Here is a 41,474-nt window from a genome sequence, read left to right as displayed (position 1 = left end):
TTAGATGGAGACCTTCCTCGACCGTGAAGCCTTGAAGCACCCGAGTGGACGACTACCGAGACGAACCCGAGGAGGTGGCTTCCTATCTTGGGTGGCATCTTCAGTCGCTCGCAGAATCGGCGGACAGAAACGGTCAACTGGCGCCGAGGGCCCTACGCAAGGTGATTCTCAACTCCCTCTTCAGCGCGGAGAAAGCAGTTCGGTCTTGTCGATGCGCTCTTCACGGCGATAAGGCGGCTGATGGAACACGATGCGAAGTTCCAGCAGGCGCTCCGATTCAACAAAGGCCGGGCGGTCCGACTTCACCGTTTTGCAACACCGCCCGAGCGTTGAGTAACATTTACTGACCATGCTGGCTCGCAGCGGAAATCGCAGCTATCGGGGCTGCCCCTTCAACCGACAAGTTCACGACTGGTGTCGATATCACAAGAGGGTCCGCCGGAGCGGATATCTCGCCGGTCATGGGGCTGCTATTGGCGCACCAAACCATCCGCTCTGACCGCTCCGTTGATCTGCCGCAGTTCAACATCCAGCAATTAGTCGAGTTGAGTAAGTACGGGGTAAGCGGGGTGGCCGCTTCGTGCTCAGACTGCAAGAATGCTCACAAGCCCGTCGGGGGAATTGCTGGAAGGTATTCGGGCACACGACGCTGCTGGGATTCTGCCGCCTGTGATCGTCGAATCGGTTCGGAGTACGACAAGAGAATCATCGACAGTCCCGTGGATTTCCCGTTGGAATGGTTCCTGGCTGCCGAGCAGCGGGTGTCTCGGGAAGCAGGCAACGATCCGCTCGAGAGTATGGCGGCGGACAATCACTGGTTTTCGCTGTGAATCAGCTCTGGTTGCCAGCGAGAGTGCGCGCATCGCTGCGGGCAGCTCCACTGGGGCTCACGGGATTCAAACCCGTCAGTCCCGTCCATCCCACCGTCCCGGAACTCCCATCAGACCGTTGACCAATGGGTTGCTGGTCCGACCGTCGGAGCGGCACCCACAAGCAGGGCTTGGTGCGGACGGTGCAGCGCGCCCACAGCGCGCAACGGCTGCTCTGGGCCACCGAGTTGATGTCTCCTCATCGAGGAGCGGGTCAGTGATCGGTCCGCCCAGTCGTCGTCAAGCCCGCCCGAACCGTCGGGCGCCGTCCTCGTCGGGTTGCCCGATCGAGTTGGGCCTGCTTGCGTGGCGACGGCACGCCGTGCTCCACGTAGTGCGCCAGGTCCGCAAGCAGTTGCCGACCGGCGTGTCGAAGCAGGATCAGCATCCACCACCCTGCCAGCCGGCCAAACACACCACGGGTGGTGAGGACAGCGTCGTAGCTGACCGTACTGCGGCGCTGGTCCACAGGCGTGACGGTCCAGCGGTTACGTGCAACTGACAGGAAGCCAGGTTTTTCCACGGCCTCATAGGTCAGGCTTCGTGTGGAGTCGTCGTAGGCAACGATCGCTTCAGTCACACTTGGCGCTACCCGGATGCCGGTTTGGCAGATTCGGCCCGCGACCGGCGCCTCATCCACGGTCAGCGAACCCGAGATAGCGGCGGAGGCGGGAACGGCGGTGGCCCACTCACCGATCTTGTCGAACCGACGGCCGATGACGTCCCAGACAGCCTCGGCGGGCGCTATGATCTCCTCTTTATTGGACAGTTTCATGCCCATGAGCATGGCCTCGCGTCGCTGGCGAGTCGATTCCCCTACAGGGAATCGGAGCCTCGGCGGGCACATGGAACACTGACGTCATGACTCGTGGGCAGCAGGCGACCACTAGCCCCTTCGGCGCCCTGCTGCGGCGCTGGCGAGGGAATCGGGGACTTAGTCAGCTCGCGCTGGCGGCAGCGGTGAGCTCCACGTCGCGCCATGTGTCGTTCCTGGAGACGGGTCGGTCGCGGCCCAGCGAACAGATGGTGCTGCGCATCGGAGAGGCGCTCGGAATCCCGTTGCGCGAACAGAACCGGCTGCTTGCGGCCGCCGGCCTGCCCGCCGCCTACCCCGAGGCGGCGCTGGAGGATGCCGATCTGGCGCCGTTTCGCGCCGCGATCAATCAGCTGCTGACCGCGCATATGCCCTACCCGGCGGTCGTCGTCGATGAACACTGGAACGTGTTGCTCGCCAATCGAGCGTGCGCCACCTTGTTTGGCGACGCGCTGCTCGGTAGCAACCTTGCGCATCGTTACTTCGCCGACCCCGCCACCGCCGACGCGATCGTCAACTGGCCGCAGGTTGCCTGGGCTGGCATGGACCGATTGCGCCACCAGCTTGCACTGAGACCGTTCGATGACACGCTGCGTGAGCTTGCGGTGCTCGCTGAGCGGTCCACTGCGGGGCTGCCCCGGCCGTCTAAGGCGGCAGAGGGAGTGGTGGTGTGCCCATGGTTTCGGATAGGCGGGCAGGTGATTCGGACGATCGGCATGGCTGCCCGGTTCGACACCACGATCGCTGTGACGCTGGATGAGCTTCGGGTCGAGCTGCTGTATCCCCTCGATAGCGACGCGGAGCGCTTCTTTCGGGAGGCGGGGACAACTCAACCGGCAATCCACTGACAAACAAGACCGATACTTGTCAGCGCTGCCTTCGAAGCGACTCACCTGACAACTTACTGACGCCCGGTTGGTGTTGCGGTTCATGAGGTTGGTGACGCGGTAGGGGCACGTCGGTAGAGGCGGGCGCGGGTCTCGTCCACCGCTGCGAGCACCCAGCGTTGGTGGCGTTACGAACAAGGAGTGGACGGAAGTCGGGGTCGACGGCTCGGACCCGGGCCCAGTTGCCATCGACGACGTAGACGATCGCTTTGAAGCGGGGCCGGCGGCGCGGTCACGCCGCTGTCCGCAGTCGCCGATCTGATCCCACTGACAATCAACGAGATGCGACGGTTGTTCAACCGCGTCGCCTGCCTGGTGCGACAGGCCCGGTCCACATCTGGCCTCGGCCGAATGCGTGGCGCCAGCTACGTCAGACCCCGTACCAGCCACCACGAACACCGACATCACAAGATGTCGTTGCAACATGCCCAGGTGACGGGCCGTGACAACCTGCACGGCGAACCCAAAGGTTGCGGTCCCGGCGTCGCGCCGCGACGAGGCGACGGTCCTCATCGTCCAGATGTAAGAACCGTTCCACCTCGATCTGAGAGAACGCACCGAACCGGCCCTAGGCGCCATCATCCATCACCCAGAATTGAAATCACCGGCAGCAAGACGCCGTTCGGCGTCACCTCTTGACGCTACTTTTCGCGCGACTGTCCCTCAGGTGCCAACAAGTTCGCCAACGGCTCGGTCGACGGCTCGCAACGCGACAGGTCTGACCGCGCTCTCCCGGGGGGTAGAGGCCGGGTTGCCGGCGGATGCTTCTCGGTCTGATCTGTAGTGCCCCGCTCTCGGTAGTGCCACCGATTCACAGCATTGCGGAGCACAAGACTGTAGTGCTGTCTGCTGCGCTCGTGCAATGGCTGCAACGCGGTGCAACGGGTCGAGACCGCCGGCCGAGTGCGGGCCGCTGCAAGGGATGTTCTGCAAACCAAGAACGGTTCCGGGACACCCTCGATTCTGGCTCGTCTGAATGTAAATCGAGGATCAATCTGGATCAACCTTCGCGAACGCCCCCCTGCGATTGACTGTTTACCAAGCCTAAGCTTGCCGTCATGAGATGGAGTCACAGTCTCCGATTCACGACGCAGTGGATGACATTGCTTGCGGGGACTGCGCTCGTATGGAGCGTGCTGGGCACGCTGGGCCTCGCTGCTGCGACTGTGTTCGCAGCACTGGTCGTGGCCGCAATTTGCACGCTGAGCGGAACTGGGCCGACTCGGGTGCCTCGCGCGGTGGGAATGTCGGCACAGGGAGTGATCGCCGTCAGCGTCGGCTTCATGGTCGACAAACACACCTTGGCGACATTGGGATCGAATTGGATTCCCGCCGTGGGCGTTTGCATCGCAACTCTGGTCATCAGCATTGCCGCAGGAGCACTGCTCGGACTGCACCGCAGTGTCGATACGCTCACGGGTGCGCTGTCGATGGTCGCGGGCGGCGCCCAAGGGCTTGTTGCTATGAGCAAGGAACTCGGTGGCGACGAACGCACCGTCGCCGTGATTCAGTACGTACGGGTGGCCTTGATCATCGTGACTATGCCCCTGGTGGCAACCTTGCTCTTCGATACCGTGAACACGAACCCGTCGCCTCAGAACTACTCCGGATCCGGAGGGGCGCCATGGTACGTCGGGTTCGCGCTGGTCGTCGGGTGCATTGTCCTAGGGACCCGGTTGGCTCGCCTCGCTAAACTGCCCGCTCCGGCCATGCTGGGCCCACTGACCATCGCGGGGGCTATCGAGCTCACCGGATGGGTCGACACTGTGACCGTCCCACAACTGCTCCTTCCCCTGGCATTCGCAGTGATCGGGTGGCAGGCAGGGCTCGCCTTCACTCCGGCGAGCATGCGAGCGATCGTCCGGGTGCTCCCGATAGCCGTGATCCTGATCCTCGGTGTTGTGGGCGCGTGCGCGGCCCTCGGCGTACTGCTCGCGCATGCGACCGGCATCAGTCTCCTCGAGGGGTACCTCGCTACGACCCCCGGAGGTCTGTCCGCAGTACTGGCCGTATCCTCAGCGAGCGGAGCAAACGTCACTTTCATCGCGGCCGTGCAGGTCATCCGCTTGGTGATCATGCTGTTTGCCGCCCCACTCGGCGCCCGCGCCTACCTCCGTTTCATGCCCCCACCACAGAGGTCGCCCAATGTCACACCGGCGCACTCAGACTGAACGAATGTCACATTGGGCGAAACGAAGGGGCGAGACCCTCGCGGGGGTCAGGCGACTTCGCGCAGGACAGCCATACAAATGGTGTGCGCTCCCGCGATGACGGTGTCGATGGGTTGGAGATTGCCTGACAGCACCCACTGCTGCGCGATCATCAGCACGGCGCCCACCAGGCCGGTCGCGAGGGTACGCAGGTGGAAGTCGGGCAGGGTGCTGCAATCGACCTCTGGTTCGATGACGACGAGGACGGCGTCTACGAAGGACCGCGTGACACGACGGTAGGCGTCGTCCACTTCGGGACCGACCCCGAGGACCTCCTGGAACGCGATCCGTGAAATCCGCGGGTCGGCGGCGACTGTCTCGAAGAATACTGTGAGAGCCCCCCGAATCTTGGCGTCCAGATCCACGCCGCCGTCGGAACCACGAACGATACTCTCTCGGAGTCGGTCAGTAACGCCGGCGTAGGCCGCCAACAGCAAAGCTTCCCTGCCGTCGAACGACTCGTAGAAATATCGCTTGGTCAGCCCGGCCGCGGTGCAGATCTTTTCGACGGTCGCGCTGCGGTATCCGCTGGTACCGAATACTTCGACCGCAGCATCGACCAGGCGGGTGCGCCGCTCTTCCCGGCGCTGTTGAGGTCCCGCACCGCGGTAGGTGCGACCCGTCGCCTCCAGTCCGATCGAACTCGACCAACAATTCACCTCACAATGTTGACACGGCGTAGTTCCAGATACAAACTGACACCGAATGGTGCCAGATCACACATACCCCCAGGAGATGACTATGCCCACCCTCAAGAACAAAGTCGCCCTCATTACCGGCGCAGCGCGGGGCATCGGCGCCGAGACCGCCCGTGCCCTCGCCCGCAAGGGCGTCAAGCTGGTGCTCATCGATCTGGACGCGGAACCGCTACAGGCTCTCGCCGCCGAACTCGGTGACGACGCAATAATCGCCATCGCCGCCGACGTGTGCGATCTCGCCGCCATGGAGAAGGCCGTCGCCGCGGGCGTCGCGAAGTTCGGCGGCATCGATCTCGTCCTCGCGAATGCCGGCATCGCCAGCTACGGCTCGGTAATGCAGGTCGATCCCTCGACTTTCAAACGAGTCATCGACGTCAACATTCTCGGCGCCTTCCACACGGTCCGCGCGGCGCTGCCGTCCGTGATCGAACGCAAGGGCTACATCCTGATCGTCTCGTCCCTCGCCGCGTTCACCCCCGCCCCCGGTCTCGCGGCCTATAACGCGAGCAAGGCCGGCGTCGAGCATTTCGCCAACGCCCTGCGCATCGAAGTCGCACACCGGGGTGTCACCATCGGTTCGGCACACATGTCATGGATCGACACACCGCTGGTCCAGGACACGAAGACCGACCTCCCCGCGTTCAACGAGTTCCTCGCAGTACTGCCGGGACCGCTGGGCAAGACCACATCGGTGGACGCCTGCGTCGACGCCTTCGTCGACGGACTGGCCGGGCGCAAGCGCCGGGTCTACGTCCCAGGTTGGGTCGGGGTGGTCGGGTGGCTGAAGTCGGTGATCACCTCGCGCTTCGGCGATCGTGCCGTCCTCCGCCACATCCCGAGGATCCTTCCCAAGATGGACGAGGAAGTCGCGAAGCTCGGCCGGTCCACCAGTGCGCGCAATGTCGCCCTCGACGACGTCGCCGTAGACCCGAAGTAACTGCCCCCTCCTGCCCGATCGAAAGGACGCTCATGGCACACGCCGATACCGCGACCGACATCCACGACGCGAAGACCCCCGTCGAACATCTCGATGTCCTGATCATCGGCGCCGGGCTGTCGGGAATCGGCGCCGCGTGCCACGTGAAGAAGAGTTTTCCTCACCGGACGTTCGCAATCCTGGAGAGCCGCGAGTCGATGGGCGGCACATGGGACCTGTTCCGCTACCCGGGAATTCGATCCGACTCCGATATGTACACGCTGGGCTACCGCTTCAAACCGTGGGAGAAGGATCAGTCGATCGCCGATGGGGCCGACATCCTCGAGTACCTCGAGGAGACGGCCACCGACCACGGCATCGACCGCAATATCCGGTTCCGGCACCGCGTCGTCCGCGCCGAGTGGTCCACCGCAGACTCGCAGTGGAGGGTCGACGCCGAACGCACCGACACCGGTGAAATCGTTCGGCTCACCACCGACTTCCTGATGTCCTGCAGTGGTTACTACCGCTACGACGAGGGCTATACCCCGGAATTTCCTGGAATCGACCAATTCGAAGGTCGAGTGGTCCATCCCCAGCATTGGCCCGATGACCTGGACTATGCGGGCAAACGCGTCGTAGTCATCGGCAGCGGCGCCACGGCTGTCACACTCGCGCCCGCGATGTCAGCCGAGGCGGCACACGTAACGATGCTTCAGCGTTCGCCCACGTACATCCTCGCGCTGCCCGGCGCCGACAAGGTGGCTAACGGTCTGCGGCGCCTCCTACCGTCACGGCTCGCGTACGCACTGACGCGGCTCAAGAACGCGACGGTGTCGACCGCGATTTATCAACTGTGCCAGCGGTACCCGAAGTTCATGAAGGGTCGCATCCGGCAACTGCAGAAAGGTTTGCTGCCGGAGGGGTACGACATCGACACCCACCTCACGCCCCGATACAACCCGTGGGACCAGCGACTCTGCCTCGTGCCCGACGGTGATCTGTTCCAGTCGATCAGCGACGGCAACGTGTCGATCGTGACCGATCACATCGACACTTTCACCGACACCGGCATCACGTTGAAGTCGGGCGGAGACTTGGATGCCGATATCGTCGTCACCGCAACGGGATTGAACTTGCTCGCCTTCGGCGGGATGACACTCGCCGTCGACGGCCGCGATATCGATCTCAGCGAGACCATGGCCTACAAGGGCATGATGCTCAGCGGAGTGCCCAACTTCGCGTTCGTCGTCGGATACACCAATGCGTCCTGGACTCTCAAGGCCGATCTGGTGTGCGAGTATGTCTGCCGCCTGCTCGCACACATGGACGAAAACGGGTACGCCCAGTGCGCCCCCGAACGCAACCCCTCGGTCGCGGAGGAACCATTCCTCGACTTTGCCGCAGGTTACGTGTTGCGTTCGGTGGAGTCCTTCCCGAAGCAGGGTTCGGAAGCGCCTTGGCGACTGCGGATGAACTACTTCCGCGATCTGGTGACGCTTCGGCACGGAAAAGTGGCGGACGACGCGATGATGTTCAGCGGAACACGGTCACTCACCGCGGAGCCGGCGAGGCGCTGAGGGCGATCCGGCGCGGACCGGATCGAGGGTGACGAGGCCGCCGGCGACGGCGGCCTCGTCGAATTCCCGCCTCCTTGTGTTCCAACATTCGGGTGTTCCAACATCCGGAAGGGTTGTTGGAAATGAGTGGTCCATGCGCCACGGTTGGGTCAGTCGTGAGCCGCATCGCAGCGCGCTCGAGGAAAGCAGTGACCAGCGCATACCATTCGATCTACGCGAACGAATCGACGACAGCCCGATGACCCGCTATCAGTGGGGCACCATCGCCATCTGTGTGCTACTCAATGTTCTCGACGGCTTCGGTGTGCTCGTCATGGCGTTCACAGCACAGTCGGTGTCGCAGGAATGAGGCCCTCAGTCAAAATGCAATTCAACTCGGCCTGCTCCCCGCACTCACCGGCGTCGGCATCGGTGGAATCCTGGCCAGCAGCAACGTCATCGCCAGCGAATCCGTGTCGAATCGCTATCGGGGACTCGCAGTGAGCCTCAACTCGACCGGGTACGCCATTGGCGCGACCCTCGGCGGAGTCATCGCGTCACCCATCGTTGCCGCCCTCCTCGACCGCAGTTGGTCACCGGCGTACTTGTACATGCTGGTCGCCCGTGTCCTTCGTTCTCGCAGGACTTGCGGTATCCCGGCTGAGGTTGGACAGGACCGGTGCAGCCACCACCGCCGCGACAGCGGACACGCCGCTGACCTTCCGCTGAACCACCGCCGTGAGCGCCTCCCCTTGCGGGGATGGGCACGCACGAACTTCGCCGCCTCGGACGCCCCACCTCGAAGTTATAGAGAAACGGTGCCTTGCCGATCAGTTCGCCGACCCCCTCGATGGAGTGAAATCCGAGAGAAGACAGAACCGTGGCGCCAGTGTACTGTTTGGCGGGTCACAACTGAAGAAGCCGTCGACACGCAGCGGGAGAACCTCCTATCAGGAGGTGCCGTAGGAGCAACTTCCTCCCCGGGAATCTCTCAGGCCCCAGCACCGCAGCGAAGAGGCAACTCTGGAGAACAGGATCGGCCAGGCCGGTACTTACCGAAGGTGAAGAGCATCCCGCAACCGCGGTAGCCCAATCTCTCAGGTTTCAGGACAGAGCGGGGAGGTGCCCCCCAAGGTCGATGTCCGGTGCGGTCCGGACTCGAGGAATCCGGAGTCACCTCTTGTCAGTTGAATTGCGTGCCACCCCTCCGGGTGCACCCCTCACCGGCGACTTTCTGTCACCCCGCATCGGACCCGGCCGCGGGCCTTCTTCCGATTACTTGGGCATATTTCGCCCTCGAGTGCCCGGACGGTCTGACGACCGCGGCGACCGCACCCTCGCCTGCTCGTGCCTCACACCGTCGGCCTTCGAGAACCACACCGACATCGAAACTTCGGCGATCGCCGAGACCCTTGAGGAGGCCCACACATGACTCTCACCGCGACCCCCGAGTCCCCGCTGCTCGTCGAGCACGGCACGCTCGGCGCCCACTTCACCGACTTCGCCGGTTGGCAGATGCCGCTGAAGTACGACAGCGAACTGGCCGAGCATCACGCCGTCCGCACCAAGGCCGGTCTGTTCGACCTCTCACATATGGGGGAGATCGCTGTCATCGGAACGGAATCCGGCGCCCTTCTGGATTACGCACTGGCCGGCGAACTCTCGAATATCGGGGTCGGCCGGGCCAAGTACTCGCTTCTCTGCAACGCGGACGGCGGAGTGATCGACGATCTCGTCGTCTACCGACTCGCCAATGAGCACTTCCTCGTGGTAGCCAACGCGGCTAACGCATCGACGGTGTACCGCGAGCTGGCTGCCCGCGCCGAAAACTTCTCGGCGACAGTCGACGACCAATCCGGCGAGACCGCGCTGATCGCGGTGCAGGGACCGGCCGCGCAGGACATCGTGCAGGCTCTCGTTCCAGACCGGCTGGCCGAGACGGTGGCGGAGTTGAAGTACTACGCGGTCACCCGGGCAGTGGTCGCCGACATCGATGTCCTGCTCGCCCGCACCGGATACACCGGCGAGGACGGATTCGAGCTCTACGTGCCGAACGCACAGGCTGTGCAGTTGTGGCGCGCACTCCTCGACGCCACCACCGAACGTGGCGGCGTTCCCGCGGGTCTCGCCTGCCGGGACACCCTTCGGCTCGAGGCCGGAATGGCACTGTACGGCCACGAGCTGAATTTGGATACCAACCCTTTCGAGGCTGGGCTCGGCAGAGTGGTCCGTTTGAACAAGGACTTCGTCGGGCGCGACGCGTTGGCGCAACTGTCGGAGCAAGCTCCACAACGAGTGCTGGTCGGGCTCACGGGAACCGGCCGTCGGGCCGCGCGCGCCGGCTACACCGTCCACTCCGCCGACGGCGGGTCGACGGTCGGCACGATCACCTCCGGGGCGTTGTCACCGACCCTCGGACACCCGATCGCGCTCGGATTCGTGGACGTCGAACTCCGCGAACCCGGCACCCAACTCACCGTCGACCTTCGTGGCAAGAAGGAAGCCTTCGTGGTCACCCCGTCACCGTTCTACCGTCGCTCCTGAACGCATCCGTGCCCGGGGATCTTCTCGATCCCCGGGCACGGATTGCTCAGCACGTCAGCTTCGAGTGGTAAATGCCTTCGGAAGGAACTTGTCGCCGAGCACAACCACCGCGAAGGCGCTTACGGCGCCCCACCACCACGTCCAGTTGAGGAACGCCGATACGAGCACGGTGGTCCCGATGGTTGCAAGCCACAGCGGGCTTCTCCGGGGTCGACCGCTCGGCGGTTGGACGATCATGTTCATGGGTTCGGGTGGGTCAGTCATGATTCCCTTGGGTTCCCCTCCATGTCGACTGCTCCATGTGCCAGGTACCAACTGGCGGCTCGTGGGAACGATACGCGCCTGGTAGCAATCCGAACCGTAATGCCGCGGATCCGCCGCGAGGTCGTCGTGCACACCGCTCGTGAGGACGCAGGACGGGCGCGCACTCGAGCGGCCAGTAACGCGATTCTGCGGTAGGAATGATTTAGGTGTTTCGGGAAACGAATCAAACCCGGATACGCCGATCGGAGTAGCGGTCGGTCGCGAGCCCCATTCACCGAGGTTTGCCGCGTTCTGGAAGGACGGTACCGATGGAGGGCTCTTCGGGAAAGACGTCCGGCCTCGCGCACCCCGGTCGACGTGTACCAGGCGACGGAAAGGTTCACCGGTTCTCGGCCTCGCATTCGGTCTTGCTGTTTGCGTTTGCGTTCGCTGTCATGGCCGATCCGGTGTCGTCGGTGGCATACGCGATCGAAGCGGCCCTGAGAGCACTCGGCGGGGACCTCGCCCTGCTCATGGTCACGATGACGCTGGTGGTCGCGATCATCTGCCTCATCATCGTCAATTATCAAAGATTGGTCGCGCGATATCCCATGGGGGGAGACGCAGCCGCTGCCGCGGGTGAAGCATTCGGCGAAGGATGGGCGTTCCTGCCCATCGGAGCACTGATCGTCGACTTCGTTCTGACAATCGCCATCAGTGTCTCTGCCGGAACTTCGGCGATCATCGACTACGCCCCGGAATTGTCCGGGTGGCGAATTCCGCTAGCGGTAGGACTGATCCTGCTCGTCGCGAGTATCACGTGGTTCGGCAATCTCGGCCGGGCAGTCTTCGCGGTGTTGACGGTTGTCTTCATCGTGTTCGCGGTGCTCGTGATCATCGGTGCATTCACCACGCCGGTGAACACCGCCGATACGGTCGCTCAGGCACCGCACGCGCCCGCCCTGTCAGTTGCCTTGGCGTTCCCGGTCGCGATGGCCTTGGCGACCGGCGTGGAGGCCCCGTCTTCGGCCATCGCGCAACTGGGCCAGCTCGACGATCATGGACGCCGTCAATTCGGCCGGATCACGTTGTGGCTCACACTCGGAATCGTCGGCGGACTCACCATCGGATTGACCGCGGCAACCGTTCATCTGGGCGGGCATATCCCAGACACGGGCTCCACCCTCATCGCCGACATCGCGAAAGCCTCGGTGCCCACACCCGTCTACGGGCTGTTCCAGGGTGCAACAGCCCTCCTCCTACTCTCCGCAGCCTCGTCGTCATTCCAGGCCGGGCCCGGTTTGTTGAAGGCGCTCGCTCGTCGCACCGACGGTGCCGGCCATGAGCTCGGAATTCTTCCTCGCCCGCTCGGACGCACGAACAGCCACTACACCCCGTATTCGGGAGTAGTCGTATTCGCGATCATGGCCGTTGCCGTCACCATTACCGGCGGGGCGCAGGATCAACGTTTGGTGCTCTACTACGCCGTGGCCGTATTCATCAGCTTCCTGATGGGACTGCTTGCCATGGCTCGCTTCTCACACCAAGACGCCGAGACCGGCTGGTTGGTTGTCAACATGTTCGGCGCAGCTGTCGTCGGGTTCACGCTGGTCGTCAACCTGGCCCGCGGCAGACCGTTGGTGTCATTGGCGGCCTCTCTGCTGTTGGCCGCGGCGCTGTACATCACGTGGGTACGACAAGGACGCCCGCGCGGAATCGCTCACGCCGCGTCTGATGCTCATCAAGTTCAGAGCGAGCCATCACACCAGGATCACACGCAGGTGGAGGTGCGGCAAGCGTCGCCGAAGATCCCTCCGGCGACGCTTGACACGCCTTCCACCTCAGCGCAAGTCGCGCCGCCGGAACGCCGTCATGCCCGCCGTGATCAGCACACCCGTGATGAGAAGTAACCACATGAGCGGCGTGGCCTCGAACTGCTCACCCGGAAGTTTGGGGGCGTGACTGAACGGCTCGAGATTGAGTACCGCCTGCGGGAACTGAGCGATCGATCCGACCATGAAAATCAGGAGGAACGCGACAAGCACTCCCCACGCCGCCGGTGCGAACCGCGGGATGACGCCGAACAGGACGACCGTGACCCCCGCCAGCATCCAGATTGCGGGAACCTGCACCAGCGCCGCACCGACGACGCCAGGCAATGTCCCTCCCACATCATCGATGGAAACGCCGTAGGCAACTCCGGCGGTCACTCCGGCAGCGACCACCGCAATGGCCGATCCGAGCAGAGCGAACAGGATGTGGCTCGACGCAAATCGGACACGGCCGACCGGGCCGGCGGTCACGGATTCGATGCGCTGAGCATTCTCCTCCGAGTGCAGGCGCAGAGACGCGGAGATCGCGTACGCCGCAGCGGCAATTCCGAGCATCGTGAAGGCGTAGCCGATGAACGATTCTTCCAGCGAGTCTGATCCGCCCATCCGGGTCATGATGTCCCGGATCGCCTGGCTGTCGCCGACCTGTCCACCGATCCCCGTGGCGGCGCTGCCGATGAGCAGGCCAAACAGTCCGAGCCCCACCGTCCAGGCCGCGAGCGTCCCGCGGTGCATCCGCCACGCCAGCCCGAGAGTTCCGCTGAGCGCGGGCGATGCGGTCGTGGGGCCAGGTCGCTCGGCGATCAGCCCAGATCCGACATCGCGGCGTCGCACGAGAGCGTATGCTACCCAAACGAGTACGGCCGTCGTAGCCAGGCTGGGCAGCACTACCCACCAGCGCTCGTCTGCGTAAGGGCGGATTTGCAGGGCCCAGCCGAGCGGCGAGAACCAGGACAGTGTGCCGGAACCGGCGTCACCGACCGCACGCAACGCGAACGCCGCGCCGAGTACCGATAACGCAATGCCGCGAGCGACGCGGGCACCGGCACTCAGCTGCGCCGACACAGCAGCCACGCCGGCGAAAACCAGGCCGGAGCAGGCCAAGGAAGCCCCGAAGGCGACTGATCCAGCCACGGGAACATCTTGCGTCAACAGGGTTGCTGTGCAGAGTATCCCGGCGATGACTGAGGTGCCACCGGTAAAGGTAAGCGCCGCAGTAAGACTTGCGTACCGTCCGACGGAAGTTGAGTCAAGAAGTTCAGCCCTGCCGGTTTCCTCCTCTGCACGGGTGTGGCGGATGAACGTGAGAATGACCGCCAGGGCAATAAACGTGTAGTAGATGCCCGCCTTCCACAGCCCGACGGAACCCAGGCTGGAACTGAAGATCGGCCCGAACATTGCAATCTGCGCCGGACTGGCCGCCGTCGTCGCCGCGAACGTGGCGAGTTGGTCTTCGGTGGTATAGATGTCGGCGATGCTGACGATATACAGAGCGGGCGTGGCTGCGAAGATCAGGATCCACAGCGGAAGAACAATCCGATCCCTGCGGAGGAACAGTCGCAAGAAGTGCAGCGCCCCGGTGAAGTCCGACGTGGATACCGGGGCCGGTTCGGCGGGTCGGATTCGAGTAGTCGTGGCGGTGCTCATACCCGAACCCTCTCCGCCTTGTCTGACGTCGTGGCGTCATCGATCTCGTAGTGCCTCAGGAAGAGTTCCTCGAGGGTAGGCGGTTGACTGACGAGACTACGCACGCCGATTTCGCCGAGCACGCGAATGAGCTCGCCGAGATGTGCGCCGTCGACCTGGCAATTGAGCGCCGACCCGTCCAGATGAATATCTGCCACACCCTCGATGCAACTCAGATCGCCTGGGTCACCGAGGAGTTCGGCCTTGATCGACGTGCGGCTGAGGTGCCGCATCGATGCCAACGTACCGGATTCGACGGTTCGCCCGGACCGGATGATGGTGACCCTCTCACAAAGTGCCTCCACCTCGGACAGGATGTGACTGGACAGCAGCACCGTCACGCCACGGTCACTGGCTTCGGCCACGCACTCGTGAAAAACCCTTTCCATCAACGGATCCAGTCCCGAAGTCGGCTCGTCGAGCAGAAGCAGGCGAGCGTTGGAGGAGAACGCCGACACCAACGCCACCTTCTGCCGATTGCCCTTCGAGTACGCCCGGCCCTTCTTCCGAGGATCGAGGTCGAAACGCTCGATCAGGCTGCGTCGGCGGGCTTCGTCGAGCCCACCACGCATCCGCCCGAGGAGGTCGATGGTTTCCCCTCCCGACAACGAAGGCCAGAGCGTCACGTCGCCTGGAACATAGGCCATGTCAAGGTGCAGCGCGACGGCATCGCGCCAGGGGTCGCGTCCGAACACAGTGACTTCACCGCTGTCGGCGCGCAGGCTGCCGAGCAGCACGCGAATGGTGGTTGACTTGCCGGCGCCATTGGGACCGAGGAAACCGTGTACCTCGCCCTCGCCGACTTCGAGGTCCAGTCGGTCCAACGCCCGGGTTCGTCCGAATGTCTTCACCAGGTTGCGCACTTCGATGATCGGGCTCATGACTGCTCCTCGGTGGTGGAGTCGGGATGTTCTGTTGTAGCCGCCTCGGCTTCGGCGGCGCCCTCTTCGGTGGACAGGTAGGCGTCGAGCATCGACGAATCGGCCAGCAACCCCTCCGAGTACATCTCGAGAGCGGGCAAGGTCAGGTCGGTGGCCAGGTCGCGGAGGGCCTTGCGGTAGTCGAGCGGAGTTTCTGTGTCGGCGCGCATCTGCAGGTAGAGCAGCATCGCGCCGACGTTATTGAGGGTGAGATACCGCGCCCGGGCCGCCGGATCGCGACTGGGCCGCACCTGACCGGCTGCCACTCCCATTTCGAGGTACTGCTCGGCGTCTTCGACCATTTGCTCGAAGAGGGATTCGCCGAGTCCGCCGCCCGCCTGGAAGCTTCGCGCGATGTACGCGAAGAGCGGGGCGTACTCCTCGATCTCAGCGAGGGCCTGCATTGCCTGGGCGGGACCGGGCGTGGCGATCGCCTCCGCCTTCTGCCTCCGAATGACATCGAGAACGTACGTGTCGCATTCGGCGCGAAGCCCGTCCTTGGACCCGAAGTGGTGATTCACCAGGCCCGGCGACACCCCCGCTGCGGCTGCGACGGCCCGCACCCCGGCGGTGAATCCGGCCTCGGCGAACACCGCGATCGCCGCATCCCGAATCCGGGCGCGGGTTGTCATATCACGCCGCGAGGCCTCGGCGCCGTCATCCATTAAACGCATGTTCAATATATTAAACGAGTGTTCAATCCGACGCAAGGCATTCGGGAATCAAGTTCCGCAACAACTGGGATCGACGATCTCGTCGTTTACCGGCTCACCAACGAGCACTTGCCGTTGGTGAGCCAACGCGGCCAACGCGTCGACGGAATACCGGGAACTCGCTGCCCGCGCAGAGAGCTTCTCGACGACAATCGAGAACCATCCTGCGAGACCGCGCTTGATCGCGATACAGGGACCGGCCCCCGATGTTCGACCAGGCACGCACAGGGGAACCGCATACGCGATCGCCGCCCGCTACGCCGCAGGAGAGATCGGCCGCGCCACGGTACGACGTGAGTCGATCGCGCGGGCATACGAGAAGCCGGGTGCCTCCAACCCCCTCCCCTATGCCAACGACGTCCCCCTATCAGGGAGGGCGGATTCAACAGCCAGGTCGGGCGGGCCCTCGACGACGGGCTCCTCGCTGATGAGGATTACGGCGCCGTGCTCGGCGCACTCGCCGACTGACCCGTGCCGACTCCTGAGCAGATCGAGTCCCGCCGTGCCTGGCTCGCACCGCGTTTCAGATCTCTCCCGTCTCGCAGGGAGCTTCGGGCGACCGTGGTGCCCAGAATCCGCGGATACCTGCGACACCGTGGGCACCATGGGTGACCGCGACCGCCAGATGATTCGGCGACATTCCTCCCAGCGCGTAGATCGGAAGCGGGCATGCACGAACGAGATCGCGGAATCGGCGCCAACCCATCGGTGGGGCGCCGGGGTGTGATTGTGTTCGCGCTACCGGGGAGAGGGTCACGAAGTCCAGACCCAGCGCGGCCGCATGGTCGAGCTCCGCAGCGTTGTGGCAGCTCGCGGCGACTGGCCGATCGGCCGGGAGCGGCCGCGTGGAGGCGGCCATCAACTGAGCGGATTTCAGATGCACCCCACACCGGTCGATGGCCCGGGCTCCGGCGATGTCGGCATTGATCATCAAATGAATGTTCCGAGCCAGTGGCCCAGCCGACACAACTTCCGCTATGTCCCGGACCTGCTGCAGCGACCACATCGGAAGCCGGAGTTGGACGATGCAAGGGAGCGCAGCCGACGCGTACACCAACCCCGTCAGCTCGTCCCACTGGTGCGGTGCAATGTCGGATGGTGTGATGCGGTACAGCGCAGGCCATGCGCCAATGCCGGACTTCACGTATGCGCCCCTCTGATCGGTGAAATCTGCGTAGGGCCTGTCGCGGATGACAACCCGATGATACGGGTGGTCGTTTTCGTCGACATCGTCGAAGACCGACTCATTCGGTTGCGTCCACGCACCCCGGTCCGGGCCGTGGGGGCCGGAATCCTCCTTTTGCTAGGAATCGCGGGCAAGCGGCGCACCCCAACGCCCGCAGTCGGTGGCTCGGGGATGTCTAGTGCCAGCAACTTTGATCCACAGGGTGCGGCGGGTGGTGTCGACGAGGGCGCGGGCGATGGCGTCGCTCGCGTACGGTTGCCAACCCTCGTGGATATCGGAGGCTGAGCGAGCGAGCTTCTTCGAGTGCTTAGTCGATTGCTGGGTACGTGACTGCGGCGGTGAGGATGGCTGCGGCCGTACCAAGGCAGAGCGGCCGGTACACCGTGTTGTCCAACTGAATGAATCGTGGTGAAGGTTCCTCCAGACCGAGGACCTTGGTGGCTGCCCGTCCTCCGGCGACGCCGCGCGCTGCAACGCCGGTGGCCAAGGCGACCCTCGCCATCGTTGCGGCCCTGCCCATCCCGCCCGCTCCGGCCACCAAAGCGGCCGCAGCCGCCGCGAGTCCAACAACGGCGAAGCAGGCTCGAGCATCAGGCATGGTGTCGCTCCCCACCACAGCATCGGCCAAGTCGGCCCGGCTGCGCAGCGGCCATGCCGAACCGAGGCCCCATGCGGTGCGGACCAATGCCGCCGCTGCGAACGCCGACGAGCCGGTGAGGCCTGCGATGCGCGCCTTCGTTCCTAGAGAACGAACGGTGACGACCGGGAGGGTAGTCATGGCGCCAACATATCCCAGACACCTTCGTAAGGACCTGCTGCCCGATCGCCAAACAGGACAGCCGTCTAGAGGCAGCCACCACGGGGCGCCCGGCAGATCGAAGTACGCTCGGTTCCCCTTTGGGATGCTGTCCGCTTCTCGCTTAAAAATTCCCGCGGGCAGCTTGTTCGCGTTCGATGGCTTCGAAGAGGGCTTTGAAGTTGCCGATGCCGAAGCCGAGCGAGCCGTGGCGTTCGATGAGTTCGAAGAACACCGTGGGGCGGTCGACGAGGGGTTTGGTGAAGATCTGCAGCAGGTAGCCGTCTTCGTCCCGGTCTACGAGGATGCCGCGTTTTTGTAGTTCTTCGATCGGGACGCGGACGTTGCCAATCCGGGCGCGCAATTCCGGGTCCTCGTAGTACGAGGAGGGGGTGGCTAGGAACTCGACGCCCTCGGCGGTGAGTTGATCGACCGCGGTGAGGATGTCATTGGTCGCCAACGCTAGATGTTGGGCGCCGGGACCACCGTAGAAGTCGAGGTATTCGTCGATCTGAGACCGCTTCTTCGCGATCGCCGGTTCGTTGAGGGGGAACTTCACCCGGTGGTTGCCGTTGGAGACGACCTTGCTCATCAACGCCGAATAGTCGGTTGCAATATCCTCGCCGACGAACTCGGCCATGTTGGTGAAGCCCATGACCCGGTTGTAGAAGTCGACCCACTGGTTCATCTGGCCGATCTCGACGTTGCCGACGATATGGTCGAGGGCCTGGAAGATCCGTTTGGGAGCGCCCTCGCGTTTACGGTGGGTCGACGTCCGGGCCACGTATCCGGGCAGGTACGGGCCCGTGTAGTTCGAGCGATCGACGAGAGTGTGGCGGGTGTCGCCGTAGGTAGCAATCGCAGCGAGGCGGACGGTGCCGTGCTCATCGGTGACGTCGTGGGGCTCGTCGAGGACGATGGCACCCTCGGTGAGGGCGTGGGCGATGCATTTGTCGACGTCGGGAACGGCGAGGGCAATGTCGACAACTCCGTCGCCGTGGCGGCGGTGGTGTTCGATCAAGCCGCTGTTCGGGTCGACGGCACCCTCGACGACGAAGCGGACGGCCCCGGATTCGAGGACGAAGCTGTGGCGGTCGCGGTTACCGGTGGTTGGTCCGGAGTAGGCGACGAGGGTCATCCCGAATGCGGATTGGAAATAATGCGCGGTCTGGGTAGCGTTGCCGACCACCCAGACGATCGCGTCCCAGCCGCTAACCGGGAAGGGGTCGCGGGTGCCGTCGTACTCGACGAGGCCGACTAGTTGCCTTAGTTGGTCGAGATCAAGATCCGCGAGGCGTTCCTTGTCGGTGAGAGTCTGTTCGATCGTCATCGCTGTCTTCCTGATTCGGGGCCGGTTGAGATTCGGGGCCTGGTTGACTTCGGACTGTTGCCGTAGTCACTACGAAAGCCGATGACGGTCACATAGGCAACCAAGCCAGCAAAAGCTAGCCGAACTGCCATCTCTAAGCGTAAATCGGCCGAATTTCTTATACAGTCAGACTAGTTGCAACCCGATGGAGAGGTTCTGGTCATGAAGGACGCAGTGCAAATGGACGAACTCGACTTCGCTCTCCTCCACGCGATGCACGCCGACCCGAAAGCGGGTGTGCTGGAACTGTCGCGACAGATCAAGGTCGCACGCGCGACCGTTCAGGCACGGGTCCGCAAACTAGAGCAGTCGGGCGTGGTCTCCGGATACGGACCACGCCTCGACATTGCCGCCGCAGGATTTGACGTGCAGGCCTTCGCCACACTGGAGACGGCGCAGGGTGCGCTGGACTCGGTGACGAACGAACTCGAATCGATTCCCGGTGTACTCGAAGCCTTCGCTACCACTGGTTCGGGCGATATTCTCTGCCGCATCGCTGCCCGTTCCCACCTCGACCTGCAGAAGACGTTGCTCGACCTGAACAAGTCGAGCGTGGTCGCTCGCTCCACCAGCGTGATGGTGCTGTCAGTCGTCGTCCCCTACCGGTCGATGCCACTGCTCAGGACCCTCGACCGCCCTCGCTCGGCGAAGGCGCCGGCCTACCGCGCCACGGCTCCCAATACGGATTAGCCGCCCGATCAACGGTTCTGCTGAACAAATCGGCTAGAAGCCCCTCGAACTTCTCATTCGGTGATGCTCATCGTGGCTACGTGTCGTCTGGCCGCTTGCGGCGCAGAGTAGCGACCGACACAGTGATCGCCGTAACAGCGCGGGGCGCCGATCGGAAGTATCGATTCCGCACTTCTGGGAATCACCGATTCCGCATGCGCCCCGGGCCCGGCAGCCGAAGACCGAAAGAAGCCATGAGAAATCTGCTCACCCGATTCGAAGAGAAGGCCCCTGAGATCGTCTTCGAGTGGCACGACACCGAGACCTCCGCACGTGGATGGACAGTGATCAACTCGCTGCGTGGTGGCGCTGCCGGCGGAGGAACCCGTATGCGTCGTGGTCTCGACCGCCGCGAGGTGGAATCGCTCGCGAAGACCATGGAGGTGAAGTTCACCGTCTCCGGTCCGGCCATCGGCGGCGCGAAGTCCGGCATCGACTTCGACCCGGCAGACCCTCGTAAGGACGAAGTGCTGCGTCGCTGGTTCAAAGCCGTGATGCCGCTGCTGAAGTCGTACTACGGCACCGGCGGCGACTTGAACATCGACGAACGGGCCGAGGTCGTACCTATCACCGAGAGCTACGGACTCTGGCATCCACAGGAAGGTGTCGTCAACGGACATTTCGCGGCCAACGATCGCGAGCGCGTGCAACGGGTCGGCCAGCTTCGACTCGGTGTGGCGAAGGTCGTCGAGGACCCGCGGTTCACACCCGACCCTCAGGCCAAGTTCACAGTGTCCGATCTCATCACCGGATGGGGCGTCGCCGAATCGGTGCGGCACTACTACCGCGTCTACGGCGGCGAACTCGCCGGCAAGCGAGTGATCATGCAGGGTTGGGGCAATGTCGGCGCCACCGCCGCCTACTACCTGGCGCAGTCGGGCGCCCGCATCGTCGGGATCATCGACCGCAACGGCGGACTGTCGAACGCGGACGGCTACGACCTGGAGCAGATCCGCGACCTGCTCCTCGCTAAGGAAGGCAACGAACTCCACCATGCCGCCGCGGTGCGATTCGAAGAGATCAACGAAACTATCTGGCGTTCCGGCGCCGAAATCTTCCTGCCCTGCGCCGCATCACGACTCGTGACGCGCGACCAGGTCGATCGATTGATAGCCGGCGGTCTCGAAGTGGTGGCGAGCGGGGCCAACGTACCCTTCGCGGACAACGAGATCTTCTACGGCCCCATTTATGAGTACGCCGACAAGAGCGTGTCCGTGGTCCCCGACTTCATCGCCAACTGCGGCATGGCTCGCGCCTTCGCACTGTTGATGGAGGGTGACATCGAGGTGTCCGACGAGTCGATCTTCGGTGACGTCTCCACGACGATCGCGAGGGCACTCGAGCGTTGCTACGCGCGGTCGACGGAACCGACCGGAATCGCAGGTACCGCCTTCGAGATCGCGCTCGATCAGCTCGTCTGACGGTCAGCGAGGGTCAGCGCCGCTCATAGACCCCGCGAATGTACGCCGCCTGCCCGATGTGCTGGAGGTCGTCCGATACGACGCTGATAAGGCGCACACCGAGAGTGACTGGAGGATCATAACTCTCATCCACAACGGCATCGAGGTCGGTCGCGCTGATCGTTTGTAGATACTCGACGGTGCGGGCATGGACTGCGTCATAGTAGCCGAGCAGCAGATCGGTCGATGATGTCACCAGTGGCACGTCCGAGGCAGGCTGCTCATAGCCGATCTCACTCGTCGGGAAGGGAAGGCCGAAGCGTTCCTCCCAGCCGGCCGAAGTCCAGACCTGCTCGGTGCCCGCGACCCCGGCGACATGATCGTCCTGTACGCGAGTGAGATGCCAAACGAGCCAGGCGATGGAATTTCCGTCCTCGTCAACGCGATAGGTGAGGGCGTCAACAGGCAGGTCGGACAGTGTCGCGTGCACCTCCTCCTGGATGCGGCCGAATGCGTCGGCCAACACAGCGCTGTGATCCACGATGATCCTTTCGTCGTCTACTCTCCGTTTCACTATGCCCTCATTCTGCGCAGCCCTGCATGTCAGGGTGAGTTGAGTCCATCGGTTCACAGCAACTCCGCCTGCAGGGCGAGATGCGGATCAACCCGACGATGACGATTTTCAGCCTGGCTGTGGCCGGGAACAATGCCCGCATGGATTCCTCGCATCCGCGATCGGACGGCCCGCGCCGGCGACACACCTTCAGCCCGGCGGACAAGCTCGCGCATCTGGCCACGTACGAGCAGGCCTGCAAGAGGAACGAGGGCGGCGGATACCTGCCCCGTGCAGGCGTGTACTCGTCGCTGATCAGCGAGTGACGCAAGCAACCCGATGCCGGCGTCCGACAGTCAAACGATAACGAACAATGACCAAACGATTACGATTCGACGTCGACCGCGAGAAACGCCATATTGATTTCCAAGACGGCTACTTCTATGCTGCACTCAGATGGGCAGATATCAGGAACGAGGAACCTCCAAGAATCACGAAATCAACCGTGAGATAACAAGAACCTGCGCCGGGGTCCTCACCCCGATGGCCGGCATCAGCAGCACATCAGGCGACTCGGCAATGTCTTCCAGCGGCGTGGTGGCGAGAACGAGTCCGTGACCGGTACGGACCGACCGCCCCATCGCGACGGGAGCGACCGTGAACGGCGACTGGCCGACGTCGGCACCCTCGTACAGAACGTTAGCCGTCGCCAGCACATCGAGCACGACACTCAGGCCTGAATCGAACACGCCGTCTACAGTCAAGACCGCCACCTTCATGACGGAAACGGTAACAAATGTGGCGCTTCCGACGCTCCACTTCAGGCACCGCACCCATAGCGTGATCAGTGAACAACTTCAGGAACCGAGCACGAGGAGGCATTGTGGCAATCGACAGAGGAATACTGGCGCTACTCGAGGCCAAGCCGGGTAAGGGCGAGGAACTCGCAGCCTTTCTCGAACAGGGGCGTGCCCTGGCGGCCGAAGAGGGCGGCACCGTCACCTGGTACGCATTCAAGCTAAGCGAGACCACGTACGGCATCTTCGACACATTCACCGACGAAGAGGGCCGCCAGGCGCACCTCACCGGACCGATCCCCGAGGCGCTGGGCAAGGTCGGTGCCGAACTGCTCGCCAAGGATCCCGACATTCGCCCGGTCGACGTGATCGCCGTCAAATAGGGCTCTGTACCTCGGGCGTCAGAAATATCTGGAATGCGATCCGCAGCTCAGCCATCGGGCTATCGATGCATTTTACACTGCAGCAGTGCATTTCAGTCGATAGATGATGCAATCGACGGCATCACCGACGAATTGTCGGCTATCGCTGCAGCAGCGGCCGATAATTGTTCTCGGACGTAAGAGGCCTCACACGATGTTGGCGAAGCATAGACTGACTATGAGCGAGGAATTCCCGCTCGCGCGGATCGCTTCGTCTACCCGAACACCTGGTCTTCGAGGTTGAAGGCTCCTTTGATACCAGGAAGGAGCCTTCTATATGCCACCGATCCCCCCGCGTGAGACCGAGAATGTCGAGCAACCGGCCCTCCGCACCTCCCGACAGTTCGACCAGTCGACGAGGACACCTCGTGCCCACCGGCCCGGTAGCGGAGAAGAGGTGAGAGGCCGCTTCTTCAATACGCCGCGCAGGGTAGCGATCGCTGGTGATTGGCACGCCAACACCGACTACGGACGACAGGTCATTTCGCACGCAGCCAAGCGGAACGCCGACGTACTCGTCCACCTCGGCGACTTCGGCTACAGCTTCAAGGACACCTATCTCGACTGTCTCGACGACGCACTCGCCACCGAAGACATGATCCTCGGATTCGTCGAGGGCAACCACGAAGACTTCGACTGGCTTCTCGCGCAACCTGTTGCCGAAGACGGATTGCGCTACTTGAGAGAGCGGATCGTGCACCTTCCACGGGGACTGCGTTGGAACTGGGGCCAGACACGCTGCCTGGCTCTGGGTGGCGCTCATTCGATCGATCGATTCCTGCGTACCGAGGGCACGTCCTGGTGGCCCCAGGAGCAGATCAGCGCCGCCGACGTCCGCGCAGCTGTCGAAGCCGGACCCGCGGATGTCATGTTCTGTCACGACTGCCCTGCCGGCATCGAGGTCCCGGGCATGGCCCGCGACCGCTACGGCTTTCCCGCGGAGGAACTCGCCGAATCGGAGGCGAACCGTGCCAGGCTGCGGTACGTCGTGGATCGGGTTCGTCCGTGTCGGTTGTGGCACGGACACTTCCACCACCGGTACCGGACGATGCTGGACGGCGCCGACTATCGAACCGTCATCGATGGGTTGGGCCGGGACAACGGCCCGATCGACAACAATATGGTGGTATTCAACCTCCGCGAGATCGGTTCCCATCCGGCGAGAGGCGGACGATAGTCGGCTCCCCGCGTCCTCAGCGGCAACACACGGCAGAGAATGTGCAGCTCACCGGACTTTCAGGCGTGTGCATGCAGTGGCTTGCCGGCAAGTGCGAGCATCGCCTCGCCGAGGGCCTCGTTCTGGCTCGGATGCGCGTGCACGTAGGGAGCGACGTCAGCGGTCAGCGCTTCCCACGCCACGGTCAATTGAGCCTCACCGATCAGTTCACTTACCCGGTCACCGACCATGTGCACACCAACGACGGGCCCGTCCGTCTCTTTGTCGCCGGCCCGCACGACCTTGATTCCGCCCGAGGTCTTCAATATCTGACTCTTACCGTTTCCAGCGAGGTCGTATACGACGGTGGTGGCGTCGCCGTACCGTTTCCTGGCGGCATCCTCACTCAGCCCGACGGACGCGAGCTCGGGGTGCGAATATGTCACCCGCGGTATGAGGTGCTCGGCAACCGGAACCGGTAGGAGACCTGCTATCTCCTCGGCGACGAAGATGCCTTGCTGAAATCCTCTATGCGCCAACTGGAATCCGGTCACGATGTCACCGACGGCGTACACCCCGTCTGAGGTTGTCCGTAGGCGCTCGTCGGTGGCGACGAAACCCCGATCGAGAGCAATGCCGTGTTCGGCGAATCCGCCGTCGCCGGTGCGCGGTCCACGCCCTACCGCCACCAACAGAACGTCTGCCTGAAGGATTTCACCGGTGCCGAGTTCAACGGCGACCCCGTCGGCTGATTCTTTCGCCGTCGCGACCTTCGTGTCCGTTCTGACGGCGATTCCCCGCCGACGAAAAGCCCGTTCGAGTTGCTTCGAACACCACGGATCCTCCGCGGGGACCAGTCGGGGAAGCGCTTCGACGACGGTCACCTCAGCCCCGAACGAAGCCCAGAGGCTGGCGAACTCGACACCGATCACTCCGCCGCCGAGAACAATCGCCTTCCTTGGCACGAATTCGAGATTCAGTGCCCGGTCGCTGGTGACGATCCGGTCACCGAGTTCGATGGCCGGGACTGTGCGGGCGTATGAGCCCGTCGCCAGCACGACGGACGTGCCGGTGTATCGGATGCCGTCGACCTCGACCGTCCGATCCCCGAGGTACCGGCCATGCCCGACGACGGTCGTCACCTCGTGATGCGCGACCAGCCCCAGCAGGCCCCTGTACAGACGCTCGACAGTATCGTTCTTATACTCGTGAACGGCGTCGAGGTCGATGCCCTCGAAGCTTGTCCGGATACCGAAGGACGCAGCCGAGCGGGCGGTGTCCGCCACCTCGGCGGAGTGCAGGAGGGCCTTGGTGGGGATGCATCCGCGGTGCAGGCAGGTTCCGCCGACCTTGTCCGACTCGATCAGCGTGACGGACAATCCGAGTTGGGCGGAGCGAAAGGCGCAGGCGTAGCCGCCCGACCCACCGCCGAGAATCAGGACATCGCTGTGTGTACGGGACATCAGAGCCTGCCCAACACTGAGATCGGGTTCTCGATGTAGTCGGCGAACAGCCTCAGGAATCCGCCGGCGACGCCGCCGTCGCAGACGCGGTGGTCGAAGCTGAGCGATACCTGGGTGACCTTCCGGACAGCCACCTGTCCGTCGACGACCCAGGGTTTGTCGATGATTCGTCCTACGCCGAGGATCGCGGCCTCCGGATGATTGATGATCGGTGTCGAGCCGTCGACGCCGAATACGCCGTAATTGTTGAGGGTGAATGTGCCCCCGGACAGACGTGCGGGAGCAAGCTTGCCCTCGCGGGCGAGGTCAGTAGTCTCCCGTAGTTGTTGTGCGAGTGCGACTGTCGTGATCGAGTCGGCATGTTCGATGACTGGGACGACCAACCCCCGCGGGGTCTGCGCGGCGATCCCCAGATGCACGTGGGCGTACTGGACGATCTCGTTGCGGTCGGTATCGACAGTGGAGTTCAACTCCGGGAACTGTTTCAGTGCGGCAACGGCCATGCGGGCGAGCAGTGCCAGCAGGCTCACCCCGGTATCGCCGAGCGCCGCGTTGATCGCACCGCGGGCGTCGAGCAACGCTGTGGCATCCACGTCGACCCACGTGGTGGCGTCCGGAATCTCCCGGCGACTGGTCGAAAGCTTGTCGGCGACAGTCTTACGCAGGCCCTTAATCGGAATCCGCTGATGGTCGGCGGGCCTCCCGGGTGCTGCGGCAAGAGCACTTTCGATGTCGGCCCGGGTGATCACGCCGGCGGAACCGGTTCCCGACAGCGTCGACAGGTCGAGACCGTTTCGGATCGCGAGATTGCGTACGACAGGCGAAATGACCCGTGACACAGCGCCGGCTGACACAGTAGCGGTGCCGTGCGATGCCGGTGCCGTCCCGCCTCCATCCGGATGAACGCGCCGGCGACGACGGCGAGTGTCTTCGCTGGTTCCGTACCCGATCAGGATGTTGCCGGATCCGGCACGTTCTTCTTCGCGGTATTGGTCGTGGACCGCGCCGCTGACTGTGATCAGTGGGGTTCCGACCTTCAGTGTCGAGCCCTCGTCGCCGTGCAGTGCGACGACGGTGCCTTCGAACGGGATCGGTACCTCGACCGCAGCCTTAGCGGTCTCGACCTCGACGACGACCTGGTCGATGGCGACGGTGTCGCCGACCTTCACCCTCCATTCGGCGATATCAGCCTCGGTCAGACCCTCACCGAGGTCGGGAAGCATGAAGACCTGGTCGCTCATGCGGTCACGGCCCAGCGCGTGTCGGCAGTGTCGTTCCACTGCAACCGTTCCACACTGTCGAGGACGCGGTCCACACTGGGCAGATGATGCCGTTCGAGTTTCGGTGGCGGGTACGGGATGTCCAACCCGCTCACCCGCAGGACCGGTGCGTGCAGGTGATGGAAACACCGTTCCTGGACACGGGCGGCGATTTCCGCCCCGACCCCGGCGAACCCCTGCGCTTCCTGAATGACGATGCACCGACCGGTCTTCCGGACCGATGCCATCACCGTCTCGTCGTCGAACGGCACGATCGAGCGTAGATCGATCACCTCGATCTCGCGCCCCTCCGCAGCGGCAACCTCGGCGGTCTCGAGCGCGACACTCACAGACGGTCCGTACGCGACGATGGTCGCGTCCCGACCCGAGCGGCGCACGGCCGCCTGCCCGATCGGCGCGCCGACCCCGAGGTCGACGTCGGCGCGGGAGAAGTACAGGCGCTTGGGTTCGAGGAAGATCACCGGGTCCGGGTCGGCAATCGCCTCACGCAGAAGTGTGTAGGCGTCCTCGACGGTGGATGGGGCGACCACCTTCAGTCCCGGGGTGTGGGCGTAGTAGGCCTCACTCGAATCGCAGTGGTGCTCCACCCCACCGATGCCACCGGCGAACGGGACGCGGATCGTGATCGGCACCGACAGGGCGCCCTTGGTGCGGTTCCTGATCTTCGCGACGTGGGAGACGATCTGCTCGAAGGCGGGGTAGGCGAACGCGTCGAATTGCATCTCCACCACCGGACGGAACCCGGCCATCGCCATGCCGATGGCAAAGCCGACGATGCCCGATTCGGCGAGGGGGGTGTCGAAGCAGCGGTCGTCGCCGAAGTCCCGGGTCAACCCGTCTGTCACGCGGAATACGCCGCCGAGCGTGCCGACGTCTTCACCGAAGACGACGACATTCTCGTCGGCGGTAAGGGCGTCCCGAAGTGCGGTATTCAGGGCCTGGGCCATGGTGATCGTGGACATGGTGTCAGTGCTCCTCGGATTCAGCGGCCAGTTCGGCTTCGACCTGCGCTTGCTGTTCGCGCAGTTGGGGGGTTTGTTCGGCGAAGACGTACCGGAACAGATCCATCGGATCGGTGGGGCGGTCGACGTTCATACCCGCGCGCAACGCCGTTGCGGCAGCCTCGGCCTCGGCAGTGAGGGCATCCGCTACGCCGTCGTCGATCAGCGCCTTCCCACGCAGATACTTCTCCAGTCGAGCCAGTGGGTCGCGCCCCAGCCAGTGCTCCACCTCCGCGTCGTCGCGATAGCGGCTGGCGTCGTCGGCGTTGGTGTGCGCGTCGATCCGATAGGTGTGGGCTTCGACGATCACAGGACCATTACCGGCGCGGACGAACCTGGCAGCCTCGTCCATCACCGCCAGCATCGCGACCGGATCATTGCCGTCCACCTGCTCGCTGCCGACGCCGTAGCCGACACCCTTGTGCGCCAGCGTGGGGGCAACGCTCTGCCTGGCGATCGGCACACTGATCGCGAAGCCGTTGTTCTGCACCAGGAATATCACCGGGGCCTTGAACACGGCAGCGAAGTTCAGTGCCTCGTGAAAATCGCCCTCGCTGGTCGCGCCGTCGCCGCAGAACACCAGAGCGATCGTGTCGCGGCCCTTACGGGTTTCGCCGTAGGCCAATCCTGTGGCATGCAGCAACTGGGTGGCTAGTGGGGTGCACTGCGGTGCGGTGCGATACCGCACGGGATCGTATCCGCAGTGCCATTCGCCGGCGAGCATGCCCAGAAGCTCGACCTGGTCGATGCCCCGTGCCGCGAGCGCCATCGAATCCCGGTAGGTGGGGAACATCCAGTCCGTCGGCCTCAGGCACATTGCCGCGGCGATCTGGCAGGCATCCTGGCCACGCGAGGATGGGTACACCGCCAACCTGCCCTGCTTCGTCAGCGCGGTGGCTTGCTGGTCGAATCGCCTGCCGAGAAACATGTTCCGATACATCTCGGCGAGGCGGTCGTCACTGGGCCTCGGGTAGCGGGCATCGCTCTCGGTCAACTCACCCGTCGCGTCGAGATACTGCACCGCGTGCTCGGCCGGAAGAAACTTCTGGTATTGCCGTGCACCCACAGGTTCCATGAGCGTCACATCTACCTCCAAATACATTGTGTTCAACAATGTTCCCAATTGATCGACTGATCGACAACTTAGAGGCGCAAGTGGAGACAAATGACTTAGAATCGGTTAATCGGTGACAAATAGTCTTGCCAATGTGCGAGAGACCACAGTAGGGATGGACAGATGGCCGGCGACACATCGCACACATACGTGTTGGACGCGATCGACCGGCGCATCATCAGAGAACTCGTCGCGGACAGCCGCATCTCGATCCGAGCTCTCGCGGAGAAGGCGCACATTTCGCGCGCGCATGCCTACATGCGGATCGGACGTCTGCAAGGCGCAGGGATCATCGAAGGCTTCACCACCCGTATCGCCCACGACAAGGCCGGGCTCGGGTCCTCCGCGTTCATCGCCCTCTCGATCAAACAGGACTCGTGGCGCGGAATCGCATCCCAACTTCGCACTCTGTCCTTTGTCGAGCACTATTCACTACTGGGCGGCGACTTCGACGTTCTGGTGCTCGTCCGTTCACCCGACAACCGCGCGCTCCGCCATGTGGTGCTCGAGCAACTGCAGAGTCTCGAAGGTGTGCTGTCCACCAGAACGTGGTTGATCTTCGAGGAGGCGAACGGGCCCGGCGCAGAATGGGTGTAGCGCCCATCCCGACACGTGCCGCCCCTTACAGCGACCCCACAATAGTGCCATTTGCTCATATGAGCATGTTCGTTGACAAACGAGCGACATGGTGGACATGATCCAGTTCGTATTACACGTGAGCAGTGAGGTACGACAGATGAGCAAGCTCGACGACGCCGCATTGCAACGCCTCGCGAACACCGTCCTGGTTCGGGAAGCCTCCGGACTGTCCTCTTTGGCCGATTCCGTCGAACCGAGCGTTGTCCGCGTCGCGCGCATTGTCGTCGCAACGGCTGGCAAGATCATCACGACCGGTTCAGGAACGTCTGGAATCATGGCCGCGCGCCTGGCTCACCTTCTCTCCGTCTGCGGCACGCCGGCCCTGTACCTGCCCGCGACGGATGCGCTCCACGGCGGAATGGGTGCAATCGGTACCGACGACCTCGTGCTCGCGATTTCCAAGACCGGACGCTCCAGCGAACTGACCGATCTGGTGACTCGTCTCGTGAGTCGCGACGTTCGCGTGGTCGCAGTCACCGAGGCCTCAGACTCCCCCCTCGCCGGTGCTGCCACCGACATCGCCGAGCTACCCGCCACCGCCCCGGATGCTGACCCTGGCGACATGATTGCCCTGGCCAGCACACTCGCAGTCGGCGCATGGGGTGACGCCGTCGGCATCGTGGCGATGGCACTCAACGGGCACACCATCCATGACGTCGTTCGATCTCACCCCGCAGGTGGCGTCGGAACCCGCAAGGATCTGCTCGACGACGACAACCGACCTGTGGTCGGACTTTGACCCGCCCAGTTGTCGTCGGCATCGACTCGTCGACCCAGTCCTGCAAAGCCGAGATCCGGGCCGCGGACACGGGCGCACTGCTCGCCTCCGGGTCTGCGCCGCACACCCCTGCTTTCCCGCCGTGTAGTGAACAGGATCCTCGATCGTGGTGGGACGCGCTGGTCACCGCTGTCCGCACAGCACTGCCGCGCGCGGGACCGGTCAGGGTGCGCGCACTGTCGGTCGCCGCGCAGTGCCACGGACTCGTGCTACTCGGCGCCGACGGTCGGCCGCTTCGGCCCGCCAAGCTGTGGAACGACACCACCGGCGCGCCCCAACTGGCCCACCTGATAGACCGCCTCGGCGGACCGCAGTGGGTGCGACGGATCGGCACGCTGCCGACCGCGGCGTTCACCATCGCCAAGCTGGCCTGGGTAGCCGAGCACGAACCCTCGGTTCTCGATCGGACGCGCCACATCCTGCTTCCCCACGACTACCTCACTTATCGACTCACGGGCCGCGCCGTCACCGACCGGTCAGACGCGTCCGGTACCGGTTATTTCGACGCCACTACCTCGACGTGGTTGCCCGAATACCTCGACGCCGCCGCGGGAGCACGGGATTGGCTCGCCCTCCTGCCGACGGTTCTCGGTGGCGCCGAATCAGCGGAAATCGTATCTGCCGACGCCGCAGCCGAACTCGGCCTGACGGACGCGGTTCTGGTCGGCGCCGGTGCGGGTGATCAGCACGCCGCCTACCTCGGCCTGGGATTGACCGACGGAGACCAGTACATCGGGCTCGGAACGTCCGGCGTTGTCGCGACCTCTTCACGAACCCCGGTATTCGACGAGACCGGCACCATCGACGGAGTTGCCGACACCACTGGCGGCTACCTTCCCCTCGTCTGCACACTCAACGCCGCGCGAGTCGGCGACACCGCAGCCCGAATCCTCGGAACCGACCATGCCGGACTGTCCGAACTCGCACTCGCCGCGCCCACCGGCCAGGGACCGCTGCTCGTACCGTTTCTCGACGGCGAACGCACTCCGAACCGCCCCAACGCGCAAGGCCTGTTGTCCGATATCACCTCGGCCACCACCCGCGAAGAGATGGCTCGCGCATTCCTCGAGGGGCCACTGCTGTCACTGTTGGCCCACCGAGATGCGTTGCGCTCTTACGGATTGCGCTGCGATGGTCCGATGACGGTCGTGGGCGGCGGAACCCGCTCTCGCGCCACACTTGCACTCCTCGCGGATCTCTCCGGCGACGTGGTCACCGTGCCCGACGCCGGCGAGGCCAGCGCGCGAGGCGCGTGCGTGCAAGCCGCCGCGGTATCCGCCGGCACCGACGTTGAAGGCATGATCGATCTGGCTCGCCGCTGGGCACCGACCGCCCACATCACGGTGGAACCTCGTGATACCGGCCGCGATATCGCAACGGTCCGGGCCCGCTGGGCAGAGTCAGCAGCCGTCGACACCCTGGACCGCGCAGCAGCAACCGCATGATGAGCAGACTCCTCGGAAGGAACAACCCATGACTGGTACAACTCCCTCACCGTTCGACCTGACCGGACGGACCGCCCTGGTCACCGGCGGAAATCAGGGCCTCGGCCGCGCGTTCGCACTCGGTCTCGCCGATGCCGGCGCACGCGTCGCCATCGCAGGACGCAGCGCGCAGCGCAACAAGGAGGTGGTTGCCGAAGCAGCTTCGAAGGGATACGAATTCGCGTCGATAGCCGCGGACGTCACTTCTCATGACGATGTCGAGCGCATGACGACGGAGGCGATCGACGCGCTCGGACACATCGACATCCTGGTCAACAACGCAGGCACCGGATTCCACAACGACTCTTGGGACGTCACCGAGGAACAGTGGGACTATGTGTTCGACCTCAACGTCAAAGCGCTGTGGAACTGCAGCATCGCCGTGGGTGCACACATGCGCGAGCGTGGCAGCGGATCAGTCGTCAACATTGGCTCGATGTCGGGCATCATCGTCAATCGACCGCAGATGCAGCCCGCCTACAACGCATCGAAAGCAGCCGTGCACCACCTCACCAAATCGCTCGCCGGCGAGTGGGCACCCCTCGGTATCCGCGTCAACGCATTGGCGCCGGGCTACGTGAAGACCCCGCTGTCACCCGTCGATAATCCTGATTTCAAGCGGTACTGGGTCGACGACGCGCCCCAGCAGCGGTTTGCGATGCCCGAGGAGATCGCACCCAGCGTCGTCTTTCTCGCCAGCGACGCCGCCAGTTTCATCACCGGATCCGTCCTCGTTGCCGACGGCGGCTACACGATCTGGTGAGTACCGACAGAGCAGCTTCCACGATGTGTGCTCGTTGCGACCGCTGGATTTCTCGAACTCGGCGTCATTAGAAAGCTCGTCCGACCAGTGACGATGAGACCGTCTCGATGGTATTATCTGCGCATGAATGCAGATACTACTAGTTCTCGGCGGAGGTTGCCGGATGACCAGGTCGATCTGGTTGTAGGGGTGTTTCGCATGCTGTCCGATTCGACTCGGGTGCAGATGTTGTGGGCATTGGCTGGCAGGGAGTTGTCGGTCAATGACCTCGCCGAGCATGTCGGAAAGCCTGGGCCCTCGGTGTCGCAGCATCTCGCGAAACTTCGGATGTCCCGGCTGGTCCGCTCCCGAAAAGAGGGCACCCAGGTGATCTACCGCCTGGAAAACGAACACATTCGCCAACTGGTCACCGACGCGGTGTTCAATGCCGAGCATGCCGGGCCTGGCATTCCCGGACATCATCGCACCAGCGACGATCTGCGCAGTCTGCATCGAGAGTCCGATACAACGGCGCCGCCGGGTCGCGTTGCGGAGCATCCGGCATGAGTCGCACACCGAACCCTGTCGCGCCCGACCACGGTCACGGGCACGGGCACGGGCACGGGCACGGTCACGGGCGCGGGCACGGTCACGGTCACGGGCGCGGTGGCCGGATCGGAGCGGCAGTTCGTGAGGTATTCGCCCCCCACAGTCACGACGCGGCCGACAGCGTCGACGACGCCCTCGAGTCCAGCGCCATCGGTATCCGGGCTGTCAAAATCAGCCTCGTAGTCCTCGGCATCACCGCGATCGCTCAACTCGCGATCGTGACCGTTTCCGGTTCGGTGGCGTTGCTGGCCGACACAGTACACAACTTTTCCGACGCCCTGACCGCGATCCCGCTGTGGATAGCGTTCGCGCTCGGGCGGCGGGCGGCCACCCGCCGCTACACCTACGGGTTCGGGCGGGCCGAGGATCTGGCCGGATTGTTCGTGGTCGCGATGATCGCCCTCTCGGCGGTGATAGCCGGGGTCGAAGCGGTGCGGCGGCTGATCAATCCGATCCCGATCGAGCACCTGGGCTGGGTCGCGGTCGCTGGGTTCGTCGGATTTCTCGGCAACGAGCTCGTGGCCGGATATCGCGTCAGGGTCGGTCGTCAGATTGGCTCAGCTGCGCTGGTTGCCGACGGATTACATGCCCGCGCAGACGGATTCACTTCGCTGGCCGTGGTGTTCGGCGCCGGTGGAGTTGCGCTCGGTTTTCCGCTCGCGGACCCGATCATCGGACTGGCCATCACAGTGGCGATCCTGGCGATTCTGCGTACCGCGGCGCGGGATGTGCTCCGACGTCTGATGGACGGCGTCGATCCCGAACTCGTCGATGCTGCCGAACGGTCGCTGTCCGCCGAGCCCGGGGTGCGGAGTGTGCGCAGTGTGCGGATGCGGTGGATCGGGCATCGGCTGCACGCTGATGTCGAACTCGACATCGGCCCCGACACGAGCCTGGCCGACGCGCACCGGTTGGCGCACGAGGCCGAACACACCCTCACCCACACAGTGCCGAAACTCTCCACCGCGCTCGTCCACGCCTATCCAGCACACAACGCGGTCGGCGCCAGCCGACACTGACCGACAACGTCGGCGCCAGCCGACACTGACCGGCAAGCAACATATTTCATCTCTGTGCGTCGAGACTGAATCGTCACGCGCGAATGCGCTTCAGCTGGTAGTGGGCTTCTTCGACGCTCATCGAGGTACCGGTCGCGGTAGTGTGACGGGCAGTCGAGAGTTACGAGACTGGGGCTCGCCGGTCGCTCTCCCGGGTTCCTCGCCGGCATCAACGAACTGTCCCAGCGATTGGTCCGACCGATTGGTCCCAGCGATTGGTCCGACAGAGAGGCTGACTGACGTGAACCTGCTCGTCGGTATCGACATGGGAACGGGAAGCAGCAAGGGTGTGCTGGTCACGCCGGATGGCGTGGTTGTAGCGTCCCATCAAATCCCCCACGAGATGTCCCTGCCACAGCCGGGTTGGGCGGAGGTGGATGCGGAGAAGACCTGGTGGGCAGATGTCTGTCAGATCAGCAGAACCTTGGTCGACAGCCGGCCACCGGGTTCGCGCATCGCGGGAATATGTGTGAGCGGGGTGGGCCCCTGCCTGGTGTTGTGCGACGAGAACGGGTCCCCGGTTCGGCCCGCAATCCTGTACGGCATCGATAGCCGGGCTTCCGTCGAGATCGGTGAGCTCACCGAATTATTGGGAGCGGACGACATTCTGACCCGCGGGGGCAAGGCACTGACCAGTCAAGCGGTCGGTCCGAAGATCGAATGGGTGCGGAAGAACGAGCCGGACGTCTTCGCACGGGCACATAGGTGGTACGGCTCCAACTCGTACATCGCCGCGAAACTGACCGGCGAGTACATCCAGGACCACCACACCGCGAGTCAGTGCGATCCGCTGTACTCGATTCGGGATTTCCGCTGGAATGGGGACTGGGCCGAACGCATCCTCGCGGGCCTGCCGCTGCCGCGACTGGTGTGGCCTGCCGAAGTGGTCGGCACCGTGCACGCCCGCGCGGCGAGCGAAACCGGACTCCCGGAGGGTACACCCGTGGTTGCGGGCACCGTGGATGCCTACGCCGAGGCGTTCAGCGTCGGTGTCCGTCACCCGGGCGATCTGATGTTGATGTATGGGTCGACGATGTTCCTGGTGCAGGTGCTGGAGAAGTTCCACACCAACCCGGCGCTGTGGACCACCACCGGTGTGCAGGAGGGTACATTCGCTCTCGCCGCCGGTACGTCGACGGCGGGCAGTCTGACGAATTGGCTGCAAAAGGTAACGGGCGGAGTGTCTTTCGATGAGCTAATGAAGGAGGCGGCGGCTGTTCCTCCCGGATCGGACGGACTGCTGGTGCTGCCGTACCTTGCCGGGGAACGGACACCGGTGTTCGACCCCGATGCGCGCGGCGTGGTCGCCGGACTGACCCTCCGGCACGGGCGTGGTCACCTGTTCCGTGCGTCCTACGAGGGCATCGCGTTCGGAATCAGACAGATTCTCGAGATGTTCGACAATGCCGATGCGCCGGTCGAGAGAGTGGTCGGCGTTGGGGGCGGGTTGCGCAGCCCGATCTGGGCCCAGGCACTCAGCGACATCACTGGCCGCACCCAACTACTACCCGATCAGAATATCGGGGCCAGCTACGGCGACGGACTACTTGCCGCGATCGGCGTGGGACTGGTTCCACCGAAGACGGATTGGGCCAAGATCGCGAACGAGATCACGCCGAATCCGGAGAACCGCGAGCGGTACGACCAGTTGTACGAAACTTGGCTGCAGCTATATCCCTCCACCCGCGAACAGATGCACCGACTGGCCCGCTTCAGCTGATTGGCTCAACTCACGCAAAAGCCACCATCGACCGGAATGTCGACCCCGTTGATCATCGACGCGGCATCGGAGGCAAGCCAGAGCGCGGTTGCGGAGACCTCGTTCGGAATCGCGAACCGGCCCAGTGGGATGCGGCCCAACATGGGTGCGGCCTTCGCCTCGTCACCCCATACCTTGGTGCCCATTTCGGTGAGAACGACGGTGGGGCACACTGAATTTGCCCGGACTCCGCGCGGTCCCAGTTCCAGCGCAAGAACCTTGGTGGCCATGACTAGCCCCGCCTTCGAGGTGCAGTACGCGTAGTGCTCAGGCAACGCACGCAGAGCCGCCGCGGAGGCCACCGCCACGATGGAGCCGCCGCCCGCCTGCGCCATGGCCTCGCCCACGGCGGCACCCAGCAGTGCAGGTGCACGCAGGTTGACGTTCAGCACGTCATCGAAGTTGGCGGAGGTAAGGTCGGCGACCATCTCGGGGTGTGAAATTCCCGCGTTGTTGACCAGCACGTCCAGACCGCCGAACATCGAACCGGCTTCGGTGGCCAACCGAATCGGTCCGTCGGTTTCGGAAAGGTCGACTGCCAGCCACGCGACCCGGATACCGTGCTCGGACTGCAGAAGTCGAGCCAGTTCGCCGAGGGCGTTTCGGTCTCGACCGGAGAGGATCAGCGTAGCGCCCGCGGCCGCGAAGGTCGCCGCGATGTCCGCGCCGATTCCTTTCGACGCCCCGGTGACGAGCACGCGCTTTCCGTCGAGCCGAAACATGGGGTCGGTCATGGGTGTACCTCCGGGCTCGAGTTCAGCTGCCATCCAGCAGCTGTTGCGCGGTCAGCGGGTCGGTGACGAGCTGATTGAAGTACCGGGCACGGGCCCCGGCAAGGACGGGTGCAACCTTTTCAGCCCCGACCGCGACCGCAATGCCCACCGGGACCTGCTGCAGAACAGCGAGTTCGATCGCGATCAATCGTTCCGAACCAGGAAAGTCGACGGGCTCGCCGTCACGATTGTAAAATCTCGAGCACACATCTCCGACCGCCTCGCGCAACGTCGACGAGGTCGTCGGGACGAATCTCGGGATATTTGCACGCAGCAAAGGCGGTGCGCCGACGCCCATCAGCGCACATTTCGCCTGCGGCCACAACTCCAGTACGCGTTGGATCGCCGGATCGGCGCGCAGCGTGGTGTACAGGTCGGGGCCGGGAAGCGCAGGTGCAAACAAGTAGTTCGGTCGCCCGGCGAGTTTGTTCGAGATCAACCGGGTGATCTCGTTCGTCTGATACCACTCCTCGGGCTGATCGTTCCCTCCGACGGTGGGCGCGACCAGCACGCCCGGAATGCGCTCGAGATCGAACTGGGCGACCTCGTACACGGTCCGTCCCGAGGACACGAGCAGCACGTCGCCGGGCACCAATCCGACCGCGGTCAGTGCCTGCGACACCGCCGGCGCGAGGTAGCTACCCATCACGTCCTCGGTCGATTTCGACGACGGCAGCGGGGCGGTCAAGTAGACACGGTGCAGGCCGAGCTCGGCTGCCAGTTCGGCGGCCAGGTCGCCGTGATCGTGTTGCCGCGGTTCGCGCACCTCGATCCGTACGATGCCCTGCCGACGTGCCTCCGACAGAAAACGGCTGATGGTTGCGCGACTGGTGCCGAGTTTCTGGGCGACCTCGGCCTGGGTCGCGTCCTCCTCGTAGTACATCTTCGCGGCGGTATAGAGCAACGAGGGCTCGAAGTGACCGTTCTCGACGGGCGTCGGTCGCGGCGCAGCGCCGTCCGAGCTGCTGTTTTTCATCGCCACAGTATTCCATTGAACATCTGTGTCGGCTAAGTTTTCAATGCACATTCGTTCTGGACATATGTGTACGCTCTCATTAGTGTGACTGTCGACACATGTGCGCTCGGCAATTCGGATGCGCGTGGCGTCCGGAAGCCCGGTCATTCAGACGCCCAGTCCTCGGGACGTTCAGTAGAAGTTAGGGAGAATCGATGTCGGAAACTATGCAGGCAGTGATCTGTCATGGCCCCGAGGACTACCGACTCGAGGACGTACCAGTGCCGGTACCGGGCCCTGGCGAGGCACTCGTGCGGGTGGAGGCCGTCGGCATCTGCGCGAGCGATCTGAAGTGCTATCACGGTGCCGCCAAGTTTTGGGGCGACGAGAACCGGCCGGCGTGGGCGGAGACCGAGGTGATACCCGGCCACGAGTTCGTCGGCGAGATCGTGCTGATCGACGACGAGGGTGCTGCCCGGTGGGGAGTCCAGGTCGGCGATCGAGTGGTGTCTGAGCAGATCGTCCCCTGCTGGAAGTGCCGGTACTGCGTGCGGGGGCAATATCACATGTGCAAGCCACACGATCTCTACGGATTCAAGCGCCGCACGCCGGGCGCCATGGCGAAGTACATGGTCTATCCGGTCGAGGCACTCGTGTACAAGATCTCCAAGGAACTCCCGCCGGCGCACGCAGCCTTTGCCGAGCCACTGTCGTGCTCGCTCCACGCCGTCGAGCGTGCCGGCATCACCTTCGACGATGTCGTCGTGGTCGCGGGGTGCGGCCCCATCGGGCTCGGCATGGTCGCCGGTGCGCGGGCGAAGAATCCTGCTCATGTCATCGCGTTGGACTTGGCACCTGAAAAGCTCGAGCTCGCGAAGGATTGCGGAGCGGACATCGTAATCAACATCCGCGACGAAGACGCAAAGAAGATCGTCATGGATCTCACTGACGGCTACGGAGCCGATGTCTATCTCGAAGGCACCGGCCACCCCTCGGCGGTACCGCAGGGACTGAACCTCTTGCGCAAACTGGGAACCTACGTCGAGTACGGCGTCTTCGGCAGTGATGTCACCGTCGACTGGAGCATCATCAGCGACGACAAGGAACTCGACGTTCGCGGCGCGCACCTCGGCCCACATTGCTGGCCCGCAGCCATCCGAATGCTCGAGTCGGGTGTACTGCCGATGGACAAGATCTGCAGCCACCAGCTACCACTGACCGAGTTTCAAAAGGGGCTCGAACTGGTAGCCGCCGGCACCGAATCGGTCAAGGTATCACTCATCCCATCCTGACCCCCCGTCCCTTCCTGATTCACTGGAGAGTTCGATGGAGAACACGCAATGAGCGGAATAGGTCGGGCGCGAAGGCGTTCCGGATTCGACGGACCGAAACTGTCCCGCCGAGACCTGCTACGCGCCATGGGAATTGCCGGGACCGCCGTGGCAGCCCTGCCGGTGCTGTCGGCCTGCGGAATCGGCGGCAGTTTCGACGCCCCCAACGGCGCCGGGGAGGTATCCGGCCCCTTCGATTGGCGTGGCGCCGAAGGTACAACGCTCAACCTGCTGCAGACCCCGCACCCCTACCAGCAGTCGCTGCAACCCCTGCTGCCCGAATTCACCGAACTCACCGGCATCACCGTCAACGCCGATCTGGTGCCGGAGGCCGCCTACTTCACCAAACTGAACACCGAACTCGCCGGCGGCACAGGCAAACACGATGTGTTCATGATCGGCGCGTACTTCATCTGGCAGTACGGCCCACCCGGATGGGTCGAGGACCTCAACCCGTGGCTCGCCAATTCGTCGGCGACCAGCGACGAATACGACTTCGAGGACATCTACGAAGGGCTACGCACCTCCACGAGATGGGATTTCGACCTGGGCAGCCCACTCGGCACCGGCGGGCAGTGGGCGATCCCGTGGGGCTTCGAGAACAACGTAGTCGCGTACAACAAAGCCTATTTCGACCAACGCAAGATCGCCCTACCGGACACTTTCGACAACTTCATCCAGTTGGCGATCGACCTCACCGACCGGTCTGAGAATCAGTACGGCGTCGCCACCCGCGGCTCCAAGTCGTGGGCGACCATTCACCCCGGCTTCATGACCCAGTTCACCCGGGAAGGCGCCAAAGATTACCGGCTCGAGGGCGACGAGTTGGTGGCGGCGATGGACTCGGACGAGGCGGTCACCTTCACCGAGAAGTGGATCGAGATGCAGATCAAGGCGGGACCGACGTCCTGGACCACCTACGATTACCCCAATGCCACAGGTGATCTCGGCGACGGCAGGGCAATGATGGTCTATGACGCAGACAGCGCAACGTACACGAAGAACAAGCCGGGCGCGAGCGCGCAGGCCGGCAACCTTGGCTGGTATCCCGGCCCCGCTGGTCCGAACGGGAACTACGACACGAATCTGTGGACCTGGTCGCTGGCGATGAACTCGATGTCGAAGAACAAGCACGCGGCATGGCTGTTCATCCAATGGGCCACCGGGAAACAAGCCATGTCCAAGGCGGTGGAGGGGGGGATCTTTGCCGACCCGGTGCGCAAGTCGGTATTCGACGGGGTGTTCAAGCAGCAACTCGACGACATGCCCGGCTACCTCGATACGTTCGAGACCGTGATCGGCAGTTCGAAGATCCTGTTCACACCGCAGAAGAAATTCTTCGACACCACCGAGGACTGGGCCGTGGCGATCCAGGACATCTACGGAGGGGCGGATGCGCGTTCCCGCCTGTCCAGCCTCGCCAGAACCAACACGTCCAAGGTCAACCTGTGACCCGGCGGCGGGCCGAAGGAAGGCACCGGCCACCCCTCGGCGGTACCGCAGGGACTGAATCTCTTGCGCGAACTGGGAACCCACGTCGACTACGGCGTCTTCTGCAGCGATGTCACCGTCGACTGGAGCAGCAGCCACCAACTCCCACTGTCCGAGTTTCAGAAGGGGCTCGAGGTGGTAGCCGTCGGCACCGAATCGGTCAAGGTATCACTCATCCCGTCCTGACCTCCCATCCCTTCCTGATCCATTCGAGGGTTTCGATGGAGAACACGCAATGAGCGGAATAGGGCGGGCGCGACGGCGTTCCGGATTCGACGGACCGAAACTGTCCCGCCGGGACTTGCTACGTGCCATGGGAATTGCCGGGACCGCCGTGGCAGCCCTGCCGGTGCTGTCGGCCTGCGGAATCGGCGGCAGTTTCGACGCTCCCAACGGCGCCGGGGAGGTATCCGGCCCCTTCGATTGGCGTGGCGCCGAAGGTACAACGCTCAACCTGCTGCAGACCCCGCACGCCTACCAGCAGTCGCTGCAACCTCTGCTGCCCGAATTCACCGAACTCACCGGCATCACGGTCAACGCGGATCTGGTGCCACAGGCCGACTACTTCACTAAACTGAACACCGAACTCGCCGGCGGCACAGGCAAACACGATGTGTTCATGATCGGCCCGTATTTCATCTGGCAGTACGGCCCACCCGGATGGGTCGAGGACCTCAACCCGTGGCTCGCCAACTCGT

Annotated in this window: 42 protein-coding genes, 2 pseudogenes and 1 riboswitch (1 of these 45 only partly in view); of the genes and pseudogenes, 25 read left to right on the top strand and 19 right to left on the bottom strand. The window is 63.7% G+C overall.

What is annotated here, in order from left to right:
- Positions 1 to 180: 180 nt before the first annotated feature.
- Positions 181 to 306 (bottom strand): hypothetical protein, encoded by a 126-nt coding sequence (locus RM2_RS25650; protein WP_281250420.1) that lies wholly within the window; start codon positions 304 to 306, stop codon positions 181 to 183.
- Between the two features lie 155 nt (positions 307 to 461).
- Between RM2_RS25650 and RM2_RS14785 the strand changes: the two genes are divergently transcribed.
- Positions 462 to 830, top strand: coding sequence for a hypothetical protein (locus RM2_RS14785; RefSeq protein WP_072690323.1), 369 nt, complete (start codon positions 462 to 464; stop codon positions 828 to 830).
- Between the two features lie 253 nt (positions 831 to 1,083).
- Here RM2_RS14785 and RM2_RS14780 read toward each other — a convergent pair whose 3' ends face one another.
- Positions 1,084 to 1,644 carry an SRPBCC family protein gene (locus tag RM2_RS14780; RefSeq protein ID WP_169846739.1) on the bottom strand — a complete coding sequence of 187 codons (561 nt, stop codon included), beginning with the start codon at positions 1,642 to 1,644 and terminating at the stop codon, positions 1,084 to 1,086.
- Positions 1,645 to 1,730: 86 nt separating this feature from the next.
- Here RM2_RS14780 and RM2_RS14775 point away from each other — a divergent pair, with 86 nt between their 5' ends.
- Positions 1,731 to 2,531 carry a helix-turn-helix domain-containing protein gene (locus tag RM2_RS14775; RefSeq protein ID WP_072690321.1) on the top strand — a complete coding sequence of 267 codons (801 nt, stop codon included), beginning with the start codon at positions 1,731 to 1,733 and terminating at the stop codon, positions 2,529 to 2,531.
- A 1,097-nt stretch (positions 2,532 to 3,628) separates the two neighbouring features.
- Positions 3,629 to 4,741 carry an AbrB family transcriptional regulator gene (locus RM2_RS14770; protein ID WP_072690320.1) on the top strand — a complete coding sequence of 371 codons (1,113 nt, stop codon included), beginning with the start codon at positions 3,629 to 3,631 and terminating at the stop codon, positions 4,739 to 4,741.
- A 47-nt stretch (positions 4,742 to 4,788) separates the two neighbouring features.
- Here the strand turns inward: RM2_RS14770 and RM2_RS14765 are convergent, their stop codons facing one another.
- Positions 4,789 to 5,439, bottom strand: a complete 651-nt coding sequence (locus RM2_RS14765; protein ID WP_072690319.1) for a TetR/AcrR family transcriptional regulator — start codon at positions 5,437 to 5,439, stop codon at positions 4,789 to 4,791.
- 82 nt (positions 5,440 to 5,521) lie between these two features.
- Here RM2_RS14765 and RM2_RS14760 point away from each other — a divergent pair, with 82 nt between their 5' ends.
- The 4 genes and pseudogenes from RM2_RS14760 to gcvT all read left to right on the top strand — a co-directional run bounded on the left by RM2_RS14760 (position 5,522) and on the right by gcvT (position 10,497).
- On the top strand, positions 5,522 to 6,415 hold the full coding sequence (locus RM2_RS14760) for an SDR family oxidoreductase (RefSeq protein WP_072690318.1): 894 nt from the start codon (positions 5,522 to 5,524) through the stop codon (positions 6,413 to 6,415).
- A 32-nt stretch (positions 6,416 to 6,447) separates the two neighbouring features.
- Positions 6,448 to 7,974, top strand: a complete 1,527-nt coding sequence (locus RM2_RS14755; RefSeq protein ID WP_072690317.1) for a flavin-containing monooxygenase — start codon at positions 6,448 to 6,450, stop codon at positions 7,972 to 7,974.
- 199 nt (positions 7,975 to 8,173) lie between these two features.
- A pseudogene (locus tag RM2_RS25940) lies at positions 8,174 to 8,320 on the top strand (MFS transporter); the annotation flags it as partial.
- 558 nt (positions 8,321 to 8,878) lie between these two features.
- A riboswitch (glycine riboswitch) is annotated at positions 8,879 to 8,970 on the top strand.
- Between the two features lie 411 nt (positions 8,971 to 9,381).
- The gene (gene gcvT / locus RM2_RS14745; protein WP_072690315.1) at positions 9,382 to 10,497 is read left to right on the top strand and encodes a glycine cleavage system aminomethyltransferase GcvT; all 1,116 of its coding nucleotides are present in this window, start codon (positions 9,382 to 9,384) and stop codon (positions 10,495 to 10,497) included.
- Positions 10,498 to 10,551: 54 nt separating this feature from the next.
- Here gcvT and RM2_RS23985 read toward each other — a convergent pair whose 3' ends face one another.
- A complete protein-coding gene (locus RM2_RS23985) occupies positions 10,552 to 10,761 on the bottom strand; it encodes a hypothetical protein (protein WP_139277784.1) in 210 nt (69 codons plus the stop codon).
- A gap of 308 nt (positions 10,762 to 11,069) precedes the next feature.
- On the opposite strand from RM2_RS23985, the gene RM2_RS14735 reads away from it, so the two are divergent.
- Positions 11,070 to 12,650 carry an APC family permease gene (locus RM2_RS14735; protein WP_072690313.1) on the top strand — a complete coding sequence of 527 codons (1,581 nt, stop codon included), beginning with the start codon at positions 11,070 to 11,072 and terminating at the stop codon, positions 12,648 to 12,650.
- On the opposite strand, the gene RM2_RS14730 is transcribed toward RM2_RS14735, so the two are convergent.
- The 5 genes from RM2_RS14730 to RM2_RS14715 all read right to left on the bottom strand — a co-directional run bounded on the left by RM2_RS14730 (position 12,582) and on the right by RM2_RS14715 (position 17,035).
- Positions 12,582 to 14,219, bottom strand: a complete 1,638-nt coding sequence (locus RM2_RS14730; protein WP_072690312.1) for an ABC transporter permease — start codon at positions 14,217 to 14,219, stop codon at positions 12,582 to 12,584. The genes RM2_RS14735 and RM2_RS14730 overlap by 69 nt on opposite strands.
- Positions 14,216 to 15,139: an ABC transporter ATP-binding protein gene (locus RM2_RS14725; protein WP_072690311.1), complete on the bottom strand. Its 924-nt coding sequence runs from the start codon at positions 15,137 to 15,139 to the stop codon at positions 14,216 to 14,218. Before RM2_RS14725 ends, RM2_RS14730 begins: the two co-directional genes overlap by 4 nt.
- A complete protein-coding gene (locus RM2_RS14720) occupies positions 15,136 to 15,852 on the bottom strand; it encodes a TetR/AcrR family transcriptional regulator (RefSeq protein WP_072690310.1) in 717 nt (238 codons plus the stop codon). The genes RM2_RS14725 and RM2_RS14720 overlap by 4 nt, the downstream gene beginning before the upstream one ends.
- A 48-nt stretch (positions 15,853 to 15,900) precedes the next feature.
- Positions 15,901 to 16,113: a hypothetical protein gene (locus RM2_RS24565; protein WP_169846738.1), complete on the bottom strand. Its 213-nt coding sequence runs from the start codon at positions 16,111 to 16,113 to the stop codon at positions 15,901 to 15,903.
- Positions 16,114 to 16,414: 301 nt separating this feature from the next.
- A complete protein-coding gene (locus tag RM2_RS14715; protein WP_072690309.1) occupies positions 16,415 to 17,035 on the bottom strand; it encodes a thiamine phosphate synthase in 621 nt (206 codons plus the stop codon).
- A 57-nt stretch (positions 17,036 to 17,092) separates the two neighbouring features.
- Here RM2_RS14715 and RM2_RS24560 point away from each other — a divergent pair, with 57 nt between their 5' ends.
- Positions 17,093 to 17,362, top strand: a complete 270-nt coding sequence (locus RM2_RS24560; protein ID WP_169846737.1) for a hypothetical protein — start codon at positions 17,093 to 17,095, stop codon at positions 17,360 to 17,362.
- A 22-nt stretch (positions 17,363 to 17,384) separates the two neighbouring features.
- Here RM2_RS24560 and RM2_RS14705 read toward each other — a convergent pair whose 3' ends face one another.
- Positions 17,385 to 17,855 carry a DUF3995 domain-containing protein gene (locus RM2_RS14705; RefSeq protein ID WP_072690307.1) on the bottom strand — a complete coding sequence of 157 codons (471 nt, stop codon included), beginning with the start codon at positions 17,853 to 17,855 and terminating at the stop codon, positions 17,385 to 17,387.
- A gap of 142 nt (positions 17,856 to 17,997) precedes the next feature.
- On the bottom strand, positions 17,998 to 19,203 hold the full coding sequence (gene hppD, locus RM2_RS14700) for a 4-hydroxyphenylpyruvate dioxygenase (protein ID WP_072690306.1): 1,206 nt from the start codon (positions 19,201 to 19,203) through the stop codon (positions 17,998 to 18,000).
- 201 nt (positions 19,204 to 19,404) lie between these two features.
- On the opposite strand from hppD, the gene RM2_RS14695 reads away from it, so the two are divergent.
- Together RM2_RS14695 and RM2_RS14690 are read left to right on the top strand one after the other, a co-directional pair.
- The gene (locus tag RM2_RS14695; protein WP_072690305.1) at positions 19,405 to 19,932 is read left to right on the top strand and encodes an Lrp/AsnC family transcriptional regulator; all 528 of its coding nucleotides are present in this window, start codon (positions 19,405 to 19,407) and stop codon (positions 19,930 to 19,932) included.
- Between the two features lie 233 nt (positions 19,933 to 20,165).
- Positions 20,166 to 21,392: a Glu/Leu/Phe/Val dehydrogenase dimerization domain-containing protein gene (locus tag RM2_RS14690; protein ID WP_072690304.1), complete on the top strand. Its 1,227-nt coding sequence runs from the start codon at positions 20,166 to 20,168 to the stop codon at positions 21,390 to 21,392.
- A gap of 13 nt (positions 21,393 to 21,405) precedes the next feature.
- Here the strand turns inward: RM2_RS14690 and RM2_RS14685 are convergent, their stop codons facing one another.
- On the bottom strand, positions 21,406 to 21,912 hold the full coding sequence (locus RM2_RS14685) for a mycothiol transferase (RefSeq protein WP_084721803.1): 507 nt from the start codon (positions 21,910 to 21,912) through the stop codon (positions 21,406 to 21,408).
- A gap of 131 nt (positions 21,913 to 22,043) precedes the next feature.
- On the opposite strand from RM2_RS14685, the gene RM2_RS14680 reads away from it, so the two are divergent.
- The gene (locus RM2_RS14680) at positions 22,044 to 22,250 is read left to right on the top strand and encodes a hypothetical protein (RefSeq protein WP_139277782.1); all 207 of its coding nucleotides are present in this window, start codon (positions 22,044 to 22,046) and stop codon (positions 22,248 to 22,250) included.
- Between the two features lie 165 nt (positions 22,251 to 22,415).
- Here RM2_RS14680 and RM2_RS14675 read toward each other — a convergent pair whose 3' ends face one another.
- On the bottom strand, positions 22,416 to 22,703 hold the full coding sequence (locus tag RM2_RS14675; protein WP_072690303.1) for a type 1 glutamine amidotransferase family protein: 288 nt from the start codon (positions 22,701 to 22,703) through the stop codon (positions 22,416 to 22,418).
- Positions 22,704 to 22,807: 104 nt separating this feature from the next.
- Here RM2_RS14675 and RM2_RS14670 point away from each other — a divergent pair, with 104 nt between their 5' ends.
- Together RM2_RS14670 and RM2_RS14665 are read left to right on the top strand one after the other, a co-directional pair.
- Positions 22,808 to 23,104 carry a putative quinol monooxygenase gene (locus RM2_RS14670; protein WP_072690302.1) on the top strand — a complete coding sequence of 99 codons (297 nt, stop codon included), beginning with the start codon at positions 22,808 to 22,810 and terminating at the stop codon, positions 23,102 to 23,104.
- A gap of 316 nt (positions 23,105 to 23,420) precedes the next feature.
- A complete protein-coding gene (locus tag RM2_RS14665) occupies positions 23,421 to 24,320 on the top strand; it encodes a metallophosphoesterase family protein (protein WP_084721801.1) in 900 nt (299 codons plus the stop codon).
- A 59-nt stretch (positions 24,321 to 24,379) separates the two neighbouring features.
- On the opposite strand, the gene lpdA is transcribed toward RM2_RS14665, so the two are convergent.
- From lpdA to RM2_RS14645, 4 genes are read right to left on the bottom strand one after another with little or no spacing between them, the layout of a single operon-like run.
- Positions 24,380 to 25,762, bottom strand: a complete 1,383-nt coding sequence (gene lpdA / locus RM2_RS14660; RefSeq protein WP_072690301.1) for a dihydrolipoyl dehydrogenase — start codon at positions 25,760 to 25,762, stop codon at positions 24,380 to 24,382.
- Entirely contained in the window at positions 25,762 to 27,003 is a 1,242-nt protein-coding gene (locus RM2_RS14655) for a dihydrolipoamide acetyltransferase family protein (RefSeq protein ID WP_072690300.1), read from the bottom strand. The genes lpdA and RM2_RS14655 overlap by 1 nt, the downstream gene beginning before the upstream one ends.
- Positions 27,000 to 28,004: an alpha-ketoacid dehydrogenase subunit beta gene (locus RM2_RS14650; RefSeq protein WP_072690299.1), complete on the bottom strand. Its 1,005-nt coding sequence runs from the start codon at positions 28,002 to 28,004 to the stop codon at positions 27,000 to 27,002. Before RM2_RS14650 ends, RM2_RS14655 begins: the two co-directional genes overlap by 4 nt.
- A 4-nt stretch (positions 28,005 to 28,008) precedes the next feature.
- Positions 28,009 to 29,145: a thiamine pyrophosphate-dependent enzyme gene (locus tag RM2_RS14645; RefSeq protein WP_072690298.1), complete on the bottom strand. Its 1,137-nt coding sequence runs from the start codon at positions 29,143 to 29,145 to the stop codon at positions 28,009 to 28,011.
- Between the two features lie 135 nt (positions 29,146 to 29,280).
- On the opposite strand from RM2_RS14645, the gene RM2_RS14640 reads away from it, so the two are divergent.
- The 7 genes from RM2_RS14640 to RM2_RS14610 all read left to right on the top strand — a co-directional run bounded on the left by RM2_RS14640 (position 29,281) and on the right by RM2_RS14610 (position 36,187).
- A complete protein-coding gene (locus RM2_RS14640; RefSeq protein WP_072690297.1) occupies positions 29,281 to 29,754 on the top strand; it encodes an Lrp/AsnC family transcriptional regulator in 474 nt (157 codons plus the stop codon).
- Between the two features lie 139 nt (positions 29,755 to 29,893).
- Entirely contained in the window at positions 29,894 to 30,535 is a 642-nt protein-coding gene (locus RM2_RS14635; protein WP_245813945.1) for an SIS domain-containing protein, read from the top strand.
- Positions 30,532 to 32,019, top strand: a complete 1,488-nt coding sequence (locus tag RM2_RS14630) for a xylulokinase (RefSeq protein ID WP_072690296.1) — start codon at positions 30,532 to 30,534, stop codon at positions 32,017 to 32,019. The genes RM2_RS14635 and RM2_RS14630 overlap by 4 nt, the downstream gene beginning before the upstream one ends.
- A 28-nt stretch (positions 32,020 to 32,047) precedes the next feature.
- Entirely contained in the window at positions 32,048 to 32,821 is a 774-nt protein-coding gene (locus RM2_RS14625) for an SDR family NAD(P)-dependent oxidoreductase (protein ID WP_072690295.1), read from the top strand.
- Positions 32,822 to 32,944: 123 nt separating this feature from the next.
- Complete coding sequence (locus RM2_RS14620; RefSeq protein WP_072690294.1) at positions 32,945 to 33,367, top strand: ArsR/SmtB family transcription factor; 423 nt, start codon at positions 32,945 to 32,947, stop codon at positions 33,365 to 33,367.
- Positions 33,364 to 34,428, top strand: coding sequence for a cation diffusion facilitator family transporter (locus RM2_RS14615; protein ID WP_072690293.1), 1,065 nt, complete (start codon positions 33,364 to 33,366; stop codon positions 34,426 to 34,428). Before RM2_RS14620 ends, RM2_RS14615 begins: the two co-directional genes overlap by 4 nt.
- Before the next feature lie 280 nt (positions 34,429 to 34,708).
- Positions 34,709 to 36,187 (top strand): FGGY-family carbohydrate kinase, encoded by a 1,479-nt coding sequence (locus tag RM2_RS14610; protein WP_072690292.1) that lies wholly within the window; start codon positions 34,709 to 34,711, stop codon positions 36,185 to 36,187.
- A gap of 5 nt (positions 36,188 to 36,192) precedes the next feature.
- Here RM2_RS14610 and RM2_RS14605 read toward each other — a convergent pair whose 3' ends face one another.
- Entirely contained in the window at positions 36,193 to 36,960 is a 768-nt protein-coding gene (locus tag RM2_RS14605) for an SDR family NAD(P)-dependent oxidoreductase (protein WP_072690291.1), read from the bottom strand.
- 22 nt (positions 36,961 to 36,982) lie between these two features.
- On the bottom strand, positions 36,983 to 37,975 hold the full coding sequence (locus RM2_RS14600; protein ID WP_072690290.1) for a sugar-binding transcriptional regulator: 993 nt from the start codon (positions 37,973 to 37,975) through the stop codon (positions 36,983 to 36,985).
- Between the two features lie 194 nt (positions 37,976 to 38,169).
- Here RM2_RS14600 and eltD point away from each other — a divergent pair, with 194 nt between their 5' ends.
- From eltD to RM2_RS14585, 4 genes and pseudogenes are all read left to right on the top strand, one after another.
- Positions 38,170 to 39,246 carry an erythritol/L-threitol dehyrogenase gene (gene eltD, locus RM2_RS14595; protein ID WP_072690289.1) on the top strand — a complete coding sequence of 359 codons (1,077 nt, stop codon included), beginning with the start codon at positions 38,170 to 38,172 and terminating at the stop codon, positions 39,244 to 39,246.
- Positions 39,247 to 39,372: 126 nt separating this feature from the next.
- Positions 39,373 to 40,737 (top strand): ABC transporter substrate-binding protein, encoded by a 1,365-nt coding sequence (locus RM2_RS14590; protein ID WP_174553859.1) that lies wholly within the window; start codon positions 39,373 to 39,375, stop codon positions 40,735 to 40,737.
- Between the two features lie 18 nt (positions 40,738 to 40,755).
- A pseudogene (locus RM2_RS23510) lies at positions 40,756 to 40,962 on the top strand (erythritol/L-threitol dehydrogenase); the annotation flags it as partial.
- A gap of 127 nt (positions 40,963 to 41,089) precedes the next feature.
- Positions 41,090 to 41,474, top strand: partial view of an ABC transporter substrate-binding protein gene (locus RM2_RS14585; protein ID WP_139277786.1) — the start only. The gene runs 980 nt beyond the window's last position; 385 of the gene's 1,365 nt are visible here — the first part of the coding sequence; it begins with the start codon at positions 41,090 to 41,092; its stop codon lies beyond the right edge, outside the window.

The organism is Rhodococcus marinonascens NBRC 14363, from assembly GCF_001894885.1.
Classification (GTDB): Bacteria; Actinomycetota; Actinomycetes; order Mycobacteriales; family Mycobacteriaceae; genus Rhodococcus_F; species Rhodococcus_F marinonascens.
Note: the sequence above shows the minus strand (reverse complement) of the source record. Positions and strands in the feature narration are given on the sequence as shown.

Coding starts and splice junctions, on each gene's coding strand:
- RM2_RS14785 (WP_072690323.1), top strand. CDS start 462: ATGGGGCTGCTATTGGCGCACCAAACCATCCGCTCTGACCGCTCCGTT.
- RM2_RS14780 (WP_169846739.1), bottom strand. CDS start 1,644: ATGAAACTGTCCAATAAAGAGGAGATCATAGCGCCCGCCGAGGCTGTC.
- RM2_RS14775 (WP_072690321.1), top strand. CDS start 1,731: ATGACTCGTGGGCAGCAGGCGACCACTAGCCCCTTCGGCGCCCTGCTG.
- RM2_RS14770 (WP_072690320.1), top strand. CDS start 3,629: ATGAGATGGAGTCACAGTCTCCGATTCACGACGCAGTGGATGACATTG.
- RM2_RS14760 (WP_072690318.1), top strand. CDS start 5,522: ATGCCCACCCTCAAGAACAAAGTCGCCCTCATTACCGGCGCAGCGCGG.
- RM2_RS14755 (WP_072690317.1), top strand. CDS start 6,448: ATGGCACACGCCGATACCGCGACCGACATCCACGACGCGAAGACCCCC.
- gcvT (WP_072690315.1), top strand. CDS start 9,382: ATGACTCTCACCGCGACCCCCGAGTCCCCGCTGCTCGTCGAGCACGGC.
- RM2_RS23985 (WP_139277784.1), bottom strand. CDS start 10,761: ATGACTGACCCACCCGAACCCATGAACATGATCGTCCAACCGCCGAGC.
- RM2_RS14735 (WP_072690313.1), top strand. CDS start 11,070: ATGGAGGGCTCTTCGGGAAAGACGTCCGGCCTCGCGCACCCCGGTCGA.
- RM2_RS14730 (WP_072690312.1), bottom strand. CDS start 14,219: ATGAGCACCGCCACGACTACTCGAATCCGACCCGCCGAACCGGCCCCG.
- RM2_RS14725 (WP_072690311.1), bottom strand. CDS start 15,139: ATGAGCCCGATCATCGAAGTGCGCAACCTGGTGAAGACATTCGGACGA.
- RM2_RS14720 (WP_072690310.1), bottom strand. CDS start 15,852: ATGCGTTTAATGGATGACGGCGCCGAGGCCTCGCGGCGTGATATGACA.
- RM2_RS24560 (WP_169846737.1), top strand. CDS start 17,093: ATGATACGGGTGGTCGTTTTCGTCGACATCGTCGAAGACCGACTCATT.
- RM2_RS14705 (WP_072690307.1), bottom strand. CDS start 17,855: ATGACTACCCTCCCGGTCGTCACCGTTCGTTCTCTAGGAACGAAGGCG.
- hppD (WP_072690306.1), bottom strand. CDS start 19,203: ATGACGATCGAACAGACTCTCACCGACAAGGAACGCCTCGCGGATCTT.
- RM2_RS14695 (WP_072690305.1), top strand. CDS start 19,405: ATGAAGGACGCAGTGCAAATGGACGAACTCGACTTCGCTCTCCTCCAC.
- RM2_RS14690 (WP_072690304.1), top strand. CDS start 20,166: ATGAGAAATCTGCTCACCCGATTCGAAGAGAAGGCCCCTGAGATCGTC.
- RM2_RS14680 (WP_139277782.1), top strand. CDS start 22,044: ATGACGATTTTCAGCCTGGCTGTGGCCGGGAACAATGCCCGCATGGAT.
- RM2_RS14675 (WP_072690303.1), bottom strand. CDS start 22,703: ATGAAGGTGGCGGTCTTGACTGTAGACGGCGTGTTCGATTCAGGCCTG.
- RM2_RS14665 (WP_084721801.1), top strand. CDS start 23,421: ATGCCACCGATCCCCCCGCGTGAGACCGAGAATGTCGAGCAACCGGCC.
- lpdA (WP_072690301.1), bottom strand. CDS start 25,762: ATGTCCCGTACACACAGCGATGTCCTGATTCTCGGCGGTGGGTCGGGC.
- RM2_RS14655 (WP_072690300.1), bottom strand. CDS start 27,003: ATGAGCGACCAGGTCTTCATGCTTCCCGACCTCGGTGAGGGTCTGACC.
- RM2_RS14650 (WP_072690299.1), bottom strand. CDS start 28,004: ATGTCCACGATCACCATGGCCCAGGCCCTGAATACCGCACTTCGGGAC.
- RM2_RS14645 (WP_072690298.1), bottom strand. CDS start 29,145: ATGTATTTGGAGGTAGATGTGACGCTCATGGAACCTGTGGGTGCACGG.
- RM2_RS14640 (WP_072690297.1), top strand. CDS start 29,281: ATGGCCGGCGACACATCGCACACATACGTGTTGGACGCGATCGACCGG.
- RM2_RS14635 (WP_245813945.1), top strand. CDS start 29,894: ATGAGCAAGCTCGACGACGCCGCATTGCAACGCCTCGCGAACACCGTC.
- RM2_RS14625 (WP_072690295.1), top strand. CDS start 32,048: ATGACTGGTACAACTCCCTCACCGTTCGACCTGACCGGACGGACCGCC.
- RM2_RS14620 (WP_072690294.1), top strand. CDS start 32,945: ATGAATGCAGATACTACTAGTTCTCGGCGGAGGTTGCCGGATGACCAG.
- RM2_RS14615 (WP_072690293.1), top strand. CDS start 33,364: ATGAGTCGCACACCGAACCCTGTCGCGCCCGACCACGGTCACGGGCAC.
- RM2_RS14605 (WP_072690291.1), bottom strand. CDS start 36,960: ATGACCGACCCCATGTTTCGGCTCGACGGAAAGCGCGTGCTCGTCACC.
- RM2_RS14600 (WP_072690290.1), bottom strand. CDS start 37,975: ATGAAAAACAGCAGCTCGGACGGCGCTGCGCCGCGACCGACGCCCGTC.
- eltD (WP_072690289.1), top strand. CDS start 38,170: ATGTCGGAAACTATGCAGGCAGTGATCTGTCATGGCCCCGAGGACTAC.
- RM2_RS14590 (WP_174553859.1), top strand. CDS start 39,373: ATGGGAATTGCCGGGACCGCCGTGGCAGCCCTGCCGGTGCTGTCGGCC.